44 protein-coding genes (2 of these 44 cut by a window edge) are annotated in these 57,671 nt (G+C 56.0%); 21 read left to right on the forward strand and 23 right to left on the reverse strand.

The window, feature by feature from the left end:
- On the reverse strand, positions 1-449 hold the 5' end (the start) of the coding sequence (locus tag ACSEMK_RS09615; protein WP_087858176.1) for a LysR family transcriptional regulator. Its footprint begins 490 nt before the window's first position; the window shows 449 of its 939 coding nt (coding positions 1-449); its start codon is at positions 447-449; its stop codon lies beyond the left edge, outside the window.
- Between the two features lie 272 nt (positions 450-721).
- Between ACSEMK_RS09615 and ACSEMK_RS09620 the strand changes: the two genes are divergently transcribed.
- From ACSEMK_RS09620 to ACSEMK_RS09635, 4 genes are all read left to right on the forward strand, one after another.
- Positions 722-1,777, forward strand: coding sequence for a 4-oxalomesaconate tautomerase (locus ACSEMK_RS09620; protein ID WP_087858175.1), 1,056 nt, complete (start codon positions 722-724; stop codon positions 1,775-1,777).
- Positions 1,778-1,821: 44 nt separating this feature from the next.
- A complete protein-coding gene (locus ACSEMK_RS09625; RefSeq protein WP_113374572.1) occupies positions 1,822-3,255 on the forward strand; it encodes an anion permease in 1,434 nt (477 codons plus the stop codon).
- A gap of 83 nt (positions 3,256-3,338) precedes the next feature.
- The gene (locus tag ACSEMK_RS09630) at positions 3,339-4,601 is read left to right on the forward strand and encodes an SLC13 family permease (RefSeq protein ID WP_087858173.1); all 1,263 of its coding nucleotides are present in this window, start codon (positions 3,339-3,341) and stop codon (positions 4,599-4,601) included.
- Positions 4,602-4,655: 54 nt separating this feature from the next.
- Complete coding sequence (locus tag ACSEMK_RS09635) at positions 4,656-6,941, forward strand: hydratase (protein ID WP_430914818.1); 2,286 nt, start codon at positions 4,656-4,658, stop codon at positions 6,939-6,941.
- A gap of 47 nt (positions 6,942-6,988) precedes the next feature.
- On the opposite strand, the gene ACSEMK_RS09640 is transcribed toward ACSEMK_RS09635, so the two are convergent.
- Positions 6,989-7,921 (reverse strand): LysR family transcriptional regulator, encoded by a 933-nt coding sequence (locus ACSEMK_RS09640; RefSeq protein ID WP_087858171.1) that lies wholly within the window; start codon positions 7,919-7,921, stop codon positions 6,989-6,991.
- Between the two features lie 92 nt (positions 7,922-8,013).
- On the opposite strand from ACSEMK_RS09640, the gene ACSEMK_RS09645 reads away from it, so the two are divergent.
- The gene (locus ACSEMK_RS09645) at positions 8,014-8,643 is read left to right on the forward strand and encodes an alanyl-tRNA editing protein (RefSeq protein ID WP_271031574.1); all 630 of its coding nucleotides are present in this window, start codon (positions 8,014-8,016) and stop codon (positions 8,641-8,643) included.
- A gap of 5 nt (positions 8,644-8,648) precedes the next feature.
- On the opposite strand, the gene citB is transcribed toward ACSEMK_RS09645, so the two are convergent.
- The 6 genes from citB to citS form a co-directional block, all read right to left on the reverse strand.
- Positions 8,649-9,353, reverse strand: a complete 705-nt coding sequence (citB, locus tag ACSEMK_RS09650) for a citrate response regulator transcription factor CitB (RefSeq protein WP_087858169.1) — start codon at positions 9,351-9,353, stop codon at positions 8,649-8,651.
- Positions 9,346-10,974, reverse strand: coding sequence for a citrate sensor histidine kinase CitA (citA, locus tag ACSEMK_RS09655; protein ID WP_087858279.1), 1,629 nt, complete (start codon positions 10,972-10,974; stop codon positions 9,346-9,348). The genes citB and citA overlap by 8 nt, the downstream gene beginning before the upstream one ends.
- Before the next feature lie 770 nt (positions 10,975-11,744).
- The gene (locus ACSEMK_RS09660; protein WP_213318015.1) at positions 11,745-13,046 is read right to left on the reverse strand and encodes an oxaloacetate decarboxylase subunit beta; all 1,302 of its coding nucleotides are present in this window, start codon (positions 13,044-13,046) and stop codon (positions 11,745-11,747) included.
- Positions 13,047-13,061: 15 nt separating this feature from the next.
- Positions 13,062-14,825 (reverse strand): sodium-extruding oxaloacetate decarboxylase subunit alpha, encoded by a 1,764-nt coding sequence (gene oadA, locus ACSEMK_RS09665; protein ID WP_435336416.1) that lies wholly within the window; start codon positions 14,823-14,825, stop codon positions 13,062-13,064.
- 15 nt (positions 14,826-14,840) lie between these two features.
- Positions 14,841-15,089, reverse strand: coding sequence for an oxaloacetate decarboxylase subunit gamma (locus ACSEMK_RS09670; protein WP_015703617.1), 249 nt, complete (start codon positions 15,087-15,089; stop codon positions 14,841-14,843).
- 157 nt (positions 15,090-15,246) lie between these two features.
- On the reverse strand, positions 15,247-16,587 hold the full coding sequence (citS, locus tag ACSEMK_RS09675) for a citrate/sodium symporter CitS (protein WP_113374390.1): 1,341 nt from the start codon (positions 16,585-16,587) through the stop codon (positions 15,247-15,249).
- Between the two features lie 256 nt (positions 16,588-16,843).
- Here citS and citC point away from each other — a divergent pair, with 256 nt between their 5' ends.
- From citC to ACSEMK_RS09720, 9 genes are all read left to right on the forward strand, one after another.
- Complete coding sequence (gene citC / locus ACSEMK_RS09680; protein WP_213794620.1) at positions 16,844-17,872, forward strand: [citrate (pro-3S)-lyase] ligase; 1,029 nt, start codon at positions 16,844-16,846, stop codon at positions 17,870-17,872.
- A gap of 30 nt (positions 17,873-17,902) precedes the next feature.
- The gene (gene citD / locus ACSEMK_RS09685; protein WP_012542888.1) at positions 17,903-18,196 is read left to right on the forward strand and encodes a citrate lyase acyl carrier protein; all 294 of its coding nucleotides are present in this window, start codon (positions 17,903-17,905) and stop codon (positions 18,194-18,196) included.
- Positions 18,193-19,062, forward strand: a complete 870-nt coding sequence (citE, locus tag ACSEMK_RS09690) for a citrate (pro-3S)-lyase subunit beta (protein WP_015368307.1) — start codon at positions 18,193-18,195, stop codon at positions 19,060-19,062. The genes citD and citE overlap by 4 nt, the downstream gene beginning before the upstream one ends.
- 10 nt (positions 19,063-19,072) lie before the next feature.
- Positions 19,073-20,599, forward strand: a complete 1,527-nt coding sequence (gene citF, locus ACSEMK_RS09695; RefSeq protein ID WP_308957718.1) for a citrate lyase subunit alpha — start codon at positions 19,073-19,075, stop codon at positions 20,597-20,599.
- 19 nt (positions 20,600-20,618) lie between these two features.
- Positions 20,619-21,527, forward strand: coding sequence for a triphosphoribosyl-dephospho-CoA synthase CitG (gene citG, locus ACSEMK_RS09700; protein WP_308957717.1), 909 nt, complete (start codon positions 20,619-20,621; stop codon positions 21,525-21,527).
- A gap of 225 nt (positions 21,528-21,752) precedes the next feature.
- A complete protein-coding gene (gene dapB / locus ACSEMK_RS09705) occupies positions 21,753-22,574 on the forward strand; it encodes a 4-hydroxy-tetrahydrodipicolinate reductase (protein WP_087860920.1) in 822 nt (273 codons plus the stop codon).
- 456 nt (positions 22,575-23,030) lie between these two features.
- Complete coding sequence (gene carA / locus ACSEMK_RS09710) at positions 23,031-24,179, forward strand: glutamine-hydrolyzing carbamoyl-phosphate synthase small subunit (protein ID WP_308957716.1); 1,149 nt, start codon at positions 23,031-23,033, stop codon at positions 24,177-24,179.
- A gap of 17 nt (positions 24,180-24,196) precedes the next feature.
- Complete coding sequence (gene carB / locus ACSEMK_RS09715) at positions 24,197-27,421, forward strand: carbamoyl-phosphate synthase large subunit (protein ID WP_087860917.1); 3,225 nt, start codon at positions 24,197-24,199, stop codon at positions 27,419-27,421.
- A 168-nt stretch (positions 27,422-27,589) separates the two neighbouring features.
- Entirely contained in the window at positions 27,590-27,823 is a 234-nt protein-coding gene (locus ACSEMK_RS09720; RefSeq protein WP_015704368.1) for a YgdI/YgdR family lipoprotein, read from the forward strand.
- 50 nt (positions 27,824-27,873) lie between these two features.
- Here ACSEMK_RS09720 and ACSEMK_RS09725 read toward each other — a convergent pair whose 3' ends face one another.
- Positions 27,874-30,726, reverse strand: a complete 2,853-nt coding sequence (locus ACSEMK_RS09725) for an autotransporter outer membrane beta-barrel domain-containing protein (protein WP_435336418.1) — start codon at positions 30,724-30,726, stop codon at positions 27,874-27,876.
- 375 nt (positions 30,727-31,101) lie between these two features.
- Between ACSEMK_RS09725 and kefF the strand changes: the two genes are divergently transcribed.
- The 3 genes from kefF to folA all read left to right on the forward strand — a co-directional run bounded on the left by kefF (position 31,102) and on the right by folA (position 34,170).
- Complete coding sequence (kefF, locus tag ACSEMK_RS09730; protein WP_087860915.1) at positions 31,102-31,635, forward strand: glutathione-regulated potassium-efflux system oxidoreductase KefF; 534 nt, start codon at positions 31,102-31,104, stop codon at positions 31,633-31,635.
- Positions 31,628-33,493 carry a glutathione-regulated potassium-efflux system protein KefC gene (kefC, locus tag ACSEMK_RS09735; protein WP_015368295.1) on the forward strand — a complete coding sequence of 622 codons (1,866 nt, stop codon included), beginning with the start codon at positions 31,628-31,630 and terminating at the stop codon, positions 33,491-33,493. The genes kefF and kefC overlap by 8 nt, the downstream gene beginning before the upstream one ends.
- A gap of 197 nt (positions 33,494-33,690) precedes the next feature.
- The gene (gene folA / locus ACSEMK_RS09740) at positions 33,691-34,170 is read left to right on the forward strand and encodes a type 3 dihydrofolate reductase (RefSeq protein ID WP_015368294.1); all 480 of its coding nucleotides are present in this window, start codon (positions 33,691-33,693) and stop codon (positions 34,168-34,170) included.
- Between the two features lie 125 nt (positions 34,171-34,295).
- On the opposite strand, the gene apaH is transcribed toward folA, so the two are convergent.
- The 6 genes from apaH to lptD all read right to left on the reverse strand — a co-directional run bounded on the left by apaH (position 34,296) and on the right by lptD (position 41,126).
- Positions 34,296-35,144, reverse strand: coding sequence for a bis(5'-nucleosyl)-tetraphosphatase (symmetrical) ApaH (gene apaH / locus ACSEMK_RS09745; protein WP_045397283.1), 849 nt, complete (start codon positions 35,142-35,144; stop codon positions 34,296-34,298).
- 4 nt (positions 35,145-35,148) lie between these two features.
- Positions 35,149-35,526, reverse strand: coding sequence for a Co2+/Mg2+ efflux protein ApaG (gene apaG / locus ACSEMK_RS09750; RefSeq protein ID WP_087860914.1), 378 nt, complete (start codon positions 35,524-35,526; stop codon positions 35,149-35,151).
- A 2-nt stretch (positions 35,527-35,528) separates the two neighbouring features.
- Positions 35,529-36,350: a 16S rRNA (adenine(1518)-N(6)/adenine(1519)-N(6))-dimethyltransferase RsmA gene (gene rsmA, locus ACSEMK_RS09755; RefSeq protein ID WP_015368291.1), complete on the reverse strand. Its 822-nt coding sequence runs from the start codon at positions 36,348-36,350 to the stop codon at positions 35,529-35,531.
- A complete protein-coding gene (pdxA, locus tag ACSEMK_RS09760) occupies positions 36,347-37,327 on the reverse strand; it encodes a 4-hydroxythreonine-4-phosphate dehydrogenase PdxA (protein WP_113374396.1) in 981 nt (326 codons plus the stop codon). The genes rsmA and pdxA overlap by 4 nt, the downstream gene beginning before the upstream one ends.
- Before the next feature lie 112 nt (positions 37,328-37,439).
- Complete coding sequence (gene surA, locus ACSEMK_RS09765; protein ID WP_015368289.1) at positions 37,440-38,726, reverse strand: peptidylprolyl isomerase SurA; 1,287 nt, start codon at positions 38,724-38,726, stop codon at positions 37,440-37,442.
- Between the two features lie 54 nt (positions 38,727-38,780).
- Positions 38,781-41,126 carry an LPS assembly protein LptD gene (lptD, locus tag ACSEMK_RS09770; protein ID WP_032713339.1) on the reverse strand — a complete coding sequence of 782 codons (2,346 nt, stop codon included), beginning with the start codon at positions 41,124-41,126 and terminating at the stop codon, positions 38,781-38,783.
- Between the two features lie 241 nt (positions 41,127-41,367).
- Here lptD and djlA point away from each other — a divergent pair, with 241 nt between their 5' ends.
- Entirely contained in the window at positions 41,368-42,195 is an 828-nt protein-coding gene (gene djlA / locus ACSEMK_RS09775; RefSeq protein WP_015704375.1) for a co-chaperone DjlA, read from the forward strand.
- A 32-nt stretch (positions 42,196-42,227) separates the two neighbouring features.
- Here djlA and ACSEMK_RS09780 read toward each other — a convergent pair whose 3' ends face one another.
- On the reverse strand, positions 42,228-42,926 hold the full coding sequence (locus tag ACSEMK_RS09780; protein WP_045397296.1) for a response regulator: 699 nt from the start codon (positions 42,924-42,926) through the stop codon (positions 42,228-42,230).
- Positions 42,916-44,541 carry an ATP-binding protein gene (locus ACSEMK_RS09785; protein ID WP_087860912.1) on the reverse strand — a complete coding sequence of 542 codons (1,626 nt, stop codon included), beginning with the start codon at positions 44,539-44,541 and terminating at the stop codon, positions 42,916-42,918. The genes ACSEMK_RS09780 and ACSEMK_RS09785 overlap by 11 nt, the downstream gene beginning before the upstream one ends.
- Positions 44,542-44,816: 275 nt before the next feature.
- Here ACSEMK_RS09785 and ACSEMK_RS09790 point away from each other — a divergent pair, with 275 nt between their 5' ends.
- Both ACSEMK_RS09790 and citX read left to right on the forward strand, forming a co-directional pair.
- On the forward strand, positions 44,817-46,181 hold the full coding sequence (locus ACSEMK_RS09790) for a 2-hydroxycarboxylate transporter family protein (RefSeq protein ID WP_430914821.1): 1,365 nt from the start codon (positions 44,817-44,819) through the stop codon (positions 46,179-46,181).
- A gap of 169 nt (positions 46,182-46,350) precedes the next feature.
- The gene (gene citX / locus ACSEMK_RS09795; protein WP_113374398.1) at positions 46,351-46,890 is read left to right on the forward strand and encodes a citrate lyase holo-[acyl-carrier protein] synthase; all 540 of its coding nucleotides are present in this window, start codon (positions 46,351-46,353) and stop codon (positions 46,888-46,890) included.
- 62 nt (positions 46,891-46,952) lie between these two features.
- Here citX and rluA read toward each other — a convergent pair whose 3' ends face one another.
- From rluA to araB, 6 genes are all read right to left on the reverse strand, one after another.
- Positions 46,953-47,612: a bifunctional tRNA pseudouridine(32) synthase/23S rRNA pseudouridine(746) synthase RluA gene (gene rluA, locus ACSEMK_RS09800; protein WP_002888348.1), complete on the reverse strand. Its 660-nt coding sequence runs from the start codon at positions 47,610-47,612 to the stop codon at positions 46,953-46,955.
- 12 nt (positions 47,613-47,624) lie between these two features.
- Positions 47,625-50,531: an RNA polymerase-associated protein RapA gene (rapA, locus tag ACSEMK_RS09805; RefSeq protein WP_113374399.1), complete on the reverse strand. Its 2,907-nt coding sequence runs from the start codon at positions 50,529-50,531 to the stop codon at positions 47,625-47,627.
- Positions 50,532-50,662: 131 nt separating this feature from the next.
- The gene (gene polB / locus ACSEMK_RS09810) at positions 50,663-53,020 is read right to left on the reverse strand and encodes a DNA polymerase II (protein WP_430914822.1); all 2,358 of its coding nucleotides are present in this window, start codon (positions 53,018-53,020) and stop codon (positions 50,663-50,665) included.
- Positions 53,021-53,099: 79 nt separating this feature from the next.
- Positions 53,100-53,795: an L-ribulose-5-phosphate 4-epimerase gene (gene araD, locus ACSEMK_RS09815; RefSeq protein WP_113374401.1), complete on the reverse strand. Its 696-nt coding sequence runs from the start codon at positions 53,793-53,795 to the stop codon at positions 53,100-53,102.
- A 53-nt stretch (positions 53,796-53,848) separates the two neighbouring features.
- Positions 53,849-55,351 (reverse strand): L-arabinose isomerase, encoded by a 1,503-nt coding sequence (gene araA / locus ACSEMK_RS09820; protein ID WP_047037966.1) that lies wholly within the window; start codon positions 55,349-55,351, stop codon positions 53,849-53,851.
- Between the two features lie 10 nt (positions 55,352-55,361).
- A complete protein-coding gene (gene araB / locus ACSEMK_RS09825) occupies positions 55,362-57,071 on the reverse strand; it encodes a ribulokinase (protein WP_430914823.1) in 1,710 nt (569 codons plus the stop codon).
- Positions 57,072-57,407: 336 nt separating this feature from the next.
- On the opposite strand from araB, the gene araC reads away from it, so the two are divergent.
- Positions 57,408-57,671 carry the 5' end (the start) of an arabinose operon transcriptional regulator AraC gene (gene araC / locus ACSEMK_RS09830; protein WP_430914824.1) on the forward strand. 582 nt of this gene lie beyond the right edge of the window, so only the first 264 of its 846 coding nucleotides appear in the window; the start codon lies at positions 57,408-57,410; the stop codon falls past the right edge of the window.

Consider the following 57,671-nt stretch of genomic DNA (forward strand, 5'->3'; position numbering starts at 1 on the left):
TTCATATTTATTCCAAAATCGACTTCGCCTTTTCTCACCGAAGCCATGCAATTTTCTATACCTTGTTCATAAATTCGAACTTTGATGTGCGGGTAGCGCTGATTAAATTGAACGATGGCGCGAGGTAAAAAATAAAATACCGCCGTCGGGATACAAGAAAGCGTTACCGTATCATGCACATTAGAAGTCAGGTTGCTGAGATTAAAAATGGCGGCATCGAGGCTGGCAATCAGTGACTTTGCCTTGGGAAGGAGTATTTGTCCTGCCTGGGTGAGCATGATTTTTCGGGTGGTTCGCTCGAACAGGGGGGTATTAAGGTTACTTTCTATTTTCTGTATTTTTCGAGTTAGTGCGGGTTGCGTCAGGTTAAGCACTTCAGCGGCTTTGCTAAACGACCCCAGTTCGGCAACAGTGACGAAGGCTTTCATTCCGGATAGTTCATTATTCATTGTTACTCCGTAATCTGAAATAAATATATTAATATGCAGAATGACCTTGTTAATTATTATTGTGCCGATAGCTATTATTAATGCTTTGTAGGTATAAGTCTTATTTTTATATTTTATCAATCACTATCCGCCTTGCAAGTAGAATCAGATGATAAACGGTTGTGCGAGCAAATGAATAATAAAGTAAATAAAAAACTTTAAATGCATTAAGTGCATTAAATTCACGCCCCGTTTATTTGTTCTTTTTCTTATATATTTGTAAGGAGGGTGTTATGAAACAAATTCCGTGTGTTCTCATGCGGGGAGGAACATCAAAAGGGGCTTTCCTTTTAGCGGATGATCTACCTGAAGATATTCAAAAACGCGATGAAGCGTTATTAACCATCATGGGTTCTGGTCATGAACTGGAAATTGATGGTATTGGCGGCGGTAGCCCGCAAACCAGTAAAGTGGCGATTGTCAGTCGCTCGGCCAGCCCACAAGCTGACATTGACTATTTATTTGTGCAGGTCATTGTCAATGAACGACGGGTTGATACCACGCCGAATTGCGGCAATATGCTGTGCGCGGTAGGTGGATTTGCTATCGAAAAAGGGCTTATCGCGGCGAATTCCCCGGTAACACGGGTGCGTATCCGAAACGTCAATACCAACACCTTTGTCGATGCTGACATTCAAACGCCGGACGGCCAGGTCGTTTATGACGGGGATACCCATATTGACGGTGTTCCCGGGCATGCTGCCCCTGTTGCGCTGACGTTTTTAAACGCCGCCGGGGCGAAATCTGGCCAGCTTTTTCCAACCGGCAACCGGGTTGATTTTTTTGATGATATTCGCGTCACGTGTATCGATATGGCGATGCCAATGGTCATTATTCCAGCGCATAGCTTGGGTAAAACCGGATATGAATCGGCCGCTGAATTAGATAAGGACAGCGCATTTTTCCAGCGCCTTGAGTCTATACGTCAACAAGCCGGCGCGGCAATGGGGTTTGGCGATGTATCCAACATGGTTATCCCTAAACCAGTACTGGTTGCTCCACCGCAACACGGCGGGACAATGAGCGTGCGTTATTTCATGCCCCACAGCTGCCATAAGTCGCTAGCGATTACGGGCGCTATCGGCCTGGCGAGTTCGTGTGTTATTGCCGACACCGTGGTTAACGAGCTTACGCGAATGTCGGGTGAAGGGTTAATTAACGTTGAACACCCAAGCGGAAGAATTGAGGTGAACTTAAGTAACGCTAACGGAAATCCTGAAAATATTCGCGCATCGGTTATTCGTACCGCGCGTAAGATTCTTTCTGGCATGGTTTATCTCCCTGAATAATTTTATTACTGCTCTTATATTATTCATTCAGGTAAGGGATCAAAATGGATAAAAAAACAGTATGCAAGCTATTAGTGCTTGTAGCCATCCCATTGCTTATTAGTTTATTCCCGGCCCCGGCTGGGCTGACTAAACTGGCATGGGTGCTATCAGGAATTTATCTGGCAGCAATCGTCGGTTTGGTGATTAAACCCTTTTCAGAACCAGTAATATTGTTAGTGGCGGTTGCCACATCAATGGTCGTTATTGGTAATTTAGGTGATGGCGTAATAAAATCATCGAGCGTATTAAGTGGCTATGCGTCGGGGACGACCTGGCTGGTTTTCTCAGCGTTTACCTTAAGTGCCGCCTTTGTTATTACTGGTTTAGGTAAACGAATTGCTTATATTCTTATCGGCAAGATAGGGAGTACCACGCTCGGCTTAGGTTATGTTACCGCCTTTCTTGATCTCATCCTTTCCCCCGCGACACCGTCGAATACGGCTCGCGCCGGTGGTATCGTCTTACCTATCATCAATAGCGTGGCCGTCGCGTTAGGCTCGGAACCGGAGCATACGGCAAAACGCGTTGGTCATTATTTGATGATTAACGTCTATATGGTCACCAAAACGACCAGTTATATGTTCTTTACCGCCATGGCTGGGAACATACTGGCGCTCAAAATGATTGAAGATATTTGTCACATCAAACTGAGCTGGGGCGGATGGGCATTAGCCGGAATATTACCTGGCATTATTATGCTATTACTGACACCGCTCATTACCTATAAATTATATCCACCTGAATTAAAAAAAGTTGATAATAAAGCGATTGCAAAGGAAGGTCTTGAGTCTTTAGGACCGATGACCTTGCGCGAAAAGATGCTCTCCTGCCTGTTTGTCATGGCATTGGCAGGTTGGGTGTTTAGTAAATCGCTTGGCGTCAACGAATCAACGGTAGCGATTTGCGTCATGGCGTTGATGCTGGTGTTAAAAATCGTCAGCTGGGATGATGTTATAAAAAATAAAGGGGGCTGGAATACCCTTATTTGGTACGGCGGTATCATTGGTTTAAGTTCTTTGCTTTCTAAAGTTGGTTTTTTCTTGTGGTTGGCCGGGTTACTGAAGGATAACATTTCATTTGGCAGTCATAGCACGCTGGCTTTCGTTGTCATCGTCGCACTGAGTATACTGGTTCGTTATTTCTTTGCCTCGGGTAGCGCCTATATTGTGGCGATGGTTCCGGTCTTTGCCATGCTGGCGAATGTTTCCGGCGCGCCGGTTATGTTAACTGCGTTAGCTCTGCTGTTTAGTAATTCCTATGGCGGCATGGTCACCCATTATGGTGGCGCGGCTGGCCCGGTTATATTTGGGGTTGGTTATAATGATATTAAATCCTGGTGGATTGTTGGCGGCATATTAGCACTGTTGACTTTTATCCTACATATCACCGTAGGAGTCTGGTGGTGGGAATTATTAATGTACTGGAAAGTTATTTAACTATAACTTGAAATTTATAAAACGCTGCATCACCTGCTTAGACTAATTATTGAACCCACACACTGAAGAGGTGTTATATATTTATGTCACCAGTAGCAATTACATTGTCACTGTTGTTATTTTCAATTGTGATGTTTGTTTGGGAAAAAATTCCTTTAGCCGCTACGGCTATGATCGTCTGTATTACTTTAGTCGTAACAGGCGTTTTTGATGTAAAAACGGCTTTCGCGGGGTTTATTAACCAGAACGTCATTTTGTTTGTCGCCATGTTTGTGGTCGGCGGCGCCTTATTTGAAACTGGCGTCACGGACAAAATTGGCGGAATAGTGACCCGCTACGCCCGCTCGGAGCGGCAACTTATCGTTATTATTATGTTGGTGTGCGGGGCCCTCTCCGGCTTTTTGTCGAATACGGGAACGGCTGCGGTACTGATTCCTGTAGTCATCGGCGCCGCTATTAAGTCGGGCTATGCGCAATCTCGTTTGCTAATGCCATTAGCGTTCGCTTCGGCGCTGGGCGGAAACTTATCGCTTATTGGTTCACCGGGTAATCTGATCGCCCAGTCGGCGCTGGAACAAGTTGGGCAACGCTTCGGTTTTTTCGAGTATGCCAAACTGGGCATCCCCATGCTGCTTTGCGGAATCATCTACTTTTTGACCATCGGTTATAAACTGCTGCCAGCGCAATCTGTCAATCTCAAAGACAAAGCTGAAAAAAGTAGCAAAAATGATTGTCCTAAATATAAGCAGGTGATTGCTGTTTTAGTGCTGGTATTTACCGTACTGGGGATGATTTTTGAGAATGTTATTGGCTTGCCGATTGCGATTATCGGTTCAATTGGCGCGTTATTTTTGGTTATTACGCGAGTGATCACAGAAAAACAGGCCTACCAGTCAATTGACTCCCAGACGATTTTTCTTTTTGGCGGCACATTAGCTTTAGCAAAAGCGCTCGAAACCACCGGCGCGGGTGCAATCATGGCCCGCTCAATTATCGATCTGCTTGGTCAACAGGCTTCACCGTTCTTATTATTAAGTGCCGTTTTAATAATTTCCTGCATATTAACCAATTTTATGTCGAATACCGCAACGGCGGCTTTACTTATTCCCATTGGCTTGTCTATTGCACATTCAATGGGCGCTGACCCGCGAGCGGTGCTGATGGCTATAGTCATTGGCTGTTCATGTGCTTATGCGACTCCGGTTGGGACGCCGGCGAATATGATGATTTTTTCCGCCGGGGGATATCGGTTTATGGATTATGTCAGGGTCGGATTACCGCTGATTATTATATCTGTGGTGGTGAGCTTTATTTTACTGCCGATATTTTTTCCTTTTTATTCGTAACGATACGGATAAAAGCATCGCCTAATTATTTAATCTATCTTAAGGACACACGTCATGATCAAATTACACGATCGTGGGATATATTTATCCCATCAGCATGGGATTATCCCAGAACAGGAATGCGCCACTCCTGTTGCCAAAGAGATTGCGCGGAAGGGAACCATCGCCTGGTCAATATTGTCATCGCATAATACTTCTGGCGATGAACGGAAATTAAAAATTAAATATGATTCCATGACCTCCCATGATATCACCTTCGTGGGCATCATCCAGACGGCCAAGGCCTCTGGAATGACGCGCTTTCCCTTGCCGTATGTTTTAACCAATTGCCACAATTCACTTTGTGCAGTGGGCGGAACCATTAACAGCGACGATCATATTTTTGGTCTTACATCAGCACAGAAATATGGCGGCATTTATGTACCACCGCATATTTCGGTTATTCACCAGTACATGCGGGAGATGATGGCCGGCGGCGGCCAAATGATACTGGGCTCGGATAGCCATACGCGTTATGGCGCGCTGGGGACGATGGCCGTCGGTGAAGGGGGCGGTGAGCTAGTTAAACAACTATTGGGAAGCACCTGGGATATTGATTACCCCGAAGTTGTCGCCGTTTATCTAACCGGTAAACCTGCCGCTGGCGTTGGCCCTCAGGATATTGCGCTGGCATTAATTAGCGCGGTATTCAAAAACGGTTTTGTGAAGAACAAAGTGATGGAATTCGTTGGTCCCGGCGTGGCCAGTATGTCGACCGACTACAGAAACAGTATTGACGTCATGACTACTGAGACCACCTGTCTGACTTCTATCTGGCAGACCGATGAAGAGACGCGGCATTTTTTACGGCTTCATGGTAGAGAGAAAGATTATCGTGCGCTGTCAGCACAAGAGATGGCTTACTACGATGGTTGCATCGAGATCGATTTAAGCACCATCAAGCCGATGATCGCGCTACCGTTTCACCCAGCCAATGTCTATGAAATTGATACGCTTAATCAGAATTTGCCGGACATTTTACGTGAAGTTGAAATTGAATCTGAGAAAATATCGCTGGGGCGCGCGAAGCTGTCTCTGTTGGACAAAATAGAGAATGGCAAATTACGCGTTCAGCAGGGAATCATTGCGGGTTGCGCCGGGGGGAACTATGTCAACGTGGCGCAGGCGGCTAATGCCCTGCGGCATCATTCCTGTGGCGACAATATTTTCTCGCTTTCAGTTTACCCTTCCTCGCAACCGGTGCTGATGGCGTTAACGAAACAGGGAATGATCAATGATTTAATGAGCGCGGGCGCCATTATTCGTACCGCATTCTGCGGCCCTTGCTTTGGCGCCGGCGATACCCCGATGCATAACGGCTTGAGCATCCGCCATACGACGCGTAACTTTCCCAACCGTGAGGGTTCCAAGCCAGGAAATGGGCAAATGTCGGCGGTGGCATTGATGGATGCGCGTTCAATTGCCGCGACGGCCGCTAACGGGGGATTGTTAACCTCGGCGGCGGAGCTCGATTGTTGGCACGAAGCGCCGGAATATGAATTTGATGTTTCCCCCTATAAAAACCGGGTATACCAGGGGTTCGTTAAAGGCGCTACACAGCAGCCGCTAATCTATGGACCGAATATAAAAGACTGGCCGGAAATGAATGCTTTAACGGATAACATTCTGTTAGCCGTTACTTCAAAAATAATGGATCCGGTGACCACTACCGACGAACTGATACCATCAGGTGAAACATCATCGTTTCGTTCAAACCCGTTAGGCCTGGCTGAATTTACGCTCTCTCGCCGCGATCCGCAGTATGTGGAGCGGGCTAAAAAAATTGCCGCCATCGAGCAACAACGCGTTAAGGGTGAAGATCTTTGCCGTTTAAATCCACAGCTGGAAAATATATTTTCCCAGATACGGCTGCTGCCGGGTCAGGAAAATATTACCGCGGCACAGACTGAGATAGGTAGCATGATCTATGCGGTTAAACCCGGTGATGGTTCGGCGCGAGAGCAGGCCGCCAGCTGCCAGCGCGTGCTTGGCGGGCTGGCAAATATTTGCCAGGAGTTCGCGACCAAGCGTTATCGTTCTAATGTAATTAACTGGGGAATGCTGCCGCTGCAGATGAAAGAGACGCCTGATTTTGAGGTCGGTGATTTTATCTATATCCCGGCAATAAAATCTGCGTTAGCGGGCGATCTGAGCGATATTGCCGCATTTATCCTTAGCGCTAAAAAACCTATTCAGCGGATTAGCCTCTATATGGAGAAATTAACCAGCGCAGAGCAAGATATTATTAAGGCCGGGAGTCTTATTAATTATAATAAAGATCAACCAGCAGGTAGCCTTTAATTAATTTTTACTCATCTCTTGCTGGCAGTTTGAATGCTGTCAGCATTTTACCTGGTTGTTGGCAATGTGCTGCCTGCGTTCAACGCCGGCACCGTCTCGCTAAGAAAATCAATCATTGCCCGCATTCTGGCGGGCATATGCTTATGGCCTGCCCATAACAGCCACAGATTGCCGGAGTAGCTGCTGATAAACTCCCACTCCGCCAGCACCTGCACGATTTCACCCTTTGCCAGCGCTTCGCGGGCGGTAAACAGCGGCAGGCTTCCGATACCCAGATGCTGTTTAACCGCATCAAGACGCACGGCAGTGTGGTTAGCGGCGTAGCGTCCATGCGTCTGCACCGTTTCGTTTTTGCCTTCGCGACGAAATTTCCACCGCGCGTCGGCGGGCGTTTCGCCAAGGCTGATACAGCTATGCGTACGCAGATCCTGCGGAGTCCGCGGCATTCCATGGCGCTGTAAGTACTCCTTGGTGGCGCAGATGACATGAACAATCGGCATCAGCGGTTTGCCATGTAGTCCAGGGGAAGGGGTATGGGTAATACGCAGCGCGAGATCGATGCCGTCATCAATAAAGTCGAGGTCGCGATCTTCTAAGCGTAAACAGACGTCAACCTGCGGATAACGGTTGAAAAAGTCGATCATTAGCGGATGGATGACAAAGCGCCCGACGGCTTTCGGTACGCTCAGCGTGAGTTTACCTTGCGCCACCGTCTGGGTACTTCCGGCGCAGTCCATAGCCTGGCGCGCCGCTTCCAGCATTTCCAGCGCATGTTCATACACCGCTTTCCCGGCATCGCTCAGCCGCAGCTTGCGGGTGGTTCGGTGCAACAGCTTGCACCGCATCTCCTGTTCCAGCCGCGAGACGCTGCGACTGACGGCGGATGGCGTAATCCCGCTCTGACGGGCGACGGCGGAAAAGCTGCCTTGTTCGACAATCTGTACGAAGAGGGCGAGGTCGGGGAGAAGGTTTAGATTCATTTGTGCCCTCAAGGCAAAAGTGCATTTGTTGTGGAGGCCATTATCGCGGCCAAGATTATCAATATACTGTGCTGACAGAGAGGAGAACAATCATGACTGAACGTGTTTATTACGCCAGCGACGCCACCGAAGGGCGCGCGCAGATTATCAGCTGCAGCGCTGAAGCCGATGGCCGTTATGCGATTGAACTGGACCGCACGTTGTTCCATCCGCAGGGCGGCGGCCAGCCCTCCGATCGCGGCTGGATCGATGAGCAGCCCGTAATGGCGGTCACGACGCGCGGCGATAGTGTGTTGCATATCGTTGCCCAGCCGCTGCCGCTTGGCGAGGTGGGGATGAGCATTGATGCGCCTGTGCGACAGTTACATGCCCGTCTGCACTCCGCCGGTCATTTGCTGGGGTTGGCCGGCGAGCAGTTCGGCTGGCGGCCGGTGAAGGCGCATCACTGGCCGGGAGAGGGGAGGATTACGTTTGCTGCCGACGCCGGCGCCGCGTTACCGGAAGCCAGCGCCCTGCTGGCGCAGGTGAAAGCGTGGCAGATGCAGGATTTACCGCGCCAGGTCATCTTCGACAACGGTTTGCGCAGCGTGGGATTCGGCGAACTACCGGCTTATCCCTGTGGCGGTACCCATGTTGCCAGTCTGGCGATGCTGGGGAATATTGTCATCAGCCAGTTGAAAATGAAAAAAGGGCAGATGATCGTCAGCTACACCCTCGAATAAGCATTTCAGGCGTGCTCAGGGTAGGGATGTTTGCCGCGATAAATGCGCTCCGGCCTACCGACTTTGCCATAACTGATCTCTGCTTCCAGAAAATCGTTTTTAACGCCTTGTTCCAGATAGCGGCGGGCGGTGGTTTTACTGCTGCCGAGGATGCGGGCCAGAGAGTCGGCGGTATGCACCACTTCCGGGTCTGAGAATAGCTGAAGCACGCGGTGAAAGGTGCTTTCATCGATCCCGCGCAGCGGCGCGTCAGCAGGCTCAGTGTGCTCGCGAGCCTGGATATTAAACAGGGCGTCGACGTGGGTCTGGCTGGCCTGTTCACTCGAACGCAAGGAACTGCGGTAGCGGGCGAAACGCTCGAGCGTATGCTGTAAACGTTGATAGTGCACGGGCTTAATCAGGTAATCGAATACCCCCAGACGTAGGGCCTCGCTGATGGTCTCCATATGATTATCGGCGGTAATAAAAATGATTCGTCCTTTGTAGTTCGTGCTGACAGCGTGGCGAATCAGATCCAACCCCTTGCCGTCAGGGAGAAAGTTATCCAGCAGGATCAGCTGCGGCTGGTAGAGACGCATCAGTTTTTTCGCGCTTTCCAGTTTATCCGCGATGCCGATAACGTTGAACTGGGGGAACTGTTTGATGGTATCGACCAGGATTTCCGCCAGCATAGGTTCGTCTTCAACGATTAGAGTAGTAATGCTATCCATGATGTTCATCTCGGGTCAGGGGGATATAAAGGGTAAAGATGGTGCCAAAGGGAATGTTATTTTCGACGACGATAGTGCCGCCTGCTTGTTCTACGTAACTGCGCACCAGCCAGAGCCCAATACCGTGCTCGGCGCTGGCGCTACTGGTGACGCCGCGCTCGAAGATGCGGTCGCGTAGCGTCTCGTCAATGCCGCATCCCTGATCGGCGATCTCGACGATCAGTTCATGGCCGTCGCTATTTATTAAACACTCGATCTGCTTCGATCCCAGCGGCTGGCGTAACGAGGCATTGTAGGCGTTGTCGAGAAGATTCCCTACGATCGAGATCCATTCGCTGGGAGAAAGCGCGGTGGGAAGGATATCGACGAAACAGGCGGGATCGAATACCAGTTCAAGACCGAGCTCCTTGGCCCGATAATATTTACCGATCAGTAGCCCGGCAAGGTGGTTATCCTGGAAATTACGCGCAATAAAATCGAGCACCTTCTGGTGGCTTTCGGACTGTTGCTGAATCAGATCCAGCGCGTGATCGTAGCGTTTGAGAAACAGCAGCCCGGCGATGGTTGAGATCAGATTACGATGTTCATGCTGCACGGCGCGCAGGTTATCGGCGTACTGCTGTACCTGGCTCAGCTGCAGACTGAGGGTGTTGATGTCATCTTTGCTGCGAAAACTAATCACCCACCCCTGAGGCGCATTATTTAAGATCACCGCCATTCGGCTGGCGATCACTTTGATCTGATTAAAGGTGACAATGGCGTCTTTTTTGTTTTCATGCGGGGCATCGTAGAAGAAGGTCTCTTGCGCAATGACGCTACTGATTTTTTTACCGATCAGTACGGGCTCCGGCTGGCTCAGATTAAGCAGACGACGGGCTGTCTGATTAATAGCGGTTATCTTATAATTTGAGTCGATGGCGATGAGCCCTTCAAACACCGATTCAAATAGCACGCTTTGCTGGATGAGCAACTGCGATAGCTGCTGGGGCTCCATATTGAGCATCTGCTTTTTGATATGCAGCGAGAAGCGCCGAGCGCAGTACAGCAGCAATAGCAGGATAATCGCCATCGGGATCAGTAGCGAGCTTATCTGCAGGCTGAGCCAGTTTTCTAACTGTTCAATGGTATAACCGACCGACACTATGCCGATGACTTTGCCGGTGGCGTCCTGCACCGGCGATTTACCCCGTAATGATGAACCTAGCGAACCTTTGCGTACCGAGACATAGCTTTTGGCGTTATACAACGCCTCATCGCTATCGCCGCCTTCCATCGATTTACCGATTTCGTCAGGATTCACATGATAGAGGCGCTGCCCGTTGGCGTCGCCGACGGTGATATAGGTAGCGTCAGAGAAGGAACGCATGGGGTCGATAAGCTCTTTAATTCTGGCGAGATCGCGTTTCTGTACCGCTTCCACCAGCTCCGGCATCGCCGAAATCTGCATCGCCTGAATTAATGCCCGCTGCCCGACCTGGTAATGAAGACGTTCCTCGGTTATGTCTGTCAGATACCAGGACATACCCAGCATGACGACAGTAGAGGTAAATAAGATCAGCAGGAAGATACGATTCTGAAAGGATCGCCTTGCAAACCAGTGGGTTATTTTTCGGGTGTACATAGGGCCGATAGACATTAAATGGCTAGTTTCCTCGTTTGGCGGTCGGTGTACCTGCAGTTGGCGCACAGAACCAAAAATTTCAGAAAAACGCCCGATCAAAAACATTGAGTCGGGCGTTGGTTTGGTCGCCCGGATAAGGCGCCAGCCGCCATCCGGGAACCTCTCCCCGGTGGCGCTGCGCTTACCGGGGCTACAAACCGGAGCGGACCGGCAGCCCGGCTAAGGCGCCAGCCGCTATCCGGGAACCTCTCCCCGGTGGCGCTGCGCTTACCGGGGCTACAAACCGGAGCGGACTGGTAGCCCGGATAAGGTGCCAGCCGCCATCCGGGAACCTCTCCCCGGTGGCGCTGCGCTTACCGGGGCTACAAACCGGAGCGGACCGGTAGCCCGGATAAGGCGCCAGCCGCTATCCGGGAACCTCTCCCCGGTGGCGCTGGCTTACCGGTGCTACAAACCGGAGCGGACTGGTAGCCCGGATAAGGTGCCAGCCGCCATCCGGGAACCTCTCCCCGGTGGCGCTGCGCTTACCGGGGCTACAAACCGGAGCGGACCGGTAGCCCGGATAAGGTGCCAGCCGCCATCCGGGAACCTCTCCCCGGTGGCGCTGCGCTTACCGGGGCTACAAACCGGAGCGGACCGGTCGCCCGGCTAAGGCGTCAGCCGCCATCCGGGAACCTCTCCCCGGTGGCGCTACGCTTACCGGGGCTACAAACCGGAGCGGACCGGTAGTCCGGATAAGGCGCCAGCCGCCATCCGGGAAGGGTACCGGCTTACATCGCCAGCACGTACTTGAGCATCACCCCGGCGGCGATCGCCGAGCCGATCACCCCGGCCACGTTCGGGCCCATCGCGTGCATCAGCAGGAAGTTCTGCCCGTCCGCTTCCAGACCCACCTTGTTGGACACCCTTGCTGCCATCGGCACCGCCGACACCCCGGCGGAGCCAATCAGCGGGTTGATCTTGTGTTTACTGAACACGTTCATCAGCTTCGCCATGATCACCCCGGCCGCGGTGCCCACGCAGAAGGCGATCACCCCCAGCAGCAGGATCCCCAGCGTCTGCGGCTGCAGGAACTTGTCCGCCACCAGTTTGGCCCCCACCGACAGCCCGAGGAAGATGGTGACGATGTTGATCAGCGCGTTCTGCACCGTGTCGCTCAGACGATCCACCACGCCGCTTTCGCGCATCAGGTTGCCGAAGCAGAACATCCCCAGCAGCGGCGCGGCGTCCGGCAGCAGCAGCGCCACCAGCAGCAACAGCACCGCCGGGAAGAGGATCTTCTCGCGTTTGCTCACCGTACGCAGCTGCACCATGCGGATCTTCCGCTCTTTGTCGCTGGTCAGCGCCTTCATGATCGGCGGCTGGATCAGCGGCACCAGCGCCATGTAGGAGTAGGCGGCCACCGCGATGGCCCCCAGTAGCTCCGGCGCCAGCTTGCTCGACAGGTAGATGGCCGTCGGGCCGTCGGCGCCGCCGATGATGCCGATGGCCGCCGCCTGCGGCAGGGTGAAGTGGATGAAGCCGAAGTAGTTCAGCGCCAGCGCCCCGAGCACGGTGGCGAAGATCCCGAACTGCGCCGCCGCCCCCAGCAGCAGGGTGCGCGGGTTGGCCAGCAGCGGGCCGAAATCGGTCATCGCCCCGACGCCCATAAAGATCACCAGCGGCGCGATACCCGAGCCAATCGCCACCTTATAGAAGATGGCCAGCACCCCGGAGGAGTAGCCCATGTCCACCGCCAGCGTCTCCATCTGCCCCTGCACCGACGGCAGGGCCAGGGCCAGCGCCTCCTTGATGGCGTGGACATCCGGCGCGCAGTTGAGCTTCGCGGCAATCACCGCCAGCTGAACCGGGTCGTGGTGGGCCAGCAGGTTTTCCAGCGCGCTCAGCGCCAGCCCGGCCTCCGGAATATTGGAGAGCAGGCCGCCAAAGCCAATCGGCAGCAGCAGTAACGGCTCGAACTTTTTAGCAATCGCCAGCCACAGCAGCAGCAGGCTGACCAGCAGCATCGCCGCCTGGCCGGCTCCCAGGTGCATCAGCCCCATGCCCTGAATCAGGGCGTTCAGACTTTCCATTTGCGCTCCTCGTCCTTACGCCAGCTGCAGCAGGGTGTCGCCGACCGCCACCGCATCGCCGGATTTCACCGCGATACCGCGTACGGTACCGGCCTGCGCGGCGCGGATTTCGGTTTCCATCTTCATGGCTTCCAGAATCAGCAGTACCTCGCCCTCCGCCACCGCCTGGCCTTCGCTGGCCAGCACCTTCCAGATAGTGCCCGCCAGCGGCGCGGTCACCGGGGTGCCGGCGCCTGCCGGGGCGGCTGCGGGCGCGCTGGCTACCGGAGTAGCCGCGCTGAGCTGGCTGACGTCGCCGCCGTCGCTGACCTTGACCACGAAGGCTTTGCCTTCCACTTCGACGGTGTAGACGCCGGAGGCGGCGGCTTTTGCCGGCGCGGCAGATTTTGTCTCTTCCACCTGCGGCACGGGCTCAAAGGCCGCCGGGTTGTGGCGGTTTTCGAGGAACTTCAGGCCGATTTGCGGGAACAGCGCCACGGTGAGCACGTCGTCGATGGCGTTATCGGCAAGCGTGATGCCCTTCTCCTGCGCCTGGCGTTTCACGTCGGCTTCAAGCTCCGCCAGCTCCGGCTTCAGCAGGTCGGCCGGGCGGCAGGTGACGGCGTCGGCGCCGTCGAGCACCCGCGCCTGCAGGGCGGCGTTAACCGGCGCCGGGGTGTGGCCGTATTCGCCTTTGAGGATACCGGCGGTCTCCTTCGCAATGGTTTTGTAGCGCTCGCCGCCCAGCACGTTGAGCACCGCCTGGGTGCCGACAATCTGCGAGGTCGGGGTCACCAGTGGGATGAAGCCGAGGTCCTCGCGCACGCGGGGGATTTCCGCCAGCACTTCATCCAGACGGTGGGCGGCGCTCTGCTGTTTCAGCTGGCCTTCAAGATTGGTGAGCATCCCGCCCGGCACCTGGGCGACCAGGATGCGGCTGTCGGTGCCTTTCAGCTGGCCTTCGAAGGCGTGGTATTTTTTGCGTACCTCGCGGAAGTACGCGGCGATGCTCTCCAGCTTGTGGATATCGAGGCCGGTGTCGTACGGCGTGCCGGCGAGGGTGGCCACCAGCGCTTCGGTAGCCGGGTGGCCGTAGGTGGCGCTCATCGAGGAGATGGCGGTATCAACGCCGTCGACGCCGGCTTCAATGGCCTTCAGCAGCGCCATTTCCGCCATGCCGGTGGTGGCGTGGCAGTGCAGGTGCAGGGTGACGTCATAGCGTTTTTTGATTTCGCTGACCAGCTCAAAGGCGGCATGCGGGGTGAGGATGCCGGACATGTCCTTGATGGCGATGGAGTCGACGCCGGTCTCCAGCAGCTGTTCGGTGAGGTCGAGCCAGGTCTGCAGGGTGTGCGCCGGGCTGGTGGTGTAGCTGAGGGTGCCCTGGGCGTGGGCGCCGTGGCGGCGCACCGCCTGCAGGGCGGCCTGCATGTTGCGCGGGTCGTTCATGGCATCAAAGACGCGGAACACGTCCATGCCGTTTTTGACGGCGCGCTCCACAAAGCGCTCCACCACATCATCGGCGTAGTGGCGGTAGCCGAGCAGGTTCTGGCCGCGCAGCAGCATCTGCAGCGGAGTTTTCGGCATCGCCTTTTTCAGCTCGCGCAGGCGGACCCACGGGTCCTCGCCGAGGAAGCGGATGCAGGCGTCAAAGGTGGCGCCGCCCCAGCATTCCAGCGAGCGGTAGCCGACGTCGTCGAGCGCAGCCGCAACGGGCAGCATATCGTCGAGATGCAGACGGGTGGCGAACAGGGACTGGTGGGCGTCGCGCAGGACGACATCGGTAATGGCAACGGTCATGAATTCCTCCGTGAATTAAGAATTAAGGCGGCGATGGTGGTGAATGGCGGCGACAATCGCCGGCTTTAAACGGGCGAAGTCGTCAGCGGGCGCGACGGCCGCAGGCGCCGGTTTGGGCGCGGCAGGCGGCTCAGGGAACAGACGGGTAACGGCGAGAGACATTCCCCGGATGGCGAAAATGAGCAGCAGCAGGAACGCCAGCACGAAGCCCATGCCGAGGAACATCAGGGTGAAGCCTTCGCCTAACAGAACGGCATCAGTCATAAAAAATCTCGAATAAGGGCACGATGGCGCGTTGGTTGGCGAGCTTGTCGACGCTTCCGGCTAAGGAGCAGGGTGGATTTCCCGCAGCCGCCCCCGGCGCTGGTCCCTGACTGGGTCAACTTCTTCGGCCGCTCAACGGCGCCATCGTGCGTATGGGTTAAATCATCATGCCGAACACGATGCTGGCGATGACCAGCACAATACCGCCGCCCAAACGGGAGGAGATTTGCGCATAAGAGATAAGGCTCATACGGTTACAGGCAGAAAGAACTTCCAGGTCGCCGGAACCGCCGCGGTTAGCCATACACAGGCCAGCGGTGATCGCTGATTCAATTGGGAAGAAGCCCATCATCCAGCCGCCGATCGCCGCGCCGATCACTGCGCCGATAACGATAATGGCGGCGATAACGACGTTAGCGAAGGTGATGGCGTTGATGATTTCCTGCAGGTCGGTGTAGCAAACGCCGACGCCGACCATCAGTACCCACAGCAGCTGTTTAGAGAAGAAATCAGACAGACGCTTGGCGCCGGCTTTGATTTCCGGTGAACACAGGCCGGAGGCGTTCAGCGCTGCAACGATCAGCACCATCCACGCGAAGTAGTGAATCGAAACGCCGCCAATGCTTGGCAGGATTTTCTTCGCGACGACGTACGCCAGCAGGAAACAGGTCGTGGCAAGCACCAGACCGACGGCGGTTTCACGATGCGTGATTTGTCCCGCTTTCTCGTCATCTTCGACTTTGAACGAGGCTTTACGCACCAGTTCGCCTTCGCCGCTCATCCAGGTGTGTTTTTTGCCGATGATATCGAGGACGGCGGCAAAGACGATGGCGAAGATGTTAGCGATGGTCAGAATAGCGATAGCGGTTGAGTAATACTCTTCGCGAGAACGACCGGTGACGGAGTGATAGATCTCCGACAGCGGAACCGCGCCCGCGCCGTTGCCGCCGCCCATGATCGGCAGGACGTACAGCATCATGATGCGATCTACCGGAATGCCGAACACCAGACCGATAGCGATGCCGAAAATCGACGCGCCGACAATGCCCATCAGGATAGTTGGAATATAGCCGAGCAGCGATTTCAGCAGCAGACGGCGGTTTACCGACAGAATCGCCCCGGTAATTAATACCGCGATGAATAAGTTAAGGAAGTTACTTTCATCCATAACGTTGCTGATAGCATCGATTTCTTTTTGCGTGAAAATACCGGCGTAAACGAAATAAGCGGCAACCAGGAAAATCATTACCGGGGCGCCACCTATATATTTGTTGAATATCGGTAGGCGTTTACCTATTTCGCCGAATATGGCGCCGATAATAAACATGATGGCAAAGCCGCCAACGATGTCGGTGGGTAAAGCGTTATAAAAATGTGAAAGTAATAGCGTAATTAACGCAAACGCGTAAAGGGGGAGCGGCATGCCGAAGATTTTAAATCCCAGCAGGTCGCTAACGCCCTTTTTCTCCGTCGCCGGAGCCTGACTCATGTTGGTCATAAACGTTTTCCTGTTTATTGATGGAGTAGTAATACCGGCGCATAGTAATAAATAGACTTAGTGCTAAGGTGTGATTGCCTTCACTGAATACTCGTGTTTTTTATTAATTTAATTATTTTTATTATTCTGAATTAATTAACAACATAAAAACCATAAAGCTAATTAAGCCACGGGGAAAACTGTGACTTAAATACAAGTATCAATAGTCGAACGCTGGCGAAATACAGTTCGTTTTAGAATAACGAAGCGCTAAAAAATGACTCTGATATTAAAACGCGTTCAGCTATTAAAGGATCAACCGCGGCGAGAGGCGATCGATCGGTTTCTTCATCAGCATCAGTTGTCGTTAGAAGCCGATTGCGAGATGGCAATCGTGGCGGAGTATCGGCAGCGGCTGGTCGGCTGCGGCGCCATTGCCGGTAATGTACTGAAATGCATCGCCGTCGATCCCTCGCTACAGGGGGAGGGGCTGAGCCTTAAATTACTGACCGAACTCCTGACGCTGGCCTATGAACTGGGGCGCAGCGAACTGTTCTTATTTACTAAACCGAGCAATGCCGCGCTGTTCTCCGGCGCCGGCTTCTGGCCGATAGCCCAGGCGGGCGACCGCGCCGTATTGATGGAAAACAGCCGCGAACGTCTGACTCGTTACTGCCGTCAGCTGGCAATGTACCGTCAACCGGGAAAAAAAATCGGCGCTATTGTGATGAACGCCAATCCCTTCACCCTTGGTCACCGCTGGCTGGTGGAACAGGCGGCACGGCAGTGCGACTGGCTGCATCTGTTTGTGGTCAAGGAAGATGCATCCTGCTTTTCCTATCACGATCGCTTCACGCTGATCGAACAGGGGATTACCGGCATCGACAAAGTGACGCTGCACCCCGGTTCGGCGTATCTGATCTCGCGGGCGACGTTCCCCGGCTATTTCCTGAAAGAGCAGGGTGTGGTCGATGACTGCCACAGCCAGATTGACCTGCAGCTCTTCCGCGAACGTCTGGCCCCGGCGCTGCAGATAACCCATCGTTTTGTCGGCACCGAGCCGCTGTGTCCCCTGACCCGTAATTACAACCAGCGCATGAAGTCACTGTTGGAAGCGCCAGGCGACGCGCCGCCCATTGAAGTGGTTGAGCTGGCGCGAATCGAAAAAAATGGCGGACCCGTGTCGGCCTCGCGAGTGCGCGAACTCTATCGGCAACGCAACTGGCAGGCGGTCGCGGCACTGGTGCCGCCGGGAACCCTCTCTTTTCTGATGCAACTGGCGGAAAGCGAACATCAAACCGCCTGATTTTTATGCCCTAACTAAGGATTTTCCCCTATGGAAATGAAGATTGACGCCCTGGCCGGCACGCTGGAATCCAGCGATGTGATGGTCAGGATTGGACCGGCGGCGCAGCCGGGCATTCAGCTGGAAATCGACAGCATTGTGAAACAGCAGTTTGGCGCCGCGATTGAGCAGGTGGTCAGAGAAACGCTGGCGCAGCTTGGCGTGAAGCAGGCCAACGTGGTGGTCGATGATAAAGGCGCGCTGGAGTGCGTACTGCGTGCCCGCGTACAGGCCGCGGCGCTGCGGGCGGCGCAACAGTCCCAATTACAATGGAGCCAGCTATGAAACCACGTCGCAGTATGCTGTTCATCCCTGGCGCCAATGCCGCCATGTTAAGCACTTCATTCGTGTACGGCGCCGATGCGGTGATGTTCGACCTTGAAGATGCCGTTTCGCTACGCGAAAAAGATACCGCTCGCCTGTTGGTGCATCAGGCGCTGCAGCATCCGCTGTATCAGGATATCGAAACCGTGGTGCGTATTAACCCGCTGAATACGCCATTCGGTCTTGCCGACCTTGAAGCGGTAGTCCGCGCGGGCGTGGATATGGTGCGTCTGCCGAAAACCGACAGTAAAGAAGATATCCATGAGCTGGAAGCGCATGTTGAGCGGATTGAGCGCGAATGCGGCCGGGAAGTGGGCAGCACCAAACTGATGGCGGCTATTGAGTCGGCGCTGGGGGTGGTGAACGCGGTGGAGATCGCCCGCGCCAGCCCGCGTCTGGCGGCGATTGCGCTGGCGGCCTTCGATTACGTTATGGATATGGGCACTTCCCGCGGCGACGGTACTGAACTGTTCTATGCCCGCTGCGCCGTACTGCATGCGGCGCGCGTTGCCGGCATCGCCGCCTATGACGTGGTGTGGTCGGATATCAACAACGAAGAGGGTTTCCTGGCGGAAGCGAATCTGGCCAAAAACCTCGGTTTTAACGGCAAATCGTTGGTTAACCCACGACAAATTGAACTCCTGCATCAGGTCTATGCCCCGACGCGCAAAGAGGTCGATCACGCGCTGGAAGTGATTGCCGCGGCGGAAGAAGCCGAAACGCGCGGTCTTGGCGTGGTATCGCTGAACGGCAAGATGATCGATGGACCGATTATCGACCATGCTCGCAAAGTGGTGGCGCTCTCGGCTTCCGGTATTCGTGATTAAGGGGAATAAGATGAAAGAGACAGTAACAATGCTTAATCAGCAGTACGTGATGCCGGAAGGGTTAGCGCCTTATGCGGGCGTGACGGCGAAAAGCCCGTGGTTGGCCAGCGAAAGCGAAAAACGTCAGCGTAAAATCTGCGATTCGCTGGAAACGGCGATTCGTCGTTCCGGTTTGCAAAACGGCATGACCATTTCGTTCCACCACGCGTTTCGCGGCGGTGACAAAGTCGTCAATATGGTGGTGGCGAAGCTGGCGGAAATGGGTTTTCGCGATCTGACGCTGGCATCCAGTTCGCTGATCGACGCCCACTGGCCGCTGATCGAGCATATTAAAAATGGCGTGATCCGCCAGATCTACACCTCCGGCCTGCGCGGTAAGCTCGGCGAGGAGATCTCCGCCGGCTTGATGGAAAACCCGGTACAGATCCACTCCCATGGCGGTCGCGTACAGCTGATTCAAAGCGGCGAGCTGTCGATTGATGTCGCGTTTCTCGGCGTCCCCTGCTGCGATGAGTTTGGTAATGCCAACGGCTTTAGCGGAAAATCACGTTGCGGTTCGCTGGGCTACGCGCGCGTTGATGCGGAACATGCCAAATGCGTGGTGCTGCTGACCGAAGAGTGGGTGGCTTACCCTAACTACCCGGCCAGCATCGCTCAGGATCAGGTGGATCTGATTGTTCAGGTGGACGAAGTCGGCGATCCGGAAAAAATCACCGCTGGCGCGATCCGTCTGACCAGCAACCCGCGTGAGCTGCTAATCGCCCGTCAGGCGGCGAAAGTCGTTGAGCATTCCGGTTACTTTAAAGACGGTTTCTCGCTGCAGACCGGTACCGGCGGGGCCTCGCTGGCGGTGAGCCGCTTCCTCGAAGACAAAATGCGCCGTAACGGTATTACCGCCAGCTTTGGCCTTGGCGGGATCACCGGGACGATGGTTGACCTGCACGAAAAAGGGTTGATTAAAACGCTGCTCGATACCCAGTCGTTTGATGGCGACGCGGCGCGTTCATTAGCGCAGAACCCGAATCACGTAGAGATTTCCACCAACCAGTATGCCAGCCCGGGCTCTAAAGGCGCCTCCTGCGAGCGCTTAAACGTGGTGATGCTCAGCGCGCTGGAAATCGATACCGACTTTAACGTTAACGTGATGACCGGCTCCAATGGCGTACTGCGCGGCGCATCCGGCGGCCATAGCGATACCGCCGCCGGCGCGGATTTGACCATCATTACCGCGCCATTAGTTCGCGGCCGTATTCCCTGCGTCGTGGAAAAAGTGCTGACCCGCGTCACGCCGGGAGCCAGCGTAGATGTGCTGGTCACCGACCATGGCATAGCGGTAAACCCGGCGCGCCAGGATCTGATCGACAATTTGCGCAACGCGGGCATTGCGCTGATGACTATTGAGGAACTGCAGCAGCGTGCGGAACTGCTAACCGGCAAGCCGCAGCCGATCGAGTTTACCGATCGGGTGGTGGCGGTGGTGCGCTATCGCGATGGCTCCGTGCTTGATGTTATTCGTCAGGTGAAAAACAGCGACTAAATGCAGAGGGGGAAGGGCAATGAGCGAAGTGTTAATCAATCCGCAGCGTTCGCTGCGCGTGAAACCGCTGAACGCTGAAGAGGTGGTCAGCGCGGTAGAGCGCGCGCTGTTGACCGAAGTTCGCCTGACCCCAAAGCCCGGGTTGGTGGATATTCGTAACGCTGGCGCCCATCACGATATGGACCTGGCCTCGTTTGAGGCCAGTACCGCGGTGGTGGCGCCGTGGATGGAGAAATTTTTCATCATGGGCCACGATACCGCGGCGATCGTGCCGGAACAGGTGTTAATGATGCTGCGTCCGGTGGGGATGGCCTGCGAAAACGATATGCTGGAGGCCACCGGCGGAGTGAATACCCATCGTGGGGCGATCTTCGCTTTTGGTTTGCTGAGCGCGGCGGCGGGAAGGCTGGTATCGAAAGGCGAGCCGATTGAACAGCATCGGCTGTGCGACCAGGTGGCGCGATTCTGTCGCGGCATGGTTATGCAAGAACTCTCCGCTTCCAGCGGCGAACCGTTAAGCAAAGGCGAAGCCCATTTTCTACGTTACGGCCTCTCCGGTGCTCGCGGCGAGGCTGAGAGCGGCTTTCGTACCGTACGCACCCAGGCGCTGCCGGTGTTCAACCGCATGATGGAAGAGACCGGCGATAGTAACCTGGCGCTGCTGCAAACCTTGCTGCATCTGATGGCATGGAATGATGACACCAATCTGGTTTCGCGCGGCGGGCTTGCCGGCCTGAACTTTGTGCAGCAGGAGGCGCAGCGGCTGTTGTGGCAGGGCGGCGTCATGGCTGACGGTGGGCTGGAGGCGCTACGCCAACTCGACGACGAGCTGATTGCTCGCCATCTCAGCCCCGGCGGCAGCGCAGATTTATTGGCGGTAACCTGGTTTTTATCCGCTTTCCCCGCAGGCGCGCTTTTCCCCCTTTGATTGCGTACAACAACGCCTTAGCCCGCGTCGCGCGGGCGGGGCGCTACGTGCCCCTCCCGAATTTCACTACTTAAACGCCGAATCGCGGCACAATCATATAGTTTTTACTGATATCGACCGCCGTTTGTCATAAATTTCTAATTATCGGCGTTTTTGAGTAGCGGCTATGCAATGGGCTGGTTACTCTGAAAACAATTCACGTGAAGTTAACAAAAGAGAATAGCTATGCAAGATGCACAAATCCGCGTGGCCATCGCCGGCGCGGGCGGCCGGATGGGACGCCAGTTAATTCAGGCTGCGCTGCAAATGGACGGCGTGGCGCTTGGCGCGGCGCTGGAGCGCGAAGGTTCGAGCCTGGTGGGCAGCGATGCGGGCGAGCTGGCGGGCGTTGGTAAATCAGGCGTTACCGTCCAAAGCAGCCTGGCGGCGGTAAGCAATGATTTCGATGTTTTAATCGATTTTACCCGCCCGGAAGGCACGCTCAACCATCTGGCTTTCTGCCGTCAGTACGGCAAAGGGATGGTGATCGGCACTACCGGTTTTGATGATGCCGGAAAGCAGGCGATTAGCGATGCCGCACAGGAGATTGCTATCGTCTTTGCCGCTAACTTTAGCGTTGGCGTCAACGTGTTGTTAAAGCTGCTGGAGAAGGCGGCGAAGGTGATGGGCGATTATACCGATATCGAAATCATCGAAGCGCACCATAGGCATAAAGTGGACGCCCCGTCAGGCACCGCGCTGGCGATGGGTGAGGCGATCGCCGGGGCACTGAACAAAGATCTGAAGGACTGCGCCGTCTACAGCCGTGAGGGCCATACCGGTGAACGTGTTCCGGGTACTATTGGTTTCGCTACCGTTCGCGCGGGCGACATCGTCGGCGAACATACGGCGATGTTCGCTGATATCGGCGAACGTATCGAAATTACCCATAAGGCCTCCAGCCGGATGACATTTGCCAATGGCGCCGTTCGTTCTGCTTTGTGGCTGAAAGGCAAAAAAAATGGTCTATTTGACATGAAAGATGTGCTTGATCTGAATGCTTTATAATGATTATTACCCATCGTGATGTGGTTATTGCATTCAATATGTAATTGATTGCAAAGGGCAATATTTTATTGCCCTTTTTTATTTTGACTGATTTTATCTTTTTTTCTTCTTAAAGCTTCAAAAAACTATATCTTACTAATGTTTTTAGTTATTGAATTGTAAATTTTGACCATCTGGTCCACTTTTTCCCCCTCCGTCGAGTGATTTTACAGTTTTCCTCGCCCGCAAGCGTTTTCTCAACCAGGTTAGTTGATCTTTTTACCGTGAAAAACGCCCGTTACGCGCCAGTGGCGTAAAATAAGATTAAAAATATCCGCTTTAAGTTGACTTTTACCCGACATCTCTCCAAAATGCCGCCGTTTGCCAAAATTCTGCGGGCAAAAATTTGCATTGATTCAGATCTACGTTCTGCATTAATATGCAAATAAAGTGAGTGAATATTCTCTGGAGGGTGTTTTGATTAAGTCAGCGCTTTTGGTTCTGGAAGACGGAACCCAGTTTCACGGTCGGGCCATTGGGGCAACCGGCACGGCGGTTGGGGAAGTCGTTTTCAATACTTCAATGACCGGTTATCAAGAAATCCTCACTGATCCTTCCTATTCCCGCCAAATCGTCACTCTTACTTATCCCCATATTGGTAATGTCGGCACCAACGCCGCCGATGAAGAATCTTCCCGGGTACACGCACAAGGTCTGGTGATCCGCGACCTGCCGCTGATTGCCAGCAACTTCCGCAATACCGAAGACCTTTCTTCTTACCTCAAGCGCCATAACATTGTGGCCATTGCCGATATCGATACCCGTAAGCTGACGCGTTTACTGCGTGAGAAAGGGGCGCAGAATGGCTGCATCATCGCGGGCGATAACCTTGATGCCCAGCTGGCGCTGGAAAAAGCCCAGGCGTTCCCTGGCCTGAACGGTATGGATCTGGCGAAAGAGGTCACTACCGCAGAAACCTACGCCTGGACCCAGGGGAGCTGGACACTGGCGGGCGACCTGCCGGAAGCGAAGGCGGAAAGCGAGCTGCCGTTCCACGTCGTGGCTTATGACTTCGGCGCCAAGCGCAACATCCTGCGGATGCTGGTTGACCGCGGTTGTCGCCTGACTATCGTTCCGGCGCAAACGTCGGCTGAAGACGTGCTTAAGCTGAATCCGGACGGTATTTTCCTCTCCAACGGCCCAGGCGACCCGGCGCCGTGCGATTACGCCATCACGGCGATTGAAAAATTCCTCACCACCGATATTCCGGTCTTTGGCATCTGTCTCGGCCATCAGCTGCTGGCGCTGGCGAGCGGTGCGAAGACCATTAAGATGAAATTCGGCCACCACGGCGGCAACCACCCGGTTAAAGATATCGATAACAACGTCGTGATGATTACCGCCCAGAACCACGGCTTTGCCGTTGATGAAGCGACGCTGCCTGCCAACCTGCGCGTGACCCATAAGTCACTGTTCGACGGCACCCTGCAGGGGATCCATCGTACCGACAAGCCGGCGTTTAGCTTCCAGGGTCACCCTGAAGCGAGCCCGGGCCCGCACGATGCCGCGCCGCTGTTCGACCACTTTATCGAGTTAATTGAGCAATACCGTCAGTCCGCGAAATAATCAGGAGTAAAAGAGCCATGCCAAAACGTACAGACATAAAAAGTATCCTGATTCTGGGCGCGGGCCCGATTGTTATCGGTCAGGCGTGTGAGTTTGACTACTCTGGCGCCCAGGCCTGTAAAGCCCTGCGCGAAGAGGGTTACCGCGTTATTCTGGTGAACTCCAACCCGGCGACTATCATGACCGACCCGGAAATGGCCGATGCGACCTATATCGAGCCGATTCACTGGGAAGTGGTGCGTAAAATTATCGAAAAAGAGCGCCCGGACGCGGTGCTGCCGACCATGGGCGGCCAGACCGCGCTGAACTGCGCGCTGGAGCTGGAGCGTCAGGGCGTGCTGGCAGAGTTCGGCGTGACCATGATTGGCGCGACCGCCGATGCGATCGATAAAGCGGAAGACCGCCGTCGCTTCGACGTGGCGATGAAGAAAATCGGCCTCGACACCGCGCGTTCCGGCATTGCGCACACCATGGAAGAAGCGCTGGCGGTGGCCGCTGACGTTGGCTTCCCATGCATCATCCGTCCGTCCTTTACTATGGGCGGCACCGGCGGCGGTATTGCCTATAACCGCGAAGAGTTCGAAGAAATCTGCGAACGCGGCCTGGATCTCTCTCCGACCAACGAACTGCTGATTGATGAATCGCTGATCGGCTGGAAAGAGTACGAGATGGAAGTGGTGCGCGATAAGAACGATAACTGCATTATCGTCTGCTCGATTGAAAACTTCGATGCCATGGGGATTCACACCGGCGACTCCATCACCGTCGCCCCGGCGCAGACCCTGACCGACAAAGAATACCAAATCATGCGTAACGCCTCGATGGCGGTACTGCGTGAAATCGGCGTGGAAACCGGCGGCTCTAACGTACAGTTCTCGGTGAACCCGAAAGATGGTCGCCTGATCGTCATCGAAATGAACCCGCGCGTCTCCCGCTCTTCGGCGCTGGCTTCCAAAGCGACCGGCTTCCCGATTGCCAAAGTGGCAGCGAAGCTGGCGGTGGGTTACACCCTCGACGAACTGATGAACGATATCACCGGCGGCCGTACTCCGGCCTCCTTCGAACCGTCCATCGATTACGTTGTGACCAAAATTCCACGCTTTAACTTCGAAAAATTCGCTGGCGCTAACGACCGTCTGACAACGCAGATGAAATCCGTCGGCGAAGTGATGGCAATTGGCCGCACGCAGCAGGAATCGCTGCAGAAAGCACTGCGCGGTCTGGAAGTGGGCGCCACCGGCTTCGACCCGAAAGTCAGCCTCGACGATCCGGAAGCGCTGACCAAAATCCGCCGCGAGCTGAAAGACGCGGGCGCCGAGCGTATCTGGTACATCGCTGATGCCTTCCGCGCCGGTCTCTCCGTCGACGGCGTCTTCAACCTGACCAACATCGACCGCTGGTTCCTGGTACAAATCGAAGAACTGGTGCGCCTGGAAGAGAAAGTGGCGGCAGTGGGCATCAACGGCCTCGACGCTGATTTCCTGCGTCACCTGAAGCGTAAAGGCTTTGCCGATGCGCGTCTGGCGAAGCTGGCGGGCGTGCGCGAAGCGGAAATCCGCAAGCTGCGCGACCAGTACAACCTGCACCCGGTCTACAAGCGCGTGGATACCTGCGCGGCGGAATTCGCCACCGATACCGCCTACATGTATTCCACCTATGAAGACGAGTGCGAATCCAACCCGTCCGTAGACCGCGATAAAATCATGGTTCTCGGCGGCGGCCCGAACCGTATCGGCCAGGGTATCGAATTTGACTACTGCTGCGTACACGCCTCGCTGGCGCTGCGCGAAGACGGTTACGAGACCATCATGGTTAACTGTAACCCGGAAACCGTTTCGACCGACTACGACACCTCCGACCGTCTGTACTTCGAGCCGGTAACGCTTGAGGACGTTCTGGAAATCGTGCGCATCGAGAAGCCGAAAGGCGTTATCGTGCAGTACGGCGGCCAGACCCCGCTGAAGCTGGCGCGTGAACTGGAAGCCGCAGGCGTACCGGTTATCGGCACCAGCCCGGATGCTATCGACCGTGCTGAAGACCGCGAGCGCTTCCAGCATGCGGTTGACCGCCTGAAGCTGAAGCAGCCGGCGAACGCCACCGTGACCGCGCTTGAGCAAGCGGTTGAGAAGGCAAAAGAGATCGGTTATCCGCTGGTGGTGCGTCCGTCCTACGTACTGGGCGGCCGCGCGATGGAAATCGTCTACGACGAGGCTGACCTGCGCCGTTACTTCCAGACCGCGGTGAGCGTCTCCAACGATGCGCCGGTACTGCTGGACCGCTTCCTCGACGACGCGGTTGAAGTTGACGTCGACGCTATCTGCGATGGCGAAATGGTGCTGATTGGCGGCATCATGGAGCACATCGAACAAGCGGGCGTACACTCCGGCGACTCCGCCTGTTCTCTGCCTGCCTACACTCTGAGCAAAGAGATTCAGGATGTGATGCGCGAGCAGGTGCAGAAGCTGGCCTTCGAGCTGCAGGTTCGCGGCTTGATGAACGTACAGTTCGCGGTGAAGAACAACGAAGTGTACCTGATTGAAGTCAACCCGCGCGCGGCGCGTACCGTACCGTTCGTGTCGAAAGCCACCGGCGTACCGCTGGCGAAAGTGGCGGCGCGCGTGATGGCTGGTAAAACGCTGGCGCAGCAGGGCGTCACCAAAGAAATCATCCCGCCGTACTATTCGGTCAAAGAAGTGGTGCTGCCGTTCAACAAATTCCCGGGCGTTGACCCGCTGTTAGGGCCGGAAATGCGCTCTACCGGGGAAGTGATGGGCGTGGGCCGCACCTTCGCGGAAGCGTTCGCCAAAGCGCAGCTGGGCAGCAACTCCACGATGAAGAAACAGGGCCGCGCGCTGCTCTCCGTTCGCGAAGGCGACAAAGAGCGCGTTGTCGACCTGGCGGCAAAACTGCTGAAACAGGGCTTCGAGCTGGATGCAACCCACGGTACTGCGATTGTTCTGGGCGAAGCCGGTATCAACCCGCGTTTGGTGAACAAGGTGCATGAAGGTCGTCCGCACATTCAGGACCGTATCAAGAATGGCGAGTATACCTACATCATCAATACCACCGCAGGACGTCAGGCGATTGAAGACTCCAAGCTGATTCGCCGCAGCGCGCTGCAGTACAAGGTGCATTATGACACCACCCTGAACGGCGGTTTCGCCACCGCGATGGCGCTGAATGCCGATGCGACCGAGAAGGTCATTTCGGTGCAGGAAATGCACGCGCAAATCACCAAATAAGCGTACCGGCCGGGCCGGAAAGCGAAACACAGGGGCTGACGATATCGTCAGCCCCATTTTTTTACGGCACTCATCTTCGGAGAGTTCTGCTTTTATCTGTCTGTCAGGTCAGGCTAACTATAGTTAGCACGATAACGATACCAATTGATGAAAAGACAGGAGGATACAATGCGGAACAAAATTCTGGTGGCATCCGCGCTGGCGGCAACGGCGATGGTATTTGTGGCAGGTTGCTCATCAAATCAGTCGCTCAAAACGACAGATGGCAAAACAATTGTGACCAGCGGTAAGCCGCAGGTCGATGATGATACTGGCCTGGTATCCTACAAAAATGCGGAAACCGGTCGCGTGGAGCAGATTAATCGCGACCAGGTGAAGTCTATGGACGAGCTGGATAACTAAAAAAAAGCAGTGGCTTCGGCCACTGCTTTTTACCTTTCATTGTACGGCGATTACCAACGGTGATTCAGCAGAATGTGGCCGCCATAAGCGGCGTAGCTGTTTTCACCCCATTCGCCGCTGGCGCGCAGCGAGATAGTGGTCGTCTCGTTCACATTGCCGGTCACGCCCAGCTCTAACTGACCGCGGTCGTCCGGCGTATCGTTGCTGACTTTTTCACCATTGAACGCCAGATCGTTTTGACCCGCGCCTTTCAACCAGTTCACCGCGATATACGGCTGCCATGCTTTAACATCGTGCTGCTCGAAGTAGCTGCTCTTCACGCCGAGACGGCCAAACAGGCTATTGTTGTCCAGGGTGGTTACCCGCACGCCATCCGGGTCGGTATGATTTTCCTGATCGAGATAGCTGTAGATCACCTGCGCCTGAGGCTCAATCTTCCACGTACGCGCGCTTTCTGAAGGGATCACCCACGCATGGCCGACTTCAACAGAGGCGGCAAAACCTTTACTGTCATACTTTTCATTGTTGCGATTGCTGGTGACGGTGTTGTTATACCAGCTGTATGACGCCCAGGTATCGATGTAGCTGCCGAGACGTAATTTCGGATCTTCCTGCCAGGTGGCGTACAGGCCAACGTTGAAACCGTCGACTTTACCCTGCGCATCACGCACGTTGTGTTTCGCATCCGAATCCGTTTTCGCCTGGCCTGCGCCAAACATGCCGCCCGCACGCAGCATTCCTTTGTCCATCGGCTTGCTCATGAAATCACTGCCGAGCTGGAGCACGGTGGTGGTGGTGTCGTAGCTGACTTTATCGCCGCCGGCGTCGTTCTCATGATAGCGGCCCTTCACGTACATCCAGGTGTTCAGATTGTCTTCGTTGCGGAAAGTGAGCTGGTCGCGATCGTCACGTTTATGCAGGAACATACTCTGTGCCGCAAGATAGTTGCCCAGATAAGCACCGACTTCCGGGGCCATTACTTCTGGCGCGGATTGATCGCCATTATCGGTATTGTTGCCGCCATCGGTATTGCTGCCGCCATCGGTATTGCTGCCGCCATCGGTGCCGCTGCCGCCATCGGTGCCGCTGTCATCATCGTCGGTATCATCCGACGGATCGTCAGACGGGGTCGCTTTGGATTCCAGATACCAGTTGCCGTTGTTGTGCTGATAAAGATCGTATTCATAAGCTCCGGCGACAACTGGTTTTGACAAGGTTAGCTGTGCTTCAGAACTGCCGCCGACGCTGACAATCTCCATGCCATTAACGGTTTGCGCGCCCATTCCGCCGATGTTGGCGATACTGATGCCGGATTGACCGTAGCTGCTGCCGGTGATCGACAAATGGTCGGTCGGTGAACTGTCTTCGCCAACCTGACTGTTCATCACGATTTGGCTGCCGGCAGAACCGCTATAGTCGCCGTTAATCGTAAAATTGTTGCCAACGCTATTATCCGCGGCGCTAAGCAACAGCGTGCCGCTGTTGCTCACATTGCCATTGATGGTGTCGACGCCGGATGTTCTTAACGTGGCGTTTCCTTCAATTGCATTCCACGCCGCGAGGACACCTCCGCTGAGGATATCAATGTTGTTATTGACTTCGCCTGCGCTGGCAAATTGCGCGCCATTGTTGATAGTGAGGGTGGCATCGCTACCGGATGCTCCGAGGGTCGCGCCTTCTGCGACCAGAGTCGTGCCGCTTTTGAGCACGGTATCGCCGGTATAGCTATTGGCGCCGGTGAGCGTCAGCGTGTTGGTATCGACTTTTTCCACGTTACCGCTACCGATGATGCCGGTGGCAAAAGTAGAGTCGCTTCCCTGATTGAAGATCAGCGTGCCGTTATTGGTCAGGCTACCGGTGAGGGTTGCGGTTTTCTGCCCGTCGCCCAACTGCAGCGTGGCCGCTTCCGCGACCAGCGTGTTACCGCTATTAGCGACAGCGCCCCCCAGCGTTAACTGGCCGCTATTCACCTGGAGGGAATCGCCGCTGCCGATGATGTCGAGGTTGCCGGTGAGCGTCCAGTTTTCACCGTTCATTTTCACGGAGGCAAAACCGTCGCCGTCGTTAAGGCCGACAAAGTTACTGTCTTCCGTTCCGGTACCGACCAGCGAGACGGTGTTACCCGTTGAGCCCGTGGAGATGACATCGCCGATGAGGGAAGAGCCGGTATTGAGTACCAGGCTGTTATTTTTGCTGCTGGCAAACATAACGGCCGCATCGCCGCCGCCAAGTAAACCGCTGTTGATGATATCGGCTTTCGCGCTATCAACGATGTTGATCCCGTTCTGGCTGCCCTGCACGGTGCCGCTGTTGTTAATTTTGCTGTTGCCGTTGCTTAACGCAACACCATCGCCTGCGGTACCGGTGATGGCGCCGCTGTTATCTAACCCGAGGCCAATTTGCGAACTCAGGCCGTTTTTCCCGGTGATCACGCCGGTATCGGTATTGGTGATACTAATTGCCGATGACTCTTCGCTAACGAAAATACCGTTGTTAGCGCCAGTAATGATTCCGCTATTATTAAAATCACCTGCCATTGATTGTACGTTAACGGCATTATCAGTTGCAGATGAAATAATTGCATTTTCATTATTATTAATTTCAACGGATTGACCTTCGATATTAATATCCAGTCCGATTCCCGTTCCGGCAATATTGCCTTCATTGGTAACTTTTTTGACGTTCATTCCGCTAACGGATACTGCTGGGGTGTTATCTGCGGAGGAGACGGTGACGTCTCTACTGATGGCGTATTCCGTGTCGGTGGAGAAGTTTTGCGGTACTGAAGTTGACTGGTCAATCGTGCCTGCGCTGACAACAATTGGCGTAAACATTAATAAGGCGGGAAATATTCTCGCCAGTGTTTTGGTTGTTCTGTTTAGTTCAAAGTGTTTGTTGCTCATATACACGTCCATTTGCGTAAATAGCGCTTCCGGTTAACGCTATATATTAGAATTTCGTTTTTAGATTGAAAATTTTTAGGCTCAAGATGAAGAGCGTAAAATTATTGGTTGTACATTGTGGACTGTATAGGTTTATTTATTAAAGAATGATTTAATCTCGTCTTAAAATATGCATCGACTGTATTATTAGTAATAATAAATTCGTATGGGGAATTAAAAGGGACGACGATTGCCCCCTGGATCGTCTGCAATTCTTTCGTGATGGAAGGATTATCATTGGCTGTATTCGACTTCTCCTCAGGCATTCCCCCCTTTCAGTGAGCGAGTTAACTGTCTACACTCACTGCTACAAGAATACAAAAGACAGGCCCATTCATGATTCTGATAATTTACTCGCATCCTTATCCGCATCACTCGCATGCGAATAAGCGGATGCTTGAGCAAGCAGGGACGCTTGATGGCGTAGAGATACGCTCCCTCTATGAGCTATATCCCGACTTCAATATCGATATCGCTGCCGAGCAGGCGGCGCTGGCGCGCGCCGATCTGGTTATCTGGCAGCATCCGATGCAGTGGTACAGCGTTCCACCGCTGTTAAAACTGTGGATGGATAAAGTACTGTCCCACGGCTGGGCGTACGGCCACAACGGTATTGCGTTACACGGTAAATCGCTGATGTGGGCGGTTACCACCGGCGGCGGCGAAAGCCATTTCGATATTGGTTCATTCCCCGGCTTTGACGTGCTGGCGCAGCCTCTGCAGGCGACGGCGCTGTACTGTGGCATGAAATGGCTGCCGCCGTTTGCGATGCACTGTACCTTTATCTGCGATGACGAAACGCTGCAGGCGCAGGCCCGTCATTATCGTCAACGCTTAATCGAATGGCAGGAGACGCATAACAATGGATAGCCATACGCTAATACAGGCGCTGATTTACCTCGGCTCCGCTGCGCTTATCGTGCCGATCGCCGTGCGTCTGGGACTGGGATCGGTGCTGGGATATCTGATTGCCGGCTGCGTTATCGGCCCATGGGGACTGCGACTGGTCACTGACGCTGAGGCGATTCTGCATTTCGCCGAAATCGGCGTGGTGCTGATGTTGTTTGTTATAGGCCTTGAGTTGGATCCGCAGCGCCTATGGAAACTGCGCGCCTCGGTATTTGGCGGCGGTGCGCTGCAAATGGTGGTGTGCGGCGCGTTTATCGGGCTGTTCTGCATGCTGCTTGGCTTGCGCTGGCAGGTGGCGGAGCTTATCGGGATGACGTTGGCGCTGTCGTCGACGGCGATTGCCATGCAGGCGATGAACGAACGTAACCTGACGGTGACGCAACTAGGGCGGAGCGCCTTTGCCGTGCTGTTGTTCCAGGATATCGCCGCTATTCCTTTGGTCGCGATGATTCCGCTGCTGGCGGCCAGCGGCGGTTCAACGACCCTGGCCGCGTTTGCGCTGTCGGCGTTGAAAGTGGCCGGCGCGCTGGCGCTGGTGGTGCTATTAGGGCGCTATCTGACCCGCCCGGTGCTGCGCTTCGTTGCCCGTTCCGGTCTGCGCGAAGTATTCAGCGCCGTGGCCCTGTTCCTGGTCTTTGGCTTCGGATTGCTGCTTGAGGAAGTCGGGCTGTCGATGGCGATGGGCGCGTTTCTTGCCGGGGTGCTTCTGGCAAGTTCTGAATACCGCCATGCGCTGGAGAGCGATATCGAACCGTTTAAAGGGTTGCTGTTGGGGCTGTTCTTTATCGGCGTCGGTATGTCTATCGACTTCGGTACCCTCGTCACCCATCCGCTACGTATCCTGATCCTGCTGGTGGGTTTTTTGGCGATTAAGGCTCTGATGCTATGGCTGATTGCTAAACCACTGGGTGTACCGCGCGCGCAGCGACGCTGGTTTGCCGTACTGCTGGGGCAGGGAAGTGAGTTCGCTTTCGTGGTCTTCGGCGCCGCGCAGATGGCCGATGTGTTGGATAGCGAGTGGGCGAAGGCGCTGACGCTGGCGGTGGCGCTATCAATGGCGGCAACGCCCATTCTGCTGGTGCTGCTGACGCGGATGGAGAAATCCGCCAGCGGCCAGGAGCGCGAAGCGGATGAGATTGACGAAGAGCAGCCGCGGGTGATTATCGCCGGTTTTGGCCGCTATGGGCAGATTGCCGGGCGCGTGCTGCTTTCCAGCGGCGTGAAAATGGTTATCCTCGATCACGACCCGGACCACGTTGATACCTTGCGCAAGTTCGATATGAAGGTGTTTTACGGCGATGCTACGCGGGTGGATCTGCTGGAGTCGGCGGGAGCGGCAAAGGCGGAAGTGCTGATCAACGCCATCGACGATCCGCAGGCTAGCCTGCAGCTGGTGGAGTTGGCGAAAGAGCACTTCCCACATCTGCAGATCATTTCGCGCGCCCGCGATGTCGATCACTACATTCAGCTGCGCCAGGCCGGAGTGGAAGCGCCGGAGCGTGAAACCTTCGAATCGGCGCTGAAAAGCGGCCGTATGACGCTGGAGGCCTTAGGTCTGGGCGCTTATGAGGCCCGCGAGCGCGCCGATCTGTTCCGCCGTTTCAACCAGCAGATGGTGGAAGAGATGGTGGCGATGGCGGAAAATGATGCCGCCTCTCGCGTGGCGGTGTTCAAGCGAACCAGCGATATGCTTACCGGCATCATCAATGAGGACCGTAATCATCTGTCGTTGGTGCAGCGTCACGGCTGGCAAGGTACCGAAGAAGGACGGCACACCGGAGACGTTCGCGATGAGCCGGAGAATAAGCCTTCAACCTGAGGTGGTAAGCAGATGTTGCGTTAACTTTACAGCTAACATTTTGTTTTCAATTTAGTTCCTGATCTGGCGGCTCATGAGGGTTACGTGGGCTCGCCAGCAAATCTAAAAATTTTCTTATTCTTTACTCTTCGTTCAGTCGACGAAGTATTACGCTTTCCGTATAGTGGCGGCAATTTTTTGCATTCGGGATATTTTCAATGATTAGTCTGATTGCGGCGTTAGCTGTAGATCGCGTAATTGGCATGGAGAACGCTATGCCATGGGACTTGCCTGCCGATCTCGCCTGGTTTAAACGTAATACCTTAAACAAGCCGGTGGTAATGGGGCGTTTGACCTGGGAATCCATCGGTCGCCCGTTGCCAGGACGTAAAAATATCGTTATCAGCAGCAAGCCAGGCAGCGACGATCGCGTGCAGTGGGTGAAGTCTGTTGATGAAGCGATTGCCGCCTGCGGCGACGCGGAAGAGATTATGGTGATTGGCGGTGGCCGCGTTTACGAGCAGTTCCTGCCGAAAGCGCACAAACTCTACCTGACCCATATTGATGCGGAAGTGGAAGGCGATACCCATTTCCCGGATTACGATCCGGACGAGTGGGAATCGGTGTTCAGTGAGTTCCACGATGCCGACGCGCAAAATTCCCATAGCTACTGCTTCGAGATCCTCGAGCGTCGTTAAGCTAACATAGCGTGGATTAAAAAACCCCGGTCGCGTCAGGCGTGGCCGGGGTTTTGTTTTATCAGGAATCTCCCGTACCGGAGGTAGCCCGGATAAGGCGCAGCGCGCCGCCATCCGGGATCGACTCAGGAGGCGACCGCTTCGCCTTCGTCGAGGCTTTTCTGGCGGTTGGAACGCTGGGTGAAATACGTTTTATCTTCCCAGCGCAGGCAGGTCAGGTCCCCTCCCCAGCAGCAGCCGGTATCCAGCGCGTAGATGCCTTCCGGGGTACCGCGGCCTTCCAGCGACGCCCAATGACCAAAGGCGATACTGTACTCGCGGGCAACCGGGCCCGGAATGGCAAACCATGGCTTAAGCGGGGCAGGCGCGTCTTCCGGCGCCTCTTTGCTGTACATATCCAACTGGCCGTTCGGGAAGCAATAGCGCATGCGGGTGAAGGCGTTGGTGATAAAGCGCAGGCGCGCCAGGCCGCTGAGCTCGTTGCTCCAGTGGTTCGGCATATCGCCATACATCGCGTCGAGGAAGAACGGATAGGAGTCGCTCGCCAGCACGGCTTCGACATCGCGCGCGCACTGTTTGGCGGTTTCCAGATCCCACTGCGGCGTGATGCCGGCATGAGCCATCACCAGCTTTTTCTCTTCGTCGACCTGCATCAGCGGCTGGCGACGCAGCCAGTTGAGCAGTTCGTCAGCGTCCGGTGCTTCCAGCAGCGGCGTCAGGCGGTCTTTGGGCTTGTTGCGGCTAATGCCGGCAAACACCGCCAGCAGATGCAGGTCATGGTTGCCCAGCACGATGCGCACGCTATCGCCGAGCGTTTTCACGAACCGCAGCACTTCCAGAGAGCCGGGGCCGCGCGCGACCAGGTCGCCGGTGAGCCACAGCGTGTCCGTATCAGGGTTAAACTCCACCTGCTCCAGCAATGCGATCAGTTCATCGTAGCAACCATGAATGTCGCCAATAAGGTATGTAGCCATTGTTTTAATGTATAAGCGTTGGAACTGCGAGACGGAAGACAGGGATCTCGATAGTGAACGGTACGCCGTTGCTATCAATCATCTCATAATGACCCTGCATGGTGCCCAGCGGCGTTTCGATAACCGCGCCGCTGGTGTATTGATACTCTTCGCCGGCAGGGATGTGCGGCTGTTCGCCGACGACCCCTTCACCCTGGACTTCCGTCTCGCGACCGTGTCCATTGGTGATAAGCCAGTAGCGGCCGAGAAGCTGAACCTGACTCCGCCCCAGGTTGCGAATGGTGACGGTGTAAGCGAAGACGTAGCGCTCTTCTTCCGGAGAAGATTGCGATTCGATATAGACGCTTTGCACCTGGACGCAAACACGAGGCGAATTAATCATGGTTAGCTCTCCTTCGAAGGCAGATTGTTGGATAACCAGTTGGCCATCTTACAGTACTGCTCTACAGAAATATTTTCCGCACGTACCGCCGGGTCGACGCCCAGCTCCGTCAGCACTTCAACGCTAAACAGATTGCCGAGACTATTGCGAATGGTCTTACGGCGCTGGTTGAAGGCTTCGGTAGTGATACGGCTCAGCACGCGGACATCCTTCACCGGGTACGGCATGGTGCGATGCGGCACCAGGCGCACGACGGCGGAATCCACTTTTGGCGGCGGCGTAAAAGCGGTCGGCGGGACTTCAAGTACCGGGATCACCTGGCAGTAGTACTGCGCCATTACGCTTAATCGACCATACGCTTTACTATTCGGCCCGGCAACCAGACGATTAACCACTTCCTTCTGCAGCATAAAGTGCATATCGGCAATGGCATCAGTATAGCTGAAGAGGTGGAACATCAGCGGCGTAGAGATGTTGTACGGCAGGTTGCCGAAGACGCGCAGCGGCTGGCCCATTTTCTCCGACAGTTCGCCGAAGTTCATGGTCATCGCATCCTGCTGGTAAATGGTCAGCTTAGGTCCGAGGAACGGATGGGTCTGCAGGCGGGCCGCCAGATCGCGGTCCAGCTCGATAACGGTTAACTGGTCGAGGCGTTCGCCGACCGGCTCGGTCAGCGCGGCGAGACCCGGGCCGATTTCGACCATCGCCTGGCCTTTCTGAGGATTGATGGCCGAAACAATGCTGTCGATCACGAACTGATCGTTGAGAAAGTTTTGCCCGAAGCGTTTACGGGCTAAATGGCCCTGATGGACTCGATTATTCATTGGGTATTAACAATCATTTTGATGGCGAGATTAAGCGCCGTGATAAAACTGCCGACGTCCGCTTTTCCCTGACCGGCTAATTCCAGCGCGGTCCCGTGGTCAACGGAGGTACGAATAAAAGGTAAACCGAGCGTAATATTCACGCCGCGGCCAAAGCCCTGGTATTTTAGCACGGGCAGGCCCTGATCGTGGTACATCGCGAGTACCGCATCGGCATTATCGAGATATTTTGGCTGAAAAAGGGTATCCGCAGGCAGCGGACCGCTTAAATTCATGCCCTTCGCCCGCATCTCTTCGAGCACCGGAATAATGGTATCGATCTCTTCCGTCCCCATATGACCGCCTTCGCCGGCGTGGGGATTCAGGCCGCAAACCAGCACGTGCGGCTGAGCGATACCGAATTTATGCCGCAGATCGGCATCCAGGATGGTTATCACTTCACGCAGCAGCTCCGGCGTGATCGCCTCGCTTATCGCTTTTAACGGCAGGTGGGTGGTGGCCAGTGCGACCCGCAGTTCTTCGGTCGCCAGCATCATCACCACTTTGCTGGCGTGAGCGCGTTCTTCAAAGAACTCGGTATGGCCGGTGAAGGCAATACCGGCGTCATTGATGTTGCCTTTGTGCACCGGCCCGGTAATCAACGCGGCGAATTCACCCTTAAGGCAGCCATCGCAGGCGCGCGCCAGGGTTTCCACCACATAGCTGCCGTTAGCGACATTAAGCATACCCGGCTGTACCGGCGCGTTGAGGGCAACGGGAAGTAGCGTAAGCGTGCCCGCCCGCTGCGGCTGTGGAGGACGGGTTGGATCGTAAGGGAGGAGCGATAAAGGAAGACCGAGCTGGCGGGCTCGGTCAGTTAACAGGGCGCCATCGGCGCAAATAACCAGTTCAACCGGCCAGTCGCGCTGCGCAAGCTCGGCGACAAGATCGGGACCAATCCCTGCGGGTTCGCCGGGAGTGATAACAACACGTTGCATAGAAACGTTCCTTCGGGCCAGGAAGGCCCGGCTGCGCAGTCGACCCCAGCCGTAGCTGGGGCGACCGGTCTACCCTCCCGATACGCCTTTAAGGCGTGGAGAGGGGAGAGCTTTAGTTGCTCAGAATTTTGACGTAAGCGCTGGCGCGCTGTTCCTGCATCCAGGTGGCCGCTTCTTCAGAGAATTTGCGGTTCATCAGCATGCGGTAAGCACGGTCCTTCTGCGCGGCGTCGGTTCTGTCGACGTTGCGGGTATCCATCAGTTGGATCAGGTGCCAGCCGAAAGAGGAGTGAACCGGGCCGCTAGTCTGGCCTTTGTTGAGGCGCATCAGCGCATCGCGGAACGCGGGATCGAAGATATCCGGCGTCGCCCAGCCTAAGTCGCCGCCCTGATTGGCGGAACCCGGATCCTGGGAAAACTCTTTCGCCGCTTTATCGAAAGTGGTCTTACCGCTCTTAATGTCAGCGGCAATCTGTTCCAGCTTCGCCTGGGCCTGCGCGTCGTTCATGATCGGCGACGGCTTCAGCAGGATGTGGCGGGCATGGACTTCGGTGACGGAGATGTTCTGGCTGCCGCCGCGCATATCGTTAACTTTCAGGATATGGAAGCCGACGCCGGAACGAATCGGACCGACAACATCGCCTTTCTTCGCGGTGCTCAGCGCCTGAGCGAAGATACCCGGCAGCTCCTGAATACGGCCCCAACCCATCTGGCCGCCTTTCAGCGCCTGCTGGTCAGCGGAATAGGTGATAGCCAGTTTGCCGAAGTTAGCGCCGCTACGGGCCTGTTCAACGACGGACTTCGCCTGCTCTTCCGCAGCCGCAACCTGATCGGAGGTCGGGTTTTCCGGCAGCGCGATCAGAATATGGCTCAGGTTGAGTTCGGTGCTGGCATCGTTCTGATCGCCAATCTGCTTGGCCAGCGCTTCAACTTCCTGCGGCAGCACGGTGATGCGGCGGCGCACTTCGTTGTTACGTACTTCCGAAATCAGCATCTCTTTACGGATCTGATTACGGTAGGTGTTGTAGTTGATGCCTTCATAGGCCAGACGGCTACGCATCTGATCCATCGACATGTTGTTCTGTTTGGCGATGTTGGCAATGGCCTGGTCAAGCTGATCGTCGCTGACTTTCACGCCCATTTTCTGACCCATTTGCAGAACGATCTGGTCCATGATCAATCTTTCGAGGATCTGATGACGCAGGGTCGCGTCATCCGGCAGCTGCTGTCCCGCCTGACCAGCGTTGAGCTTCACCGACTGCATCAGACCATCGACGTCGCTTTCCAGAACAACGCCATTATTGACGACAGCCGCTACTTTATCGACCACCTGCGGGGCGGCGAAACTGGTATTCGCGATCATGGCGATACCGAGAAGCAGCGTTTTCCAGTTCTTCATACTTTTTCCATTTCAATTAACCGCAAATGCGGATTACGTTTTAAACCAGACGCCTTACAGCGAGCTCTGGTACGGCAAAATGTTCGAGCGCAGCATCTGCTGGGTGCCAAGACCATAGTTGGAGCTCAGACCACGCAGTTCGATGTTGATACCGAAGGTGTTGTCGTATTTGCTTTCGCCGCCGTTGTTGTTATCCCAGCCGTTGATCTTACGTTCGTAGCCAAGGCGGATAGCGTAGCAGCAAGAGTTATACTGTACCCCTAACATCTGGTTAGCCGCTTTTTTGGTATTGGTATCGAAGTAGTACGCGCCGACCACTGACCAACGATCGACAATCGGCCAGCTTGCGGTCATTCCCACCTGAGAAATACCCTCTTTATACTGCTGAGCGGTGGAATACGAAGGCAGCGTCGCCTGAATATATTCCGGACTCGCGTAACGGTAGTTCAGTTGCACTAAGCGGTTTTCGTCGCGGCGGTATTCAATGGTTCCGTTGCCGGTTGCGACGTTATCCAGACGCGTATCGTACTGGATCCCCCCGCGTAAACCCCAGTTATCGGTGATGCGCCAGTAAGTATCGCCGGCCCAGACCAGTGAACCCGTGGTGTCGTTATTCTCCCAGTTGATGTTGTCCGCACCGGTACGAGACTCGGTGAAATAGTAGATTTGACCAACGGAAATATTAAAACGTTCAACGGCCGCGTCATCATATACGCGAGATGTGACGCCGGTGGTGACCTGGTTGGCTGACGCGATACGGTCAAGGCCGCTGTAGGAGCGGTCGCGGAACAGGCCGCTATAGTCGGACTGCAGCAGGGTCGAGTCGTAGACGCCAATGTGGCTCTGGTCGCGATACGGGATATACAGATACTGCATGCGCGGTTCCAGGGTCTGGGTATACCCTTCCTGCATATCGCGTTCGAAGACCATTTTGCCGTCGATTTTGAACTGCGGCATCACGCGGTTAACCGAATCTTTGTAATCGGTACCGTTAGCGGTGTTGTACTGATCGAGGTTACTCTGCTGATAGTGGGTCGCCAGCAGCTTCGCCTCGGTATTGATGCTTCCCCAGCCGTTAGACAGCGGCAGGTTGATCGTCGGCTCCATGTGCAGGCGCGTCGCTTCCGGCATATCGCCGTTGGTGTTGACGAAGTGCACCGCCTGCGCATACAGATGGGTATCGAACGGACCGACATCATTCTGGTAGGCGTTAATATCGAGCTGAGGCTCAGCAGCGTAGGAGTTGCTCGAGCTACGGTCGAAGACCTGGAACTGCTTGGTCGACACGGTGGCGTCAAAGTTCTGGTTAACGTAACCGGCGCTGAATTTCTGCGTCGCGTAGCCGTCGGTACTGGAGCCGTACTTAGAGCTGAAGTCGTTAAAGTAATCCGGGTCGCTGACTTTGGTGTAGTCGGCGTTCAGACGCCACACCTGATCGATAACCGCGTTGTGGTTCCAGTAGAACATCCAGCGGCGGCTGTTGCTGTCGTTGGAGTGATCGTCTTCGTACACTTTATCGGAAGGCAGGTAATCGAATTCGAATAAACCTGCGCCCGCCTGGGTCAGATAGCGGAATTCGTTTTCCCACATTACGCCGCCGCGTTTATTCATATAGTGCGGCGTAATGGTGGCGTCGAAGTTCGGCGCGATATTCCAGTAATAGGGCAGCGAGAACTCAACGCCATTTTTAGTGCTGTATTTGGCGTTGGGGATCAGGAAGCCGGAGCGGCGCTTATCGCCGACAGGCAGCTGCAGATACGGGCTATAAAAAATAGGGACGGAACCCAGCTTAAAGCGCGCGTTCCAGATTTCGGCAACCTGCTCTTCGCGGTCATGGATAACTTCGCTGCCGACGACGCTCCAGGTATCAGAACCCGGCAGACAGGAGGTGAAGCTGCCGTTTTCCAGAATGGTATAGCGGTTTTCGCCGCGCTGCTTCATCAGGTCGGCGGTACCGCGCCCCTGACGGCCAACCATCTGATAGTCGCCTTTCCAGACGTTAGTATCTTTGGTGTTCAGGTTCGACCACGCCTTCGGCCCCTTCAGAATGACCTGGTTGTCGTCATAGTGAACGTTGCCAAGCGCATCAACGGTACGCACCGGCTGCGGTTGGCCCGCCGGCTGCTGCTGATGCAACTGCACCTCGTCGGCCTGCAGGCGACTATTCCCCTGATTAATATCAACGTTGCCGGTAAACACGGCATTATCAGGGTAGTTGCCTTTCGCATGATCGGCGTCAATCGTTACCGGTTGATCGTTAGGCTTTCCTTCAACGAGAGGACGATTATAGCTTGGCACGCCAAGCATACATTGCGTGGCGAGATCGGCGGCCATGCCCTGTTGGCTATACAAGGCGCTGGCGATCATGGTGGCCAGGAGGCTGGGGATACGTTTTTTCATACGTTTTATTTGTTGTTCCGTCATCTTGTGGCAGCGGCTTGCAAACGGTCAGAGCCTAACGTACTCATCTTAATCGCGCTAGTCTTAATCCGCTCGTTTCGTTTCTGAGCGTTAGGCACCGTGTAGAATGGCGAGTATGATAAAGCAAATTATAGGCGATGTCCCACATGACCGTGGCGTCAACGCTTGGTAACGTGCGGTCATATATAGCTTAACTGGTAGCACAAAGATTGGGGAGTCTATGCAGTATTTGGGTAAAGTGATTGGTGTCGCGGTTGCATTATTGATGGGCGGCGGCTTCTGGGGCGTGGTGCTTGGCTTTTTAGTCGGGCATATGTTTGACCGGGCCCGTAGCCGTCGACTGAATTTATTTGCCAACCAGCAGGAACGGCAGTCGCTGTTCTTTTCCACCACGTTTGAAGTGATGGGACATTTGACCAAATCGAAAGGGCGCGTGACGGAAGCCGATATTCATGTGGCGAATGTGCTGATGGATCGTATGAACCTGCACGGCGAGTCGCGCACCGCGGCGCAGCAGGCATTTCGCGCCGGAAAGGCCGATAATTACCCGCTGCGCGAGAAAATGCGCCAGCTGCGAAGCGTCTGTTTCGGTCGCTTCGATTTAATTAGGATGTTTCTGGAAATTCAGCTGCAGGCAGCCTTCGCCGACGGCGAATTACATCCCAATGAACGCGAAGTGTTGTTTGTTATCGCCGACGAGCTTGGTATCTCGCGTGCGCAGTTTGAGCAGTTCCTGCGCATGATGCAGGGCGGCGCGCAGTTCGGCGGCGGCTCGCAGCAGCAATCCTATGGTCAGCGCGGCGGCAATGGCGGCTGGCAGCAGGCACAGCGCGGCCCGACGCTTGAAGACGCTTGTAATGTTCTCGGCGTCAAGCCGACCGATGATGCTACAACCGTCAAGCGCGCTTACCGTAAACTAATGAGCGAACATCACCCGGACAAGCTGGTGGCCAAAGGGCTGCCGCCGGAGATGATGGAAATGGCGAAACAGAAAGCGCAGGAAATCCAGAAAGCCTGGGAGCTTATCAAAGAGCAGCGCGGCTTCTGAATCCCGTAAGGCTTCTCCTTCATGGAGAAGCCTTAGTTCGCGCCCTGCGCGCGGCGATACATCCGCCGCGGGTGGCCAATTTTTCCGTACAGCATTTCCACTTCCAGAAAACTCACTTCCACGCAGTGCTCGAGATAACGACGGGCGGTGGTCTTGCTCAGTCCGGTTTCGCTGACCACTTCGTCCACTGAAAAGCAGTGCGTTTCGCGGCCATGAAATAAATTCTGCACCAGCGCCAGGGTCTTTTCCTCGATGCCTTTGCTGCCGTTATCGGCGCGAAAATTTTTAGCCTGCAGCTGATAAAGGGAATCAACGTTTTGCTGATCGACGATTTTCCATTCCCGCTGCTGGTCGTAAAACTGAATAAAGCGCTCCAGCGACTGGCTCAGGCGTTTCCACGAAACCGGTTTGAGAATGTAGTCGAAGGCGCCGTTGCGTATCGCCTGGCTGCAGGTTTCCATATCGCTGGCGGCGGTGATGAAAATGACCGAACAATTGGCGTTGGCCAGAATCGGGTCGGTCATCAGCGTGACGCCTTTGCCGTCCGGCAGATAATTATCCAGCAGGACCAGCTGCGGCGGCCTGGCGTTGAGCATCTGCCGCGCCTGAGAAAGCGAGGCGGCCATTCCCGCCAGCCGCATGCGCGGGTGTTTCTGAATGAGCTCGGCGTGCAGTCGGGCCAGCTCGTTTTCATCTTCGATGATCAGCACATCGACCAAATCATGATGCATCGTTGGCCTCCGGTTGCGGATGGGCTGGCGGGTCAGCGGGAATAAACAGGGTAAATATCGTTCCGCGCGGCGCGTTATCGGCGACTTCAATCGTGCCGCCAGCCTGAGTCACATAATGTTCAATAAGATACAGACCAATACCGTGATCGCCACGGGTTTTTGTCGTCACTCCGCGCTCAAAAATACGCTCGCGAATATCCGGGCGGATACCGACACCGCGGTCGGCCACCTCAATCATCAGCTCGCGGGCGTTGAGTTGAATCAGTACCTCGACCGGTTCGTGCGGTAGTTCGGCGCGTTGCGTGGCTTCAATGGCGTTATCCAGCAGATTGCCGATGATCGAAATAAGTTCCGACTCCATCAGCGACGACAGCGGGCGATCGATACGACAGGCCGGATCAAAGCTCAGCTCAACGCCTTTTTCATAGGCGCGGGTGGCTTTACCCAGCAGCAGGCCGCACAGCGTCGGCGAACGAAATCGCGAGGAGATGAAGTCCAGTAGCTCCTGGGCATGCTCCGATTGCGCCTGTATATAGCGAATAGCTTCGTCGTAGTGACCCATATGCAGCAGGCCGGAGAGCGTGGTCATGCGGTTGAGCTGTTCGTGGCGCATAATGCGCAGGTTATCGACATAGCGTTTCACCTGGCTGAGCTGAGCGGTGAGGGCGTTAATTTCATCGCGGTCGCGGAAGGTGATCACCCAGCCCTGTAGCGAGTTTTCCAGCATGATGCGCACCCGGCTGGCGAGTACCGTCAGCTGGTTAAAGCGACACAGTTCATCGTGCGTATCGTTCGCCAGCATCGCGCTGCTGGCGAAAAACGGCTGCGGGGCGATCACGCTATCAATCGATTTGCCGCGCAGCAGATGCGCGGGCTGCTTAAGCCCCAGCAGGCTGCGGGCGGCGTGGTTAATCACTTCAATCCGTCGCTGGCTGTCGATAACGATAACCCCTTCGAAAATCGATTCCATCATCGCTTTTTGCTGGCGTACCAGCAGGCCAATTTCGCGCGGCTCCAGCGAAAAAATCTGCTTTTTAATGCTGCGGGTAAAATACCAGGAGAAGATAAACAGGGCGATCAGCAACAGAATGGCGGCGACAAAAATATTCACCACCTTTTGCACGGTGATGCTATCGAGATAGCTGGTCAGATAGCCAACGGAGACAATGCCGATCACCCGCCCGTTGTCATCGACAATGGGCGTTTTACTGCGAAGTGAGACGCCCAAACCGCCTTTACGGATGGTGGTGATAGTTTTGCCTTCCAGCACCGCCTGGTTATCGCCACCCACTAAGCGCGTGCCGACCCATTCCGGGTGTACGGAATGAAAAAGGTGTACGCCTTTATCATCGCCGATGACGATAAAGCTGGCGTCGCTGTGGGCGGCGATTTGCTTCATGAAGGCGCCGATAGCCTGCGGATCGTGCAGGCTGACCTGCTGGCGCAGATTGGGCATCAGCGCAATCTCTTCGGCCTGAATTTTCGCCCTGGCGCTCATTTCCTGATACAGCTGGCGGCTGGCGTCAAGATAATAATAAACGCCAAGCAGAGCGAATAAGATGGAGAAAAAGGCCACCAGGGAGATGAACAGCTTAAATTGAAATGAAACTTTCATAGTTATGCGCACAGTATTTGAGATGCGGTAACGATATCGTCAGCGGCCAGAAGGACAATTTATCTACTGGCGCCTATTTATAAAGGGTAATTATCCGGTTAATAAAAAAACCATAAAAACCACGCTAAGAAATTAGATATATATCACTAGAGTCAATAGAAACCATAAAAACCATAACGACCATTAAAACTTCTTTTTTAATCTGCCCCCTCTCACATTAACCGCGCGCCCGGCCCTCTACCCTGAACAGGAATAATAACTACAGGGCTGAATTTATGAGCACCACAGACAACGCATTCTCTGCAACCCTTGAACCTATTAACAAACCGAAAGCCTCGTTGAAGCAGCGCTGGTGGCACGTGATGGATAGCTGGAAAGTGGGGATTATCCCGCTGCCGCTATTTTTGCTGGCCGGTGGTCTTATCGCGCTGGATTGCCTTGGCGGCAAGCTGCCGAGCGATATCGTGGTGATGGTGGCGACGCTGGCCTTCTTCGGTTTCGCCTGCGGCGAGTTCGGCAAGCGCCTGCCGGTACTCGGCAAGCTTGGCGCGGCGGCGATTTGTGCCACCTTTATTCCTTCCGCGCTGGTCCATTACGGCCTGCTGCCGGATGTGGTGGTTGAATCCACCACCAAATTCTATAAATCGACCAATATTCTTTATCTCTACATCTGCTGCATTATCGTTGGCAGCATTATGAGCATGAACCGCACCACGCTGATTCAGGGGTTCCTGAAGATCTTCCTGCCGATGCTGTGCGGCGAGGTCGTCGGTATGTTGGTCGGCGTGGGAGTTGGCAGCCTGTTGGGGATGGATCCGTTCCAGGTCTTCTTCTTTATCGTGCTGCCGATTATGGCCGGCGGCGTGGGCGAAGGGGCTATCCCGCTGTCGATTGGCTATGCGGCGCTGATGCATATGGATCAGGGCGTTGCGCTGGGACGCGTGCTGCCGATGGTGATGCTGGGCAGCCTGACGGCGATCGTCATTGCCGGCTGTTTGAACCAGCTCGGTAAGCGCTTCCCACATTTGACCGGCGAAGGCCAGCTAATGCCTAACCGCAGTAATGAAACCCGCAACCTGAGCGAAAGCGAAGGATTTGGCGGTAAAACGGATGTGGCGACGCTGGCCTCCGGCGCGCTGCTGGCGGTGCTGCTGTATATGATGGGCATGCTGGGACACAAATTGATTGGCCTGCCGGCGCCGGTTGGCATGCTGTTCCTCGCGGTGCTGCTGAAGCTGGCGAATGTGGTTTCGCCGCGTCTGCAGGAGGGCTCGCAGGTGGTGTATAAATTCTTCCGCACCGCGGTGACTTATCCGATTCTGTTTGCCGTCGGCGTGGCGATTACCCCGTGGCAGGAGCTGGTAAACGCCTTCACGCTGATCAACCTGCTGGTCATTGTCTGCACCGTGTCGGCGCTGGTGGCCACCGGGTTCTTCGTCGGCAAGAAAATGGGGATGCATCCGGTCGACGTGGCGATTGTCTCCTGTTGCCAGAGCGGGCAGGGCGGCACCGGCGACGTCGCTATTCTGACTTCCGGCAACCGTATGAACCTGATGCCGTTTGCTCAGATAGCCACCCGTATCGGCGGCGCGATTAATGTGTCGTTAGGGCTGCTGTTCTTAAGTCATTTCTTATCGTGATTTAGTTCTGCGCTAATAGCAAAAACTGCCATTTCCCTCCGCAGGACGAAGAAAATTTCTTTGTCCTGCGTCCTAAATTCTGTGCAATTAGCGATACAATAGGCGGCGTTATCCGCGATAGCGACGGCAGCTCCGAGCTGCCTTTTTGATCATTAAAGGAGAGGAAAGAATGTCAGTGCATACTCCCGCCCGGGCGGGCGTCAGCATGGAAAATCTGCTGGCGGCGAAAGAGCAGCGCGCAGCCCGTCAACAAGACTGGCTCAACCATTATCAACAACCGGTCATTTCTCTCACCCTGGTAACGCCAGGGGCGGTAAAAGACAGTATTCGCTATCGCAATATGATGGGTGTTGCGCTGCAGGCCTGTGACCAACTTCTGTGGCAGCAGCGCTGGAAAACGCTCGACCGCCAGGTGTTGTGGCTGCCTACCGGCCCGGAAGCGATGTGGTGCGTTGAGCACTCCGCGGAAGAGATCAAAGCGCTATGCAGCGAACTGGAACAGAATCATCCGCTGGGTCGCCTGTGGGATATCGATGTCATTTGTCCGCAAGCGGGGCTGATTAGCCGCCAGGCACAGGGCGAATCGATGCGCCGCTGCTTGCTGTGCGATGAGCCGGCCCACGCTTGCGCGCGCAGCCGTCGTCACGACACCGAGCTGGTGGTCGCTCGCGTTGAGCAGATGATTGATGCGTGGTTCGCCCGCGATTAATCGCGTTTGCGTTAGAGATTTCCCCGGCGGCGAAGCGCAACCGGGGGCGTCCGGATAACGACTTAAAAGTCGATCGGCGCGCGGAAGGTCATCGCGTTGCCGTAAGCGGGATGGGTGATGGTTAACGTTTCGGCGTGCAGTAGCAGGCGCGGGGCCATCGCCAGCGCCTCCGGCGTGGCGTAAAAGCGATCGCCGAGGATCGGATGTCCCAACGCCAGCATATGCACGCGAAGCTGATGCGAGCGCCCGGTAATCGGCTTCAGGCGCACGCGGGCGGTGTTGTCCTCCGCGTACTCCAGCACCTCATACTCGGTTTGCGCCGCTTTGCCGGTTTCATAACACACCTTCTGCTTTGGCCGGTTCGGCCAGTCGCAAATCAGCGGTAAATCCACCAGGCCTTCCGCAGGCTGCGGATGACCCCAGACGCGGGCGACGTACTGCTTCTTCGGCTCGCGCTCGCGGAACTGACGTTTCAGTTCACGCTCGGCGGCCTTATTCAGCGCCACCACAATCACGCCGCTGGTGGCCATATCCAGGCGATGCACCGATTCGGCCTGCGGGAAATCGCGCTGGATACGCGTCATCACGCTATCCTTATGCTCCTCCAGCCTGCCGGGCACGGACAACAAGCCGCTCGGCTTGTTGACCACCATAATGTGCTCATCCTGATACAGAATCACCAGCCAGGGATCCTGCGGCGGATTGTAGTTTTCCATCGCCATTTTCGCGTTCCGTTACTGGTGAGTGACGACGATCAGACGCAGCGCATCCAGACGCCATCCTGCCTGCGCCAGCGCATCCATCACCTGTTGGCGGTTGCTTTCGATCGCCGCCAGTTCGTCGTCACGGATGTTCGGGTTCACCGCTTTCAGCGCTTCGAGACGCGACAGTTCCGCCGTCAGTTTATCATCGGCTTCGCTACGCGCCGCGTCGATCAGCGCCTGCGCCGCTTTGGCTATCTGCGCTTCGCCCTGTTGCAGAATCGCGTGCACGTCCTGCTGCACCGCATTGACCAGCTTGCTGCCAGTGTGGCGATTGACCGCGCTCAGCTGGCGGTTGAAGCTTTCGAACTCCACCTGCGCGGCGAGGTTGTTGCCGTTTTTATCCAGCAGCATGCGAACCGGGGTCGCCGGCAGGAAGCGGTTAAGCTGTAATTGCTTCGGCGCCTGCGCTTCGACGACGTAGATTAGCTCCAGCAGCAGCGTGCCGACCGGCAGGGCCTTGTTCTTCAGCAGAGAAATGGTGCTGCTGCCGGTATCGCCGGAGAGGATCAGATCCAGACCGTTGCGAATCAGCGGGTGTTCCCAGGTGATGAACTGCGCGTCTTCACGCGACAGCGCCACGTCACGCTCGAAGGTGATGGTGCAGCCATCTTCCGGCAGGCCCGGGAAATCCGGCACCAGCATATGATCGGATGGAGTCAGGACGATCAGGTTTTCGCCGCGGTCATCCTGGTTGATGCCGACGATATCGAACAGGTTCATCGAGAAGGCGATCAGGCTGGTATCGTCATCCTGCTCTTCGATGCTCTCCGCCAGGGCCTGCGCTTTTTCGCCGCCGTTGGAGTGGATCTCCAGCAGACGGTCGCGGCCCTGTTCCAGCTGCGCTTTCAGCGCTTCATGCTGCTGGCGGCAGGATTTGATCAGATCGTCAAAACCATCGGTGGATTCCGGCGCGGCAAGGTAGTTAATCAGGTCGTCGTGAACGCTATCGTAGACGGTACGACCGGTCGGGCAGGTATGTTCGAAGGCGTCGAGCCCTTCGTGATACCAGCGCACCAGCACCGACTGCGCGGTTTTTTCCAGATACGGCACGTGGATCTGGATATCGTGCGCCTGGCCGATACGGTCGAGACGGCCAATACGCTGCTCCAGCAGATCCGGGTTAAACGGCAGATCGAACATCACCAGGTTGCTGGCGAACTGGAAGTTACGCCCTTCGGAGCCGATTTCGGAACACAGCAACACCTGCGCGCCGGTGTCTTCTTCGGCAAACCACGCCGCGGCGCGGTCGCGTTCGATAATCGACATCCCTTCATGGAATACCGCGGCGCGAATACCTTCGCGCTCGCGCAGTACCTGCTCCAGCTGCAGCGCGGTGGCGGCCTTGGCGCAAATCACCAGCACCTTCTGCGAACGGTGGCTGGTCAGGTAACCCATCAGCCACTCGACGCGCGGATCGAAGTTCCACCAGGTGCCGGTATCGCCTTCAAACTCCTGATAGATCTGCTCCGGATAGAGCATGTCGCGCGCGCGCTCTTCCGCGGTTTTGCGCGCGCCCATGATGCCGGAGACCTTGATGGCCGTCTGGTACTGGGTCGGCAGCGGCAGGCGAATAGTGTGCAGCTCGCGTTTCGGGAAACCTTTCACGCCGTTACGGGTGTTACGGAACAGTACGCGGCTGGTGCCGTGGCGGTCCATCAGCATCGAAACCAGCTCCTGGCGCGCGGCCTGAGCATCTTCACGATCGCTGTTGGCGGCCTGCAGCAGCGGCTCGATGTCCTGTTCGCCGATCAGATCGCCAAGGGTGTTGAGTTCATTATCGTTCAGCTTGTTGCCTGCCAGCAGCAGGGCGACGGCGTCGGCGACCGGGCGATAGTTTTGCTGTTCTTCAACAAACTGTTCAAAATCGTGGAAGCGGTTTGGATCCAGCAGACGCAGGCGCGCAAAGTGGCTCTCCATGCCCAGCTGTTCCGGCGTCGCGGTCAGCAACAGAATGCCCGGCACGCGTTCGGCCAGCTGTTCAATAGCCTGATATTCACGGCTCGGCGCCTCTTCGCTCCACACCAGGTGGTGCGCTTCATCGACCACCATCAGGTCCCACTCGGCGTCGCACAGGTGCTCCAGGCGTTGCTTGCTGCGGCGCACGAAGTCTAAGGAACAGATAACCAGCTGTTCGGTTTCGAACGGGTTGTAGGCGTCGTGCTGCGCTTCGGCATAGCGTTCGTCGTCAAACAGCGAGAAACGCAGGTTGAAGCGGCGCAGCATTTCCACCAGCCACTGGTGCTGGAGAGTTTCCGGGACCACGATCAGCACGCGCTCGGCGGCGCCGGAGAGCAGCTGCTGGTGCAGGATCATCCCGGCTTCGATGGTTTTACCTAAGCCCACTTCATCGGCCAGCAGAACGCGCGGCGCGTGACGACGGCCTACGTCGTGGGCGATGTTCAACTGATGCGGGATCAGGCTGGTGCGCTGGCCGCGCAGGCCGCTCCACGGCATGCGGTACTGTTCGCTCTGGAACTTACGCGCGCGGTAGCGCAGGGCAAAGCGATCCATTCGGTCGATTTGCCCTGCGAACAGGCGGTCCTGCGGCTTGCTGAAGGCCAGCTTGCTGTCGAGCAGGACTTCGCGCAGGGTAACATTTTCTTCTTGCGTATCCAGGCGGGTGCCGGTGTAGGACAGCAGCCCGTTTTCTTCATTTACTTCGTCAACGTGGAGCTGCCAGCCTTCGTGGCTGGTAATGGTATCGCCCGGGTTAAACATTACGCGGGTGATCGGGGAATCGTTGCGAGAGTACAGACGGTTTTCGCCGATGGCGGGGAAAAGGAGAGTGACCATGCGCGCATCCAGCGCTACCACTGTCCCTAGTCCTAGTTCGCTCTCTGTATCGCTAATCCAGCGTTGACCAAGTGTAAAAGGCATATGTGTTCGGCTCTTTGTTCTTTAATTGCAGGCAATAGTGCATCCTCAGCATAGTTACGCTGAGGAATCAAAATTGGGTCCAGGAATGGAAAGGGCGCTATGGTACTGGATGCCGCGGTGTTAGTCACCTGTCAAAATAGCCCCAGTTGCCCTGTCACTATTGTAGCAAAGTCGTCGTTGACGAAGGGAAGGATTCCTTCCGCCACCGGCTGCAATTGCTTTGACAGATAGTGATCGTAATCGAGCGGCGACTGCTGGTAATCCACCGGCTCCGGGCCGCCGGTAGTCCAGACGTATTTAATGGTGCCGCGCTGCTGATACTGCTGCGCCCGCCCAAGCTTCACGTTGTGTTCATCGGCAAGCCTCGCGGCGCGCACGTGCGGCGGCACGTTGCGTTGATACTCCGCCAGCGGTCGGCGCAGGCGCTTGCGATAAACCAGCTGCTCATCGAGCTCGCCGTTCATCAGCCTGGCGATAGTCTCCCGAACATAATCCTGATACGGCTGATGGCGGAAGATGCGCAGGTACAGCTCCTGTTGAAACTGCTGGGCCAGCGGCGTCCAGTCGGTGCGTACCGTCTCCAGCCCCTTGAACACCATGCGCTGGGCATCGCCTTCCTGAATCATCCCGGCATAACGCTTTTTACTGCCGGTATCGGCGCCGCGGATCGTCGGCATTAAAAAGCGGCAAAAGTGGGTTTCATACTCCAGCTCCAGCGCGCTGGTCAGCTGGCTTTTGCTCAGTTCCTGCGCCCACCAGTCGTTGACATAGGCAACCAGCTTGCGGCCGATTTCCGCCGCCTGCGCTTCGCTATGCGGGCGCTTGAGCCAGACGAAGGTGGAGTCGGTATCGCCGTAGATAACGTCATAGCCCTGGGCTTCAATCAGCGCTTTGGTCTGGCGCATGATCGCGTGGCCGCGCATGGTGATCGACGACGCCAGCCGTGGATCGAAAAAGCGGCAGGCGCTGGTCCCCAGCACGCCGTAAAAGGCGTTCATGATGATCTTCAGCGCCTGCGACAGCGGCTTATTATGCTGACGCTTAGCTTCATCGCGGCCGTGCCAGATCTGCCCGACGATGCCTGGCAGGCAGTGCTTTTCGCGCGAGAAGCGGGCGCCGAGAAACCCTTCGGTGCTGTGGCGGTCATCGGGCTGCGCCAGTCCCTCAACCAGGCCGACTGGGTCGATTAAAAAGGTGCGGATGATCGACGGATACAGGCTTTTGTAGTCCAGCACCAGCACTGAGTCATACAGGCCGGGGCGGGAGTCCATGACGTAGCCGCCGGGACTGGCCTGCGGGGGAACTTCGCCGAGATTCGGCGCCACGTAACCCAGCCGGTGCATGCGCGGGAAATAGAGATGGCTGAAGGCGGCGACCGATCCGCCGTGGCGATCGGCGGGCAGACCGTTGACCGTCGCCCGTTCGAGCAGAAACGGCATGATCTCCGTTTTGTGGAAGATCCGCGTCACCAGCTCGCAATCCTGTAGGTTATAGGTCGCCAGCGCCGGTTTATCTTCATGGAAGCGGCGATCGATTTCGTCCATCCGATCCCACGGATTGTCGATAGCTTTGCCTTCGCCCAGCAGCTCACGGGCGACGGCCTCGAGTGAAAATGAGGAGAAGTTCCAGAACGCCGATTTTAGCGCTTCGATGCCGTCGATAATCAGCCGGCCGTTGGCCTGGGCGAAAAAGACGCCGTTCTTAAAACCGTGCTCGCGCCACTCCAGCTCGCTATTGCCGCGGCCGAGCAGCAGCGGGATGCGGTAGCGCTCGGCGTGTTTTTGCAGGACCCGCAGATCGAACTGCACCACATTCCAGCCGATCAGCACGTCGGGATCGTGTTCGGCAAACCAGGCGTTGAGCTTTTCCAGCAGCAGCGGGCGGCTGGCGACATAGACCAGGCTGAAGCCCACATCCGGCGGCGTGGCGGGCTCGGGGCCTAACATGTAGACCACCCGCTGGCCGCAGCCTTCCAGGCCGATGCAGTAGAGCTCGCCGTGGCGGCTGGTTTCGATATCCAGCGAGACCCATTTCAGCGGCGGGCGGTAATCCGGATTAGGTTTCATGCGCGCGTTAACCAGCTGCGAACCGCGCGTTTCGCCTTCTACCCACACCGGGGCGGTGATAAAGCGCTCCATCAGGTAACGCTCCGGCGGGCGGATATCGCCTTCGTAAACGGTGACGCCGTTTTCACGCAGCTTTTTTTCCAGCCGCATCAGCTGGCGATGCGCGCGGCAGTACAGGCCGAAAACCGGCTGGCGGTGGAAATCTTTTAGCGCAAGCGGGGCCAGACGGTAGCCGTTTTCACCCTGCAACAGGCTTTCAGCCTGCCGCCGCTGCGTTTCGGGGATAAACGCCACGGATTCCTGCGGCGGCAGCGTGACCTGCAGCGGGCCGTTATCGGTCGCCAGCCAGAAGGCCAGTTCCGTTCCCTGCGGGGTATCCCGCCAGTGACGGGTGAGTAAAAATCCTGCTTGCGGCTGCGTCACGCGTGCTCTCAACGATAAAAAACCAGGCCTGATTATAGCCTGGTTTCATGATGGGTGCTGGGGTTTTATACAGGGGTGATTACTGGCCGTAGTAGGCTTTGGCCCCGTGTTTACGCAGATAGTGCTTATCGAGCAGCGTCTGCTGCATATCCGGCAGTTGCGGCGCCAGCTGGCGGCAGAAAATTCCCATATAGGCGATCTCCTCCAGCACGATGGCATTGTGCACCGCGTCTTCGGCGTTTTTACCCCAGGCGAACGGGCCGTGGGAATGCACCAGCACGCCGGGCATTTGCGCCGGGTCGATGCCCTGCTGACGGAAGGTTTCGACAATCACATTGCCGGTTTCCCACTCATATTCGCCGTTGATCTCTGCATCGGTCATCAACCGGGTGCAGGGGACCGGGCCATAAAAATAGTCAGCGTGGGTGGTGCCGGTCGCCGGAATAGATTGCCCGGCCTGCGCCCAGATGGTGGCGTGGCGCGAATGGGTATGCACAATCCCCCCAAGCGACGGAAACGCCTGGTATAGCAGGCGATGGGTCGGCGTATCGGAAGAGGGTTTCTTGTTGCCTTCCACCACGTCACCGGTCTCCAGACTGACGACGACCATGTCGTCAGCGGTCATCAGGCCGTAATCCACGCCGGAGGGTTTAATAACCAATACCCCTTTGTCACGATCGACGGCGCTGACGTTACCCCAGGTTAAGGTCACCAGATTATGCTGCGGTAGCGCTAAGTTGGCCTCCAGCACCTGGCGTTTGAGATCTTCTAACATCTTGTTCTCCCTGCCCGATGAGCGGATTGTCATCGGGCATTCTGCTTGTGCGCTTAGCGTTTGCTACCGTAATAGACTTCATTCCAGCGCAGCGCGTCTTTGAACGACGGCAGGCGGGTATCGTTGTCGATGACGGCCAGCTCAATATCCTGCAGCTCGGCAAACTGGCGCATATCGTCGAGGGTTAACGCATGGCTGAAGACGGTATGGTGCGCGCCGCCGGCGATAATCCAGGCTTCCGACGCGGTGCGCAGATCCGGCTGCGCCTGCCACAGCGCGTTGGCCACCGGCAGCTTCGGCAGATCGTGCGGCGTCGCGACGGTTTCGATGGTGTTGACCAGCAGGCGGAAGCGATCGCCTAAATCAATCAGGCTGGCGACGATCGCCGGGCCGGTTTGGGTGTTGAAGATCAGACGGGCCGGATCGGCCTTACCGCCAATTCCCAGCGGCTGGACGTCGAGGATCGGTTTCTCGGCGGTAGCGATAGTCGGGCACACTTCCAGCATGTGCGAGCCCAGCACCAGATCGTTGCCGTTGTCGAAGTGATAGGTGTAATCCTCCATAAAGGAGGTGCCGCCCTGCAGACCGGTCGACATCACTTTCATGATGCGTAGCAGAGCGGCGGTTTTCCAGTCGCCTTCGCCGGCAAAGCCGTAGCCCTGCTGCATCAGGCGCTGTACGGCGAGACCCGGCAGCTGTTTCAGGCCGTGAAGGTCTTCAAAGGTGGTGGTAAAGGCGTGGAAACCGCCTTGTTCAAGGAAGCGTTTCATCCCCAGTTCGATGCGCGCGGCGTCCAGCACGTTCTGGCGCTTATCGCCGTGCACCTGCGCTGCTGGCGTCAGGCGGTAGCTGCTTTCGTATTCATCGACCAGCGCGTTGATATCGCCGTCGCTGATGCTATTCACCACCTGCACCAGATCGCCGACCGCCCAGGTATTGACCGAAAAGCCGAACTTAATCTGCGCCGCCACTTTATCGCCGTCGGTTACCGCCACTTCGCGCATGTTATCGCCGAAGCGGCACACTTTCAGATGACGGGTATCCTGCTTCGAAACCGCCTGGCGCATCCACGCGCCGATGCGCTGGTGCGCTTCTTTATCCTGCCAGTGGCCGGTGACGACGCTGTGCTGCTGGCGCATGCGCGCGCCGATAAAGCCGAATTCGCGGCCGCCGTGCGCGGTCTGGTTAAGGTTCATAAAGTCCATATCAATGCTGTCCCACGGCAGGGAGGCGTTGAATTGGGTATGGAACTGCAGCAGCGGCTTGTTGAGGAGCGTCAGGCCGTTGATCCACATTTTCGCCGGTGAGAAGGTGTGCAGCCAGACCACCAATCCGGCGCATTTATCATCGTAGTTGGCGTCGCGGCAAATATGCGTGATTTCATCCGGCGTGGTGCCGAGTGGTTTCAGCACCAGCTTGCACGGCAGTTTTGCTTCCGCATTCAGGCTATTCACCACATGTTCGGCATGTTTCGTTACCTGGCGCAGGGTCTCCTGGCCATACAGGTGCTGGCTGCCAATTACGAACCATACTTCATAGTTATCAAAAATCGTCATTTTCGTATCCTTAATGGGTGAGCGCTGCCGGAGATTGCGGGGCGTTTTCCGCCTTTGCAGCCGAAGGGAGATAGTGTTGTTCCGCGCTAGCCGACCACTGCTGGTAGCGCTGATACAGTTGTTCGAAACGCTGCGCCTGTTGCGCGCGCGGCTGCAGGGTGTTTTCCACCTCGCTTGCCATGTTGTGCTGCGCGGCGGGGATATCCGGATAGACGCCCGCGGCGACGGCGGCGAAGATGGCGGCGCCCAACGCGCAGCACTGATCGGAGGCGACAATCTGCAGCGGACGGTTCAGGACGTCGCAGCAGGCCTGCATGATGACCTGGTTCTTGCGCGCGATGCCGCCGAGCGCCATCACGTTATTCACCGGAATGCCCTGCTCGGTGAAGCACTCCATAATGGCGCGAGCGCCGAAGGCGGTGGCGGCAATCAATCCGCCGAACAATGCCGGGGCGTCGGTGGCCAGATTTAAATCGGTAATAACGCCTTTCAGCCGCTGGTTGGCGTTCGGCGTGCGGCGGCCGTTGAACCAGTCCAGCACCACCGGCAGGTGATCGAGGGACGGATTATTGGCCCAGGCTTCGGTGAGCGCCGGCAGCAGCTGTTTTTGACTGGCTTTGATTGGCTCGCGCAATTCAGGGTGCTGTTGGGCAAGCTGTTCCAGCGGCCAGCCGAGAATGCGGCCAAACCAGGCATAGATATCGCCGAATGCCGACTGACCGGCCTCCATACCGATGAAATCCGGCACCACGCTGCCGTCCACCTGGCCGCAGATACCTTTCACCGTGCGGTTGCCCACGCTCTGTTTATCGGCGATCAGAATGTCGCAGGTGGAGGTGCCGATCACTTTAACCAATGCGTTAGGCTGCGCGCCGGCGCCGACCGCGCCCATATGGCAATCGAAGGCGCCGCCGGAAATGACCACCGTCTCCGGCAGGCCGAGGCGCTGCGCCCATTCGGCGGTCAGGTTGCCGACGGGGAGATCCGCAGTCCAGGTGTCGCGGAACAGCGGCCAGGCAAGGTGGCGGTTAATAATCGGGTCGAGTTCGTCGAAGAAGCTGGCGGGCGGCAGTCCGCCCCAGCTCTCGTGCCACAACGATTTGTGTCCGGCGCTACAGCGACCGCGACGGATATCCTGCGGACGGGTGGTGCCGGAAAGCAGGGCGGGCACCCAGTCACAAAGTTCAATCCACGACGCCGCGGCCTGCGCGACGGCGCTATCTTCGCGCGTGACGTGGAGGATCTTGGCCCAGAACCATTCGCTGGAGTAGATGCCGCCGATATAGCGCGAGTAATCTTCTTTACCCGGCGTGTGGCACAGGCGGGTGATGGCCTCCGCCTCTTCCACCGCGGTATGATCTTTCCACAGCACGAACATGGCGTTCGGGTTGTCAGCGAACTCTTCGCGCAGCGCCAGCACGTTTCCATCAGCATCAATCGGCGCTGGGGTTGAGCCGGTGCTGTCGACGCCGATACCGACCACCGTCGCCCGTTGTTCAGCGCTTAATGCCGCCAGTACGCTTTTCAGCGCCGATTCCATGGATTCAATGTAATCGCGCGGGTGATGGCGGAAGCGGTTATTCGGCCCATCGCAGAACAGCCCTTCCTGCCAGCGTGGATACCACTCTACGCTCGCGGCCAGTTCCGCGCCGGTAGCGCATTCCACCGCCAGCGCGCGTACTGAGTCACTACCAAAATCGAGGCCAATCGCAATTGCCATCTTGTTACTCCATGCTGAAATCATTCATGCAGCAACAGTAGATATCCCCGGATAAATCCGTCAGGCCGTATTCGCTAATCTTATGGACTATATTGCTGTCACCACGCAAAGTGTGACGCCGTGCAAATATTCGATGTGGACTTTCCTGCCGTATTTATAGACACTTTTGTTATGCGCTGGATCAACGCGAAATGCGTGCTGGTAGCGCTTTTTTCGCTCGCTGTGCGGGTTTTTGTCTAAATTCCCACCGGTATCGCAGTCGCAACGGCGCGGATGGCGATAAAATGATGAATATGGACAATTGGTGTCAAAAATACCTCGTGGAGAACGACGCTTATGGCCGAAACGCAAAACGATCCGCTGCTTCCGGGCTATTCCTTTAACGCCCATCTGGTCACCGGCCTGACGCCGATTGAGGCGCAGGGATATCTCGATTTCTTTATCGACCGTCCGCTGGGCATGAAAGGCTATATTCTCAACCTGACGATCCGCGGCGAGGGGGTGATTAACAACCACGGCGAACAGTTCGTTTGTCGCCCCGGCGATATGCTGCTGTTTCCGCCGGGGGAGATTCATCACTATGGCCGCCATCCCGAGGCC

The sequence above is a fragment of the Klebsiella sp. K-3 genome (assembly GCF_051207495.1).
Classification (GTDB): domain Bacteria; phylum Pseudomonadota; class Gammaproteobacteria; order Enterobacterales; family Enterobacteriaceae; genus Klebsiella; species Klebsiella aerogenes.

What these genes read in the sequence shown, in the direction of transcription:
- ACSEMK_RS09620 (WP_087858175.1), top strand. Translation starts at nt 722, where the DNA reads ATGAAACAAATTCCGTGTGTTCTCATGCGGGGAGGAACATCAAAAGGG.
- ACSEMK_RS09625 (WP_113374572.1), top strand. Translation starts at nt 1,822, where the DNA reads ATGGATAAAAAAACAGTATGCAAGCTATTAGTGCTTGTAGCCATCCCA.
- ACSEMK_RS09630 (WP_087858173.1), top strand. Translation starts at nt 3,339, where the DNA reads ATGTCACCAGTAGCAATTACATTGTCACTGTTGTTATTTTCAATTGTG.
- ACSEMK_RS09635 (WP_430914818.1), top strand. Translation starts at nt 4,656, where the DNA reads ATGATCAAATTACACGATCGTGGGATATATTTATCCCATCAGCATGGG.
- ACSEMK_RS09640 (WP_087858171.1), bottom strand. Translation starts at nt 7,921, where the DNA reads ATGAATCTAAACCTTCTCCCCGACCTCGCCCTCTTCGTACAGATTGTC.
- ACSEMK_RS09645 (WP_271031574.1), top strand. Translation starts at nt 8,014, where the DNA reads ATGACTGAACGTGTTTATTACGCCAGCGACGCCACCGAAGGGCGCGCG.
- citB (WP_087858169.1), bottom strand. Translation starts at nt 9,353, where the DNA reads ATGGATAGCATTACTACTCTAATCGTTGAAGACGAACCTATGCTGGCG.
- citA (WP_087858279.1), bottom strand. Translation starts at nt 10,974, where the DNA reads ATGTACACCCGAAAAATAACCCACTGGTTTGCAAGGCGATCCTTTCAG.
- ACSEMK_RS09660 (WP_213318015.1), bottom strand. Translation starts at nt 13,046, where the DNA reads ATGGAAAGTCTGAACGCCCTGATTCAGGGCATGGGGCTGATGCACCTG.
- oadA (WP_435336416.1), bottom strand. Translation starts at nt 14,825, where the DNA reads ATGACCGTTGCCATTACCGATGTCGTCCTGCGCGACGCCCACCAGTCC.
- ACSEMK_RS09670 (WP_015703617.1), bottom strand. Translation starts at nt 15,089, where the DNA reads ATGACTGATGCCGTTCTGTTAGGCGAAGGCTTCACCCTGATGTTCCTC.
- citS (WP_113374390.1), bottom strand. Translation starts at nt 16,587, where the DNA reads ATGACCAACATGAGTCAGGCTCCGGCGACGGAGAAAAAGGGCGTTAGC.
- citC (WP_213794620.1), top strand. Translation starts at nt 16,844, where the DNA reads ATGACTCTGATATTAAAACGCGTTCAGCTATTAAAGGATCAACCGCGG.
- citD (WP_012542888.1), top strand. Translation starts at nt 17,903, where the DNA reads ATGGAAATGAAGATTGACGCCCTGGCCGGCACGCTGGAATCCAGCGAT.
- citE (WP_015368307.1), top strand. Translation starts at nt 18,193, where the DNA reads ATGAAACCACGTCGCAGTATGCTGTTCATCCCTGGCGCCAATGCCGCC.
- citF (WP_308957718.1), top strand. Translation starts at nt 19,073, where the DNA reads ATGAAAGAGACAGTAACAATGCTTAATCAGCAGTACGTGATGCCGGAA.
- citG (WP_308957717.1), top strand. Translation starts at nt 20,619, where the DNA reads ATGAGCGAAGTGTTAATCAATCCGCAGCGTTCGCTGCGCGTGAAACCG.
- dapB (WP_087860920.1), top strand. Translation starts at nt 21,753, where the DNA reads ATGCAAGATGCACAAATCCGCGTGGCCATCGCCGGCGCGGGCGGCCGG.
- carB (WP_087860917.1), top strand. Translation starts at nt 24,197, where the DNA reads ATGCCAAAACGTACAGACATAAAAAGTATCCTGATTCTGGGCGCGGGC.
- ACSEMK_RS09720 (WP_015704368.1), top strand. Translation starts at nt 27,590, where the DNA reads ATGCGGAACAAAATTCTGGTGGCATCCGCGCTGGCGGCAACGGCGATG.
- ACSEMK_RS09725 (WP_435336418.1), bottom strand. Translation starts at nt 30,726, where the DNA reads ATGAGCAACAAACACTTTGAACTAAACAGAACAACCAAAACACTGGCG.
- kefF (WP_087860915.1), top strand. Translation starts at nt 31,102, where the DNA reads ATGATTCTGATAATTTACTCGCATCCTTATCCGCATCACTCGCATGCG.
- kefC (WP_015368295.1), top strand. Translation starts at nt 31,628, where the DNA reads ATGGATAGCCATACGCTAATACAGGCGCTGATTTACCTCGGCTCCGCT.
- folA (WP_015368294.1), top strand. Translation starts at nt 33,691, where the DNA reads ATGATTAGTCTGATTGCGGCGTTAGCTGTAGATCGCGTAATTGGCATG.
- apaH (WP_045397283.1), bottom strand. Translation starts at nt 35,144, where the DNA reads ATGGCTACATACCTTATTGGCGACATTCATGGTTGCTACGATGAACTG.
- apaG (WP_087860914.1), bottom strand. Translation starts at nt 35,526, where the DNA reads ATGATTAATTCGCCTCGTGTTTGCGTCCAGGTGCAAAGCGTCTATATC.
- rsmA (WP_015368291.1), bottom strand. Translation starts at nt 36,350, where the DNA reads ATGAATAATCGAGTCCATCAGGGCCATTTAGCCCGTAAACGCTTCGGG.
- pdxA (WP_113374396.1), bottom strand. Translation starts at nt 37,327, where the DNA reads ATGCAACGTGTTGTTATCACTCCCGGCGAACCCGCAGGGATTGGTCCC.
- surA (WP_015368289.1), bottom strand. Translation starts at nt 38,726, where the DNA reads ATGAAGAACTGGAAAACGCTGCTTCTCGGTATCGCCATGATCGCGAAT.
- lptD (WP_032713339.1), bottom strand. Translation starts at nt 41,126, where the DNA reads ATGAAAAAACGTATCCCCAGCCTCCTGGCCACCATGATCGCCAGCGCC.
- djlA (WP_015704375.1), top strand. Translation starts at nt 41,368, where the DNA reads ATGCAGTATTTGGGTAAAGTGATTGGTGTCGCGGTTGCATTATTGATG.
- ACSEMK_RS09780 (WP_045397296.1), bottom strand. Translation starts at nt 42,926, where the DNA reads ATGCATCATGATTTGGTCGATGTGCTGATCATCGAAGATGAAAACGAG.
- ACSEMK_RS09785 (WP_087860912.1), bottom strand. Translation starts at nt 44,541, where the DNA reads ATGAAAGTTTCATTTCAATTTAAGCTGTTCATCTCCCTGGTGGCCTTT.
- ACSEMK_RS09790 (WP_430914821.1), top strand. Translation starts at nt 44,817, where the DNA reads ATGAGCACCACAGACAACGCATTCTCTGCAACCCTTGAACCTATTAAC.
- citX (WP_113374398.1), top strand. Translation starts at nt 46,351, where the DNA reads ATGTCAGTGCATACTCCCGCCCGGGCGGGCGTCAGCATGGAAAATCTG.
- rluA (WP_002888348.1), bottom strand. Translation starts at nt 47,612, where the DNA reads ATGGCGATGGAAAACTACAATCCGCCGCAGGATCCCTGGCTGGTGATT.
- rapA (WP_113374399.1), bottom strand. Translation starts at nt 50,531, where the DNA reads ATGCCTTTTACACTTGGTCAACGCTGGATTAGCGATACAGAGAGCGAA.
- araD (WP_113374401.1), bottom strand. Translation starts at nt 53,795, where the DNA reads ATGTTAGAAGATCTCAAACGCCAGGTGCTGGAGGCCAACTTAGCGCTA.
- araA (WP_047037966.1), bottom strand. Translation starts at nt 55,351, where the DNA reads ATGACGATTTTTGATAACTATGAAGTATGGTTCGTAATTGGCAGCCAG.
- araB (WP_430914823.1), bottom strand. Translation starts at nt 57,071, where the DNA reads ATGGCAATTGCGATTGGCCTCGATTTTGGTAGTGACTCAGTACGCGCG.